At 69.9% G+C, this 57671-nt stretch carries 39 protein-coding genes and 2 pseudogenes; 14 read left to right on the top strand and 27 right to left on the bottom strand.

Going from position 1 to position 57671, the window contains the following annotated elements; translation table 11 throughout:
- The first annotated feature begins 309 nt into the window (after positions 1-309).
- Positions 310-1164, top strand: a complete 855-nt coding sequence (locus tag ACFCX4_RS00205; protein WP_376137502.1) for a hypothetical protein — start codon at positions 310-312, stop codon at positions 1162-1164.
- A 522-nt stretch (positions 1165-1686) separates the two neighbouring features.
- On the opposite strand, the gene ACFCX4_RS00200 is transcribed toward ACFCX4_RS00205, so the two are convergent.
- On the bottom strand, positions 1687-2226 hold the full coding sequence (locus ACFCX4_RS00200; RefSeq protein ID WP_376137500.1) for a hypothetical protein: 540 nt from the start codon (positions 2224-2226) through the stop codon (positions 1687-1689).
- 188 nt (positions 2227-2414) lie between these two features.
- On the opposite strand from ACFCX4_RS00200, the gene ACFCX4_RS00195 reads away from it, so the two are divergent.
- From ACFCX4_RS00195 to ACFCX4_RS00185, 3 genes are all read left to right on the top strand, one after another.
- Positions 2415-3350 carry a nucleosidase gene (locus ACFCX4_RS00195; protein WP_376137498.1) on the top strand — a complete coding sequence of 312 codons (936 nt, stop codon included), beginning with the start codon at positions 2415-2417 and terminating at the stop codon, positions 3348-3350.
- Positions 3347-7591 carry a hypothetical protein gene (locus ACFCX4_RS00190; protein WP_376137496.1) on the top strand — a complete coding sequence of 1415 codons (4245 nt, stop codon included), beginning with the start codon at positions 3347-3349 and terminating at the stop codon, positions 7589-7591. The genes ACFCX4_RS00195 and ACFCX4_RS00190 overlap by 4 nt, the downstream gene beginning before the upstream one ends.
- A 98-nt stretch (positions 7592-7689) precedes the next feature.
- On the top strand, positions 7690-11199 hold the full coding sequence (locus ACFCX4_RS00185; protein ID WP_376137494.1) for a hypothetical protein: 3510 nt from the start codon (positions 7690-7692) through the stop codon (positions 11197-11199).
- Between the two features lie 440 nt (positions 11200-11639).
- On the opposite strand, the gene ACFCX4_RS00180 is transcribed toward ACFCX4_RS00185, so the two are convergent.
- From ACFCX4_RS00180 to ACFCX4_RS00170, 3 genes are all read right to left on the bottom strand, one after another.
- Entirely contained in the window at positions 11640-16100 is a 4461-nt protein-coding gene (locus ACFCX4_RS00180) for an AAA family ATPase (RefSeq protein WP_376137600.1), read from the bottom strand.
- Complete coding sequence (locus ACFCX4_RS00175) at positions 16097-17005, bottom strand: endopeptidase (RefSeq protein ID WP_376137492.1); 909 nt, start codon at positions 17003-17005, stop codon at positions 16097-16099. Before ACFCX4_RS00175 ends, ACFCX4_RS00180 begins: the two co-directional genes overlap by 4 nt.
- 229 nt (positions 17006-17234) lie before the next feature.
- Complete coding sequence (locus ACFCX4_RS00170; RefSeq protein ID WP_376137598.1) at positions 17235-18836, bottom strand: recombinase family protein; 1602 nt, start codon at positions 18834-18836, stop codon at positions 17235-17237.
- Positions 18837-18922: 86 nt separating this feature from the next.
- On the opposite strand from ACFCX4_RS00170, the gene ACFCX4_RS00165 reads away from it, so the two are divergent.
- Positions 18923-19084: a hypothetical protein gene (locus ACFCX4_RS00165; RefSeq protein ID WP_376137606.1), complete on the top strand. Its 162-nt coding sequence runs from the start codon at positions 18923-18925 to the stop codon at positions 19082-19084.
- A 100-nt stretch (positions 19085-19184) separates the two neighbouring features.
- Here ACFCX4_RS00165 and ACFCX4_RS00160 read toward each other — a convergent pair.
- The 4 genes and pseudogenes from ACFCX4_RS00160 to ACFCX4_RS00145 all read right to left on the bottom strand — a co-directional run.
- Positions 19185-19508, bottom strand: a pseudogene (locus ACFCX4_RS00160) (DDE-type integrase/transposase/recombinase); the annotation flags it as partial.
- Positions 19509-19512: 4 nt separating this feature from the next.
- Positions 19513-19650 (bottom strand): hypothetical protein, encoded by a 138-nt coding sequence (locus ACFCX4_RS00155; protein ID WP_376137604.1) that lies wholly within the window; start codon positions 19648-19650, stop codon positions 19513-19515.
- A gap of 13 nt (positions 19651-19663) precedes the next feature.
- A pseudogene (locus ACFCX4_RS00150) lies at positions 19664-19750 on the bottom strand (IS5/IS1182 family transposase); the annotation flags it as partial.
- Positions 19751-19982: 232 nt separating this feature from the next.
- Positions 19983-20642, bottom strand: a complete 660-nt coding sequence (locus ACFCX4_RS00145; RefSeq protein ID WP_376137490.1) for a hypothetical protein — start codon at positions 20640-20642, stop codon at positions 19983-19985.
- A 191-nt stretch (positions 20643-20833) separates the two neighbouring features.
- On the opposite strand from ACFCX4_RS00145, the gene ACFCX4_RS00140 reads away from it, so the two are divergent.
- Positions 20834-21565 carry a lytic polysaccharide monooxygenase auxiliary activity family 9 protein gene (locus ACFCX4_RS00140; RefSeq protein WP_376137488.1) on the top strand — a complete coding sequence of 244 codons (732 nt, stop codon included), beginning with the start codon at positions 20834-20836 and terminating at the stop codon, positions 21563-21565.
- Positions 21566-21662: 97 nt separating this feature from the next.
- On the opposite strand, the gene ACFCX4_RS00135 is transcribed toward ACFCX4_RS00140, so the two are convergent.
- The 15 genes from ACFCX4_RS00135 to ACFCX4_RS00065 form a co-directional block, all read right to left on the bottom strand.
- Positions 21663-22151 (bottom strand): hypothetical protein, encoded by a 489-nt coding sequence (locus ACFCX4_RS00135; protein ID WP_376137486.1) that lies wholly within the window; start codon positions 22149-22151, stop codon positions 21663-21665.
- Between the two features lie 8 nt (positions 22152-22159).
- A complete protein-coding gene (locus ACFCX4_RS00130) occupies positions 22160-25870 on the bottom strand; it encodes a beta-propeller fold lactonase family protein (RefSeq protein ID WP_376137485.1) in 3711 nt (1236 codons plus the stop codon).
- Positions 25867-29193, bottom strand: a complete 3327-nt coding sequence (locus ACFCX4_RS00125; RefSeq protein ID WP_376137483.1) for a baseplate J/gp47 family protein — start codon at positions 29191-29193, stop codon at positions 25867-25869. The genes ACFCX4_RS00130 and ACFCX4_RS00125 overlap by 4 nt, the downstream gene beginning before the upstream one ends.
- A complete protein-coding gene (locus tag ACFCX4_RS00120; protein WP_376137481.1) occupies positions 29190-29801 on the bottom strand; it encodes a phage tail protein in 612 nt (203 codons plus the stop codon). The genes ACFCX4_RS00125 and ACFCX4_RS00120 overlap by 4 nt, the downstream gene beginning before the upstream one ends.
- 3 nt (positions 29802-29804) lie before the next feature.
- Positions 29805-31940: a hypothetical protein gene (locus ACFCX4_RS00115; protein ID WP_376137479.1), complete on the bottom strand. Its 2136-nt coding sequence runs from the start codon at positions 31938-31940 to the stop codon at positions 29805-29807.
- A gap of 3 nt (positions 31941-31943) precedes the next feature.
- Entirely contained in the window at positions 31944-32345 is a 402-nt protein-coding gene (locus ACFCX4_RS00110; protein ID WP_376137477.1) for a GPW/gp25 family protein, read from the bottom strand.
- Between the two features lie 25 nt (positions 32346-32370).
- Entirely contained in the window at positions 32371-34107 is a 1737-nt protein-coding gene (locus tag ACFCX4_RS00105; protein WP_376137475.1) for a VgrG-related protein, read from the bottom strand.
- Positions 34094-34810 carry a LysM peptidoglycan-binding domain-containing protein gene (locus ACFCX4_RS00100; protein ID WP_376137473.1) on the bottom strand — a complete coding sequence of 239 codons (717 nt, stop codon included), beginning with the start codon at positions 34808-34810 and terminating at the stop codon, positions 34094-34096. Before ACFCX4_RS00100 ends, ACFCX4_RS00105 begins: the two co-directional genes overlap by 14 nt.
- A gap of 43 nt (positions 34811-34853) precedes the next feature.
- A complete protein-coding gene (locus ACFCX4_RS00095; protein WP_376137471.1) occupies positions 34854-35285 on the bottom strand; it encodes a phage tail protein in 432 nt (143 codons plus the stop codon).
- Positions 35286-36756: 1471 nt separating this feature from the next.
- Positions 36757-36930, bottom strand: coding sequence for a DUF6760 family protein (locus ACFCX4_RS00090; protein ID WP_376137469.1), 174 nt, complete (start codon positions 36928-36930; stop codon positions 36757-36759).
- On the bottom strand, positions 36927-37316 hold the full coding sequence (locus ACFCX4_RS00085) for a hypothetical protein (RefSeq protein ID WP_376137467.1): 390 nt from the start codon (positions 37314-37316) through the stop codon (positions 36927-36929). The genes ACFCX4_RS00090 and ACFCX4_RS00085 overlap by 4 nt, the downstream gene beginning before the upstream one ends.
- A 17-nt stretch (positions 37317-37333) precedes the next feature.
- Positions 37334-38614 carry a phage tail sheath family protein gene (locus tag ACFCX4_RS00080; RefSeq protein WP_376137465.1) on the bottom strand — a complete coding sequence of 427 codons (1281 nt, stop codon included), beginning with the start codon at positions 38612-38614 and terminating at the stop codon, positions 37334-37336.
- A 20-nt stretch (positions 38615-38634) separates the two neighbouring features.
- On the bottom strand, positions 38635-39075 hold the full coding sequence (locus ACFCX4_RS00075; protein ID WP_376137463.1) for a phage tail protein: 441 nt from the start codon (positions 39073-39075) through the stop codon (positions 38635-38637).
- Between the two features lie 204 nt (positions 39076-39279).
- Positions 39280-40917 carry a hypothetical protein gene (locus ACFCX4_RS00070; RefSeq protein WP_376137461.1) on the bottom strand — a complete coding sequence of 546 codons (1638 nt, stop codon included), beginning with the start codon at positions 40915-40917 and terminating at the stop codon, positions 39280-39282.
- A 28-nt stretch (positions 40918-40945) separates the two neighbouring features.
- Positions 40946-42298 carry a hypothetical protein gene (locus ACFCX4_RS00065; protein ID WP_376137459.1) on the bottom strand — a complete coding sequence of 451 codons (1353 nt, stop codon included), beginning with the start codon at positions 42296-42298 and terminating at the stop codon, positions 40946-40948.
- A 413-nt stretch (positions 42299-42711) separates the two neighbouring features.
- Between ACFCX4_RS00065 and ACFCX4_RS00060 the strand changes: the two genes are divergently transcribed.
- The 4 genes from ACFCX4_RS00060 to ACFCX4_RS00045 all read left to right on the top strand — a co-directional run bounded on the left by ACFCX4_RS00060 (position 42712) and on the right by ACFCX4_RS00045 (position 51039).
- The gene (locus ACFCX4_RS00060; RefSeq protein ID WP_376137457.1) at positions 42712-43755 is read left to right on the top strand and encodes a Pvc16 family protein; all 1044 of its coding nucleotides are present in this window, start codon (positions 42712-42714) and stop codon (positions 43753-43755) included.
- 198 nt (positions 43756-43953) lie between these two features.
- Positions 43954-45972, top strand: coding sequence for an ATP-binding protein (locus ACFCX4_RS00055; protein ID WP_376137455.1), 2019 nt, complete (start codon positions 43954-43956; stop codon positions 45970-45972).
- 73 nt (positions 45973-46045) lie between these two features.
- Complete coding sequence (locus tag ACFCX4_RS00050; protein WP_376137453.1) at positions 46046-48202, top strand: hypothetical protein; 2157 nt, start codon at positions 46046-46048, stop codon at positions 48200-48202.
- A 584-nt stretch (positions 48203-48786) separates the two neighbouring features.
- Positions 48787-51039, top strand: a complete 2253-nt coding sequence (locus tag ACFCX4_RS00045) for a BTAD domain-containing putative transcriptional regulator (RefSeq protein WP_376137451.1) — start codon at positions 48787-48789, stop codon at positions 51037-51039.
- On the opposite strand, the gene ACFCX4_RS00040 is transcribed toward ACFCX4_RS00045, so the two are convergent.
- The gene (locus ACFCX4_RS00040; protein WP_376137449.1) at positions 51026-51193 is read right to left on the bottom strand and encodes a hypothetical protein; all 168 of its coding nucleotides are present in this window, start codon (positions 51191-51193) and stop codon (positions 51026-51028) included. The genes ACFCX4_RS00045 and ACFCX4_RS00040 overlap by 14 nt on opposite strands.
- Positions 51194-51507: 314 nt before the next feature.
- On the opposite strand from ACFCX4_RS00040, the gene ACFCX4_RS00035 reads away from it, so the two are divergent.
- Complete coding sequence (locus tag ACFCX4_RS00035; RefSeq protein WP_376137447.1) at positions 51508-51762, top strand: YybH family protein; 255 nt, start codon at positions 51508-51510, stop codon at positions 51760-51762.
- A gap of 101 nt (positions 51763-51863) precedes the next feature.
- The gene (locus ACFCX4_RS00030; protein ID WP_376137445.1) at positions 51864-52757 is read left to right on the top strand and encodes an NAD(P)-dependent oxidoreductase; all 894 of its coding nucleotides are present in this window, start codon (positions 51864-51866) and stop codon (positions 52755-52757) included.
- A gap of 192 nt (positions 52758-52949) precedes the next feature.
- Here the strand turns inward: ACFCX4_RS00030 and ACFCX4_RS00025 are convergent, their stop codons facing one another.
- Genes ACFCX4_RS00025 through ACFCX4_RS00015 form a run of 3 tightly spaced genes read right to left on the bottom strand, consistent with a single transcriptional unit; the run spans position 52950 to position 54924 of the window.
- A complete protein-coding gene (locus ACFCX4_RS00025; protein ID WP_376137443.1) occupies positions 52950-54284 on the bottom strand; it encodes a cytochrome P450 in 1335 nt (444 codons plus the stop codon).
- Positions 54281-54676 (bottom strand): nuclear transport factor 2 family protein, encoded by a 396-nt coding sequence (locus tag ACFCX4_RS00020; RefSeq protein WP_376137441.1) that lies wholly within the window; start codon positions 54674-54676, stop codon positions 54281-54283. Before ACFCX4_RS00020 ends, ACFCX4_RS00025 begins: the two co-directional genes overlap by 4 nt.
- On the bottom strand, positions 54673-54924 hold the full coding sequence (locus tag ACFCX4_RS00015) for a hypothetical protein (RefSeq protein WP_376137439.1): 252 nt from the start codon (positions 54922-54924) through the stop codon (positions 54673-54675). Before ACFCX4_RS00015 ends, ACFCX4_RS00020 begins: the two co-directional genes overlap by 4 nt.
- Before the next feature lie 866 nt (positions 54925-55790).
- Here ACFCX4_RS00015 and ACFCX4_RS00010 point away from each other — a divergent pair.
- Positions 55791-57125: a DUF6271 family protein gene (locus ACFCX4_RS00010; RefSeq protein WP_376137437.1), complete on the top strand. Its 1335-nt coding sequence runs from the start codon at positions 55791-55793 to the stop codon at positions 57123-57125.
- Positions 57122-57619, top strand: a complete 498-nt coding sequence (locus tag ACFCX4_RS00005; protein ID WP_376137435.1) for a GNAT family N-acetyltransferase — start codon at positions 57122-57124, stop codon at positions 57617-57619. The genes ACFCX4_RS00010 and ACFCX4_RS00005 overlap by 4 nt, the downstream gene beginning before the upstream one ends.
- The last annotated feature ends 52 nt before the right edge of the window (positions 57620-57671 follow it).

The following is a 57671-nucleotide window of genomic DNA, read 5'->3' as shown; positions in this document are numbered from 1 at the left end:
GACGCCGACCATGGGCAGGGCGGCTCGGTGAGCCGATCGACACAGGTGACCACCCCATCCACCATCGGCCCGTTGCCAACACCGCGCTGGAGGTCGCCGCACCGGCGTGGCGAAGTGCAGATCGCGATGGCTTCCTCTACTCTCATCTTGGGCCCGGAGGTGGTCCACGGCTGGCCGTTCGCCCGGACGAATTGTGCTCGGAAGCCGACGGGTGGGATGCCCAACCTCCTCGCGATTCGCCGTGGCATCAGACGACACCACCGTCTCACTTCGCGGCGCAGTCCGGGCTGTCGCCGGCGAGGATCTTCAATGCCGCATGTCAACGACCGTGCGCGCCTCAAGCAGTACCTGCCCCTCATGTCCGTACCCCAGCATGCGCTGCAGGCGGCCACGGTCAACGGACGGATCGAGCTGGACACCAAGGACGTCGGCCAGGAGAGCTTCCAAGCCCTGCTCTGGGACCTGCTGTTCAGCTCCGGACGCTCTCACCCGTGGGACCATCGCGGCGGAAGGTCCTTCCGCGAGCTCGCCGGATACTACGAATGGATCATGCCCACGCCGCACCAGCTGACGATCCAGGCGAGCGTGGCTCCACGAGTAGCGCACTACCTGCTACCGAAGACCGTGACCTACGCTGACGGCTCCCATGTGCACTTCGGCATCCCGGGCCTGCGAATCGAACGTGTCTCCGCTCGCGCCGTCCACCTGCTTCACCTACCCACGCAAGGCCGCCTCGAACTGCGCGAATCCCACCAGGGCACCGTGCGCTTGATGCACTCGCGCCTGCGGTGGGAAACCGGCTCCGACGAGACCCCGGAGAACCTCACGTTCTGGCGAACCTCGGGTATCACGGATGCAGAGGAGAGTGCCTCCCCCCACTGGGCCCCCACTCCCTGTACGCCATTGCGCAGTCGGCTGATGGTGCGCGCGAGCACCTGGTGGAGGCACTGGCCCCACACCGCCGAGATCGTGCCCGCGCGCCGGAGCAACACCAGCCGATGCCTGACCTGGCGAAAGGGGCCATCCTGCGCGGAGGTGGGGGAACTTCTGGTCAACAGCGCCATCCGGATCGCCGACGCCGTCCACGTCCCCGACCCTGACGAGCTGGACGTCAGTGTGCTGAGGCTCGGGCCAGCCACCATCGAGCTGGCTCGCCCCAGCTAGCTTGATCTTTAACCGGCACGGTGTGGAGGTCGGGTCCGTCGGTACCGGTTCGGTGTGGGTGGCGTCGGGCAGGTCGGCGAGGACGGTCATGTGGATGGTCACCAACGTCACCGACCTCGCCCTGATGCTTGCAGTGTGGTTCGCCGGGGGGCGAAGCCGGCGGCCCCGAGGACTATGACTATCATCCACTGGATCTTCCCCTCCAGCAGGATCTTGGCCTTGTAACGGACGGCCTCGTACGTGACCGGGTCCAACTCCAGGCCACGCCAGCCACCGAAGCGTCGGCGATCCGGTACCCAAGCACCTTCGAACGCATCCTACTCTCCTCTACCAAACTGATGATCAAATACTTGCGGACTCGTCACCCTGCCGAAGCCGGCAGCCGCGAGAAGCTGTACGTGGCGGTCACAGGGCCAACCACAGTGTCGCCTTCGTCGTGCCCTGAACTGTACGACCAGGCAAGCGCATTCCTGCGGCCCTGGGCCTCCACATACGCCGCTCCGGAAGGCACACATGTGCGGCCTACCTCGCGACATCGGCGTACTGGACTATCTGGGCAGCAAGAACGATGACTGCCAACGCTTCCAGAACGGAGAGGATGCTCGGCAGGGCCGCCCCCGCGCCATAGACCCAGAACGCGGTAAGAACTGCCATCGGAACCGCAGCGAAGGCAATGAGATCAACCGCGCACTGGATGATCTTCCGTTGTCTCCGGCAGCCATCGCTTCGGTGTGCCGACTCCCAGTCGAAGAGGCTCTCAGGCTCGCCAGCGAGTGCAGCCAGGCGAGGCCCTAGATCCGTACGGACATAGAGGCCGATCGCACTGATCTTCTGATCATTCGTCAGGTAGGTCCATCCGAGAATGGACGTCGCCGCAGGCAGCGTCAGCAACAAGGCAGGCTGGCGTGTCTGCGCCGCGCCGATCAGCACCGTCACCATCGCGGCCAGTGTGACGTAGAGCAGATTGTCCCGGAAGCCTATTCGAGTCTTCTGTTCCTCCTTCACCCTCTCGTACTCGGCCAGGAGTAGCTTGCCAACAGTGATGTCATCGGTCGCAGTCACGGCTGTTTCTCCGGTGCTGAGAGTCAAGGTTCCGTCCGGACAGTCTGGCCCAGCCGACGAGTCGCCGAAAAGCCGTCGCTGGGCCCGCAAATTAGCGGCTGCCCCCCGGACGCCGATCGCAGTGAGTCGGGACTGTCGGCGCGCGGCGGTACGCTCGATGGAAGTCACGATCCTGGAGGTAAGGTCCCTTGCTCAAAGGCAAGTTCGGCTCGGCCAGGCCAGTCGTCGTACTGACGGCGATTAGCCTTGAGTACAACGCGGTACGCGAGCACCTGCTCGACCCACATCGAGTGATCCACGAGGGAACGTGGTGCGAGGTGGGTACGGTAACCGGATCGGAACACCAGGTCGTCATCGCGGAAGTGGGACCGGGAAACCTTCGGACGGCCGTAGTCGCAGAGCAACTCAGAGCGGCCTTCGGGCCTCTGGCGATCATCTTCGTCGGGGTGGCAGGCAGCCTGAAGTCCGATGTCAAGCTCGGTGACGTCGTGGTCGCGGACAAGGTCTACGCGTACGACGGGTCCAAGCACGGACCCGACGAGCAGTTCGCCCGGCCGGCGGCCTGGAGCCCTTCGCACACGCTGTTGCAAACCGCCCTGCACAGCTTGCGCGGCTCCGCCTGGCAGGAACGGATCCGCCTGGGGGCGTACCGCCCAGACCGGCTACCGGAGGTCCACGTCAAGCCGGTCGCCGCCGGTGAGACCGTCCTCAACTCGATGGACTCCCCGCTGCGTGAACGGCTTGTACGGGTCTTCAACGACGCGGTCGCCGTGGAGATGGAGAGCGCGGGGCTCGCCACGGCAGCCGCCCTCGGCAAGGTGGACTCACTGACGATCCGGGGCATCAGCGACCTCGCCGACGGTGCCAAGGCATCGGCAGATGCCCGCGGCAGCCAGCAGATCGCGGCATCCCACGCCGCAGCCGCTGCGATGGCTGTCATCGCCGCGTTGCCGGGCGACCTCGGAGAGGCCACCCAAGCCAGCGGATCCGGGCCCGCAGACGGCTCGCTCACTCCCGCGCCGACGCTGCGGCAGATCAACAAAGCGGACCGCAAGGGAGTCGTCAATGCCGTACAAAACGGCAACCAGTCCATCACCAATGGACCGCAGACAGCTCCCAGGTGAGTAGCGACGAGAGGCTGGAGGACGAGGCACGGTCCGGGCCGGCTTCCCCTTCCGGCGTCCAGTCGACCGTACAGACCAACCGCGCGGACGCAGGCGGCACCGTCAACGCGGTGCAGAACGGTGACCAGTCCATCCACTACTTCGTCGGGCCGGACGGAAAGCTGCTTTTCACCCAGTGGGAGAGGAGCCTTCGGCGAAACCCGGGAACACTGCGCATCGGGCCGGACCAGGAGCTGACCGTCGACCGGCCGGCAGCACTCGCCGACCTCATAGAGGCACTCGTCAGCGACCGGCCGGAAGAAGTCATCATCGTCCGTGGGGCGCCTGGGGTCGGCAAGTCCGCGCTAGTGCTCCGAGCAGTCGATGAACTGCGTAACCGCTCCGTACAGGTGTTGGCGGCCTCCCTTCCCGCAATGGCCCCGTATGCAGGAGGTTTGGCGGAAGTCGTCACGTCGGCACTGGACCGGGACAGCAGCGCACGGGGAACGCCGACCCGTTCGGGGATCCTCGTCCTGGACGGATCCGAGGCCGCCCAGGAAGGCTTCGACGACCTGACCATCGAGGCCGTCGATGCAGCGCTCAGTACCGGCTTGCTTCCGGTACTGGTCAGCCGTGATGACGCCGCGGAGATGCTGGGTGATCTGGTAGCGCGTGCAGGCCATCGAGGAGTGGCGGAGACCAGTGTTCCGCCCCTGGACGACCGGGAGGTCGACGACGTCCTCCGTGCGGCACCGCACCTCGCCCAGATGGCGGATGATGGCCGGTCCCGCTGGCTGCTCCGCAGGCTCAAGATCATCGATCTGCTGTTGCGCTCCACCGGGCGTGGCGGCACGCTACCGGCTCGTTTGAGAAGCGAGGCCGATGTCTACCGGCACGTCTGGACCGCGTTCGTCCTCAACAACGGCCTCCAGCTCTCCAGAGGCCTGGAGGCTGGGGCACGTGGCCGAACCCTGGCCACGCTGGCCGAGGCCCGACTAACGGGGAGGAGACCACCTGAGGTGCCCGGACCGGCCCTGGCTTCGTTGCGGTCCGACGGCATCCTGGCACCGCTCGACGAGGCGTCGGCGGTCTCGGGCGAGGAGCACGCCTTCTCTCACGACCTGCTGCGGGACTTCGCCACAACCCGGCGCCTACTGCTGGACGACGGCTTCCTACTCCTGGAGGGCACTGGCCCTCGATGGGCTGTCCATGCCGCCCGGATCTACTGCCAGGAGAGGCTCTGGCCCGATCCGGCCGCGCCCGGCGGATTCCTCACCCGTTGGAACCGGACGCGTCAGCAGTTCGTACGTCTCGCCGAGAGGCACGGGGCGCGCTGGGAGGACGTCCTCTGGGAATCGGTTCTGTCCGCCGACTGGTGTGCCGACGCCCTCTCGGGCTTGACCCAGGAGTTCATCCGGGATCCCGGCCTGCTGAACAGCTTGCTGCGCTGCACCCTGCAGCGCTTCGGCGACGGTGGGTCCTGTGATCCGCTGGTCGCGGGACCCGTGGTCGAATGGATCGCTCGGCATGCGAGCGTCCTCTCTCACTCTCACGCCGAACTGGGCGACAAGGTCGTGCTGGCTTGGCTGCGCGGCCTGTTCCTGCAGGAGGTACTCGGGACCGACACGACAAAGAATCGGCCGGTGCGGGCCCTGCTGCGCGATGCCATGCTCCGGGACGTACCGGATTTTCCCTCGGCCGCGTACATCGAAGCACTCGCCCTGCTCGGTGCCGAGCGGGCCGGTACCGCGGCCGCCCTACTGCGAAAGCTCGCGCAGTCGCATCCCAACAGCCTCATGCCGGCCGTGGACCGTGCTGAGGCCAGCGGCTGCCTGGCCATGACAGATCCCGATCTACTCGTTGAACTGGCCTCGGCCTACTACCTTCCGCGCCCCGATCGACCGGACCGGTTCCTCGGGAACCGCCGGAGGCCGTGGATGGGGAAGCACGAGTTCCTCGGCGGCCTCGCCCGCAGCCAAGCCAACTGGGCACGCGGTCCGTTCTTCTGGTTGCTCCAGGCTGCCCCCTCGCACGGACTGCGTCTGATCGAGGCCATTGCCACTGGCACTGTGGAGGCGCAAAGCACGACAAGCAGCGAGCTTGGTCTGACCGCCGATTTCCTGGACACCGGCCTACGCCACTACGCGGGTGCCCCCAGGTCCTGGTTCTGGTACCGGGGCGCGCTTAACGGTCACCAGCCGTGTATGAGTGCGCTGATGGCATTGGAACGCTGGCTGGAACGGGAGATCGCCTGCGGTTCCATTACGGTTCGCGCTGCCGCCCAGCTGGTCTTGGCTCGGGTGGGAACGCTGTCCGGCCTTGGTCTTGCCTATGGTCTGCTGCTGCGACATTTGAACATGGTCACCGATGAGTTGGATGAGTTCCTTACTCTTCCCCAGGTTTGGGAACTCGAGATCGGCCGGATCACCAGCGACAGTCTGCTTTCGAGTGGCAACGACCTCCCTGGTGACGAGTGGCTTAAGCGTCGACCGGTCGAGGTAGCGATGGCTCTCGTCATCGATGCCGCACGCACGGACAATGGGAAGGCCGTTGCGCGGCTGAGAGCGGTGGCCGACCGCCTGCGCTCGGCCGCACCGGACGGCGTCTACGGGTTGACCGTCAAGTCGTGGGCCGATCACCTCGACCTGGAGCGCTTCAGGCAGGTGCGGGACGGCGATCAGGTGGCGATCGAGGTACAGCCGTCGGAGGTAGTCGCAGCGGCGTTGGAACGCCACCGTGCAGAGGCCGACCGCACCTCGCAGCAATACGCATTGGTCAACCGCTACGCGTTCCACCGATCGGTGCCGTATCGCGTGAGCAAGCCTGTCGTCGACGATCTCGCCACGCTCGCCACCGATCTCCGGATAGCACGTGAGCTCCACGGGGGGCTGGCCGACGAAGCGGGGTGGGCGTCCGACGGGCGGTACGCGGTAGCGGCCGCGGCCGTACACGCCGCAACAGTCGGCAGTACGCTGGATGACGAGGACCTGCAATGGTCGGTCGACCTGCTGACCTCGGCACTCTACGAGCCTGTCGACACCTCCTACGGTCCGGACGCCACTCAGCCCTGGGCCGGCAACCGGCTGGCGGCCCTCGCTCTGCCGCGCCTGCTCTCACCCCTGGCCGACGCTTCCGAGCCACCGCCCATCGACACCGAACGCGTGGCCGATGCCGTGGCACACAGCGCTGCCCACCCAATGCACGAGGTGCGCGAGTACGCCGTCGAAGGGTTGCGTCCGCTCTGGTCCATCAGGTGCTCAACTGATCACCGCCAATGCCACCACAGCCTTGCCTGGCGCGCGGTGGAGTCCTGCGTCCGCCAGTCGCTGGAGCCCAGGGCCATTCCGCCCGCGCCCACGATGGGCAACACATCCTCGGCCTCCCTTGCTGCCACTCTGGTCTCTCGCAAGGGGAAGGACATGGACCCGGCGGTGCTTCGGCCCGCGGTCTCAGCAGTGCTAGAGGCCGGTCGGACCCCGCACTGTTGCCGGGCCCTGGCCCAGGAGTTGCGTGGCCCCCTGTTGGACGCCTACGCCCGCGCAGCGCAGGTGTGGGGTGAGGAGCCGCACACCGAACAAGGGACAGGGCTAGGAGCCTCCCTCTTGCGCGCCGCCGGCGCAGAGCCGACCGTACTGATCCGGTTCGCCGACCGGCTGATCGTCTCACCCTCGGCGTTTAGCCATCTGTTGCGGGCCCTGAAGACTGCCGCCACCTATGAGAGTGACCTCGTGCGGCCGTTCGCCGCCAGCTGGCCGTACCTCATGGAGCTGGTACTCACCCAGCCCCTACCGACCGCAGTGGACCAAGAGGACGAAGACGCTGGCAGGTTCGCACGACACGACCACAGGACGATGCAGTCGGAGATCATTCCAAACCCGGTGGTATCCATGATGGACCGGGACGTCGATGGCACTCTGCGGGAGGCCCGACGTCGGTGGATCCCCCTCGCCCCTGTGGCCGACTTGGTCGAGGACTGGACAGCCCATGTCGACAAGGACTGGTCCGCCCTCGACAACCTCATTGGCTTCCTCAAGGCACAACCCGTCCATCTACAGGTCGATCCCGGTCTGCGCTGGGTTCGGCAACTATCCGTCAACGGCGCCGGGGCAGTCGACACCGCCGGCTTGTCCCTCGTTGATTGGTTGAAGGACCTACATCCTGTCGTAACGGCCGCAGCCGAGCCCCACTTTCAAGCCGTGGTTGACGGTCTCGCGCTTGCCCAGCACCCGAGCGCCACCGCACTGCAACGGCTGGACGAATGAGCACGAACGAGCGCGGTCATCGGCCCCGGCGCGTCGACATACCGGCTCAGTCCTGCGCCGCACGAGGCCATACGGACCGATGAGGGGAGAGAATACGAATGGACGCCAACAGCGCGGCGAGCGTGGAACCGGGTTCCGCCGGAGACGACGAGCATGCCCCCATCCAACGGAACACGGCCGACGACGGTGGCACCGTCTACGCCGTTCAGAACGGCAACCAGAGCATCTACCACGTACACCCGGACGATCTCTCGCCCGATCCGTGGCTCACAGCGCAGGAAGCCTTCGAAGATCCGCACGCCGCCGCCTACTTCTCTCACCGCTGGAACCTGGTCGGCCGCACGGAACTCGTCCAGGAACTGGTCTCCTTCAGCACTTCCACCGACGAAGCCAACGGGCGTGCGGGAGTCCTGCTGGGGGCGGCCGGCGCGGGGAAGAGCCGTGTCCTGCACGCTCTGGCCACGGACTTCGTCCTCCGCACCGGGGGCGTCGTACGGGTGCTGCCGGCGTATCCGGCCGTGAACCGTCAGGTCTCAGCACGATTGCCCGACGACTCCAGCCTCCTTGTCATCATCGAGGACGCGCACCAGCGCCCCGACGACCTACCGGCTGTCATCCGCGACCTTTACCGACAGCGGCCCCGAGCCAGGATCATCATCTCCACCAGGCCCTCCGGCACAGCTACCCTCAGAGCGACGTTCAGACAGCTCCGGATGGACGATTCCCTGATCCCGACCTGGGAACTCGGCGAGCTCACGACCCGGGAGGCCAGCAGTCTCGCGGCACAGGCGCTGAGCAGTGAGACTCGGCACCTCGCCCGCTGGCTCGCCAAGGCCGTGGGTGACTCGCCGTTCCTCCTCGTCTTTAGCGCCGTACAGATCGGGCGAGGCGTACTCAATCCCGAGCAATTGGAGCGGGACGGCGAACTGCGCCGACAAGTGACGGAGGCGTTCATCACGGAGGCTCTGGGCAGATCCGCCACTCACGACGAGGACCGGTCCCTGCTGCACCTCGTCGCAGCTCTGCAACCCGTACGCATCGACGTACCCCCCTTGCTGAGCACCATCGCACATCTGCTCGGCGTCCCGGCGGCCATCGTTCGGACCCGGCTGGCCCGTCTGGTGGACATGGGGCTCCTGGCCCGTCGTGGTAACTCTCACCGAGTCCTGCCCGACCTGCTGGGCGATGTCCTTCTGGCCGAGGCCGCACTTGATCCCAGGGATGGGCGGTCCAACGGCTTTCTCGAAGACGTCCTGGCCAACACCGACGGCGAGCCGTTGACCAACCTCCTGGTCAACACCGGGCGAGTGGACTGGCAGTGGAAGGATCTCCGGCCCAACGGCCCGTCCCCTGTCGAGCCCCTCTGGCGCATCCTCAAGCAGGAGTACGCGGCCGGGAGCACCGAGACACGCCAGCAGTTGCTGACCGTCGTACGCAAGGTAGCGCCGTACCAGCCAAGGCGCGTCCTCGACCTCCTACGCACAACCGTCGAGGCGGACCGCTCAGGCCTTGTGCCGCTGCTGGACGACATCCCTCCTGTACTGGCGGCCGCCGCGCACAACCCCGACCACCTCGGCGAGTCGCTCGACCTGCTGTGGGAGGTCGGACAGCACGACACGCGGCCGATTCACTCGGCCCCGCATTCAGCGCTACGCCTCCTCAGCGACCTCGCCTCGTACACCCCTGACAAGCCGCTGTTCTATCAGGAGGCCGTTGTCGACGCCGTTGGCCGTTGGGCGCAATCCGGGCCGGTGCACGCCTCCTCCCGTATGCCCTTCGCCCTGCTGGACCGGATCTTCGAACCTGTCGCGGAGAGCCATGAGACCGAGGGGTGGACGCTCGTCATCTCGCGTCTTCCCCTGGCAGCCGACCGTGTGGCCTCCGTACGCGCCCGCGCCTACCAAGTGCTCCTCGACGCCTATGGCTCCTCGGACCCGGTGCGGGCCGGCATCGCGGCACGTAGCCTCGCGGAAGCCTTCCGGGACCAACGCGGGCCGTTCGAGGCCCTGCTGGTGCCAGCTCTGGAGGAGTTGGCCGTACGGACCCGGGAGATCGGACCAGGACCGCTGGTGTCGCTCGCGGTACACCGGTCGGTGGTGTGGCACCAGCTGTACGGCACCCCATTGGCCTCGACCGCAGCGCGCCGAGTCTCGGGCTCTCTGCCGGATTCGTTGCCGCACCGGATCGCCGTACTGATGCACAGTGACTGCCACGAGTGGGAACTGGTCGGTGATGACTACGACTTCGGCGCTTCAGAGCACGCCTGGCAAATCCGCATCGCCGAGGCTGCCGAGGAAGCCACTTCACTCTGGGACGACAGAACGGCCTGGAGTGTGCTGTGCGACCTCCTGGAGACGGGGACGCAGGTCTTCGCCGAATATCCACCAGACTGCCGGCCGCTGATCGGCAGCTTCGCGGCCGGGCGGCCCGGGCTCTCCACGGCAATCATCCGCGGAGCACTGGAGCGCGGCGACACCACCGTCGACCTCGTCGTGACCCCAGCGCTGAAGGCCCTCTGGGACAGCGATCCATCAGCAGCCGAGCAGCTCTTGACGGAACTGGAGGACACCAACCGCGCCTCCGTGCTCCGATCCGTCCTCCAGACGAGCCTGACCCGGCATGCAGCAGGCGACGCACTGCACACGTCGGAGGGCATGGCGGCCCGCCGGCTGGCCGGACACCATGACGTCTCGGTTCGCGTCGCAGTCCTCTCCCTGGCGGTCCGGATGGTCCTGAACCTCTCAACGCGGTCGGAGGGAATCGCACTCCTCTGCTCCGTCCCCTTCTCGGCGTTGCCCTCCGGCGCAAGGGAGTTTGCGTGGGCATTCATCGGCCCCGAGGCCCTCTCCTGGTCCGACCTGACCCCGGACCAACGAGCGGGCTGCGTCATCGAGCTGACCGGAGCACCGACGCTAGACGACTACCGGGTCCAGTCAGCCATCGCAGCCCTGTCCGAGGCATACGAGGACGAAGCGCTCGACATGCTCGTCGCGCGGTTGGAATCGTGGGAGTCTGATCCCACACCTGCTTACACCCCTCTCCCTTTCTCTTGGAGCGCCCCCCTCCCATTCAAGAACAGCTCACGCCGCACAGAGCTGCTGGAAAGACTGGCTCACTGGTTCGAACAGGAACGGGAACACCCCTGGCGTCGAGAACTGTTCGGCATCAACCTGTTCAGGATCGTGGCGGGCGGCACATACAACCGCGAAGTGCTCGATGTCCTCCTGAAGGTCTTCAGATCGGGCGACGCCGCGCGGATCAAGGCGATCGCCCCACTGCTGGGCGGAGCCCACCGCGAGCTCCTCTGGGACGAGCCAGACTTCGTGGCCGACGTCTTGCGGACGGCCGCCCGGCACTCGAACGAGCTGTACCGGCGAGTCGGTGGCCGCCTGATGAACGCCGTCATGTCCGGTATGAAGTCGACCTCACCCGGCGAGCCGTTTCCCCAGGACGTCGAGGTCCGCGAAAAGGCAGCTGGAGTCCGCGCAACGCTGACCGCAGGCTCACCGGAAGACCGCTTCTACTCGGCACTCGAAGATAGCGCCGATGCGGAGATCGAGAGAGCGATTCGGGAGGACCTGGACCTCGATTACCGCCGCGACTGGTAAAAGGCATCGACCCTCGTCGCATCTCCTCGGACGAGTCGCGGTCACCGCGCTTCCGAACGGACCCGGCCGCAACGAGCGTGCGTCATCAGCACCAGCGAGATGCGTACGCGGCGCTACTCGCCGCCGCCAACGGCTACTTCTCACAGACAGGCCCCGAGGCATGTCTCGCAGAGGCTCGCCGCCAAGTTCTGAACGACAGGCTGAGATCGAACAGCAGGCTGACCGAATCAGGGCCGCTGTCCCGCTGTACGCCGTGAACGCCGCTGCTGCGGTGGTGTCCCTGGAGGGCGGCCATGAACGCCGACAAGCTCCGCCAGTGTGTGTTCAATGTGCACCAACAGACGGACTGCGGCGCGGCGACCGGACTGCGACACCTATCACGCTCCCGGCCGGGCGGCCTCCGTCCGGCTGCCGCCGACGGGTCCCCGCCGCACGCCAGATCACAGGTGGACGGCGGCCGCGGCGATGCCTTTCGGGCTGCCGAAGACGATGGTCGGCTGGTTCCCATCCGTCCCGGTGGCGTCGGGCGGTTGAATGGCGAGTGCGGTGACCGGGGCTCCTGTGACCAGCCGCAGGACTTCCTCGCCGGCGTGGCAGTCCCACACTCGGATTGTGGTGTCGTCCGTGCCAGCGCTGACCAGGAAGGGTTGGGGGCGGTCCTGATGGTGCAGGACTGTCAGTGCACTTACCTTGCCTCGGTGTCCCAGGAGCGCCGGGAGAGCTTCGTGCCGGGGCGCACGGGGATCCCAGAGCCTGATGACACCATCGGCGCCACCGGTGGCGAGAAGGGGCTCCGGCCCTGTTGTGAGGAATGCCAGGCTGTACACAGAACCGACGCGTCCAGGTATGGATGCGGCCGTCGAGCCATCGGGGCGGAGCAGTCGAACCGTCTTGGCGGCTGCGGCCACGATCGGCTCCTCGGTGTCGGACGGCGCCGCTGCCAGGGCCCGCACAGGGCCGCCAGTGTGCCACGCGCCACTCCACTGGTCGTCGTTGTTCAGTGAGAGGAATTCAATGCGGGAGTTGGTAAACCCAGCGACGACAATCAGGCCTCGGCCTGGCCGCGCGGGCAGTAGAGCCAGCTGCCGGATGCGCGGACTGTTCCGGTACCCGTCCGGCCCATACAGAATCCGCCGCTCCCCGCCCCCTGTCGTCGCGAGCAGTGTCCCGTCCGCGTAGGCCACGGCGAAGGCTGGTGCATCAGCTGCGGAAGCCAGGGCGACGATCTCTCCATGCGGCTCGTCGGTGTCGTCGTGCACCAGCCGCGTGGGGACACCGGTCCCGGAGGCATGCACGCGGATCCCACCGTGCCGATCGGAGCTGATAAGTCGGGCCGGACCGGCCGGTTGCGGGAGGAGAGCGAGGTGCTCGGCAGACGGATCGATGATCTGGCCATGTGTGGTGTCATCGCGCTCGGGACTCCAGAGACGGATGATGCCGTCCAAGGAGCCGGAGACGAGCAGCGGTTCCCGATTCGTGTCCAGGACGGCGAGTCCGCGCACCGCTTTAGTGTCCTCGGTCGGCCGGGAGTGGGCGAGCTCGCCGGTGTGCGTGTCGAAGAGGTTGATTGTCCCGTCGACCCCGCTGCCGATGGCCAGGAGCGGCTCGCGGTAGTGATCATCGTAGAGAGCCATGGAGGCAACCGACTGGCGGATGGGAGCATGCCGCTGCACCTGGCGGGTGAGGGGGTTGAAGATCCTTACCCCCTTGCCTGAGCGTGAGGCGACCGCCAAACGAGGTTCGCCGTCCCGATTGGTGAAGGCCTGCAGGGCGGAGGTGCCCATGCCTTGGGCGGCTAGGTGGCCGACGCGTTCGAGCGTCTCCCCATCCAAGAGCGGCACCTGGCTCCCGTCCTGCCCAATGGCCAGGAGCGTCTGCTCCGGGGAGACGGTGACCGCCTCCAGCGCGTGCACGGTGAGCAGTCGGCGGCTGTACGGACGTGCGTCCACTTCGTGGGGCCGCGCCCTGAGCATGTCCCCGGTGTACGGGTCCACATTGAATACGAAGCGCGGTGTGGCTACAGCAAGCCGGGGTCCCCGGCCGCCGCTGGTCGTCAAGGCGAGGGCACGGATGCGATCGGCCATGAGCTGCCGGGTGCGCCCGGTGTCCGGGTCGCACTGCCACAGTCCCGTGTCACTGCCGACCACCAACAATGGGTCCGCTCGATACCATCCCGCTGGCAGGACAACTGCTGCGCGGACATGGCGGCCGAGACCGGTGAACGGGGCACCGAAGGGCACCCCGCTCCGGGCGTCCCACATGGTGAGGGTGCCGTCCGCGTGGCCGGCCGCGATGACGGCGGACCCGTCGGCCGTCTGGAAGGCGACCAGCTTCCAGATCCCGGTGGTTGTGCCCGCGAGGACGTTGGTAGGGAGCTGGAGACGGTTCCACCGCGGCGCCAGCACCGGCAGCCGTGGTGGTGCGCAATGGTCGGTAGGAAGCCCGGCGGCATCGGCGCGTTCAGCCAGCGCCAGGCTGTCGGACCGGGCGGCGGGCGGGGCGTCCTCCAGGAACGGCTCAATGCGGGACCAGGCCGCGAGGCGCCGGGTGGCGGGATCGGCAATGACGGGCAGTCCGAGCGTGCCCCGGATCCGGCCCTGGGATTCGAAGGGCAGGAACGACGCGGGGATGTGCTCGTCGTCGAGGACGCCCCCGGCGGCTGCGTGGCCGATCAGGTGACGGCGCAGGTAGGGGTGGGGCGGCTGCTCTGAGCGGTCGGCCAGGAGGCTGGTGAACGTCTCTGTGAGTCGCCGGTGGGCCGGGGTGCCGTCGGGGGCGGGGTCGTCTGTCAGGTGTTCGAGGCCGGGCAGTGCTTGCGCGAGAGGGATCCGCGCCAACAACAAGGTGTGCGGAGCGGTGCGCAGGACCTCTGCGACGCGTTCGTGGACGGGCCGGTAGACGGTTCGGCCGTCTTCGACGGCGGTGGTCAGGTAGCCCGTGAGGCGGCTGTCGCGCACCACGCGGATGCAGGTGTCGGGCGCCTCGCAGCGTGGTTCGAGGCCGCGGACGGCAGCGGGCCAGACCGTTGCCCACGGGAGGCCGGCTCCGAGGGCGAATGCCGTCGCGCGCAGGACTGCCAGCAGGTCCTCGGGCCGACTTCGGGTGTGCTCGGCGACGTCCGCGAGGTCCTGCCGCAACAGTTCCTCTGTCCCTGCCCTGAGCCGACTGCGCCAGTCCCGGTCGTCCGGCGAAGGCAAGAAGAGGGCGGCGTGCAGCTGCTGAGCCGCCAGGCGGGCGTCCAGGAAAGAGGGGGCGACCTCCTGTGCGATGGCGGCGGCGGTCCGGGTGACGGCGTGGTCATCGCGGTACAGCAACCGGGTACCCGTCGCGGGAGTGGCGCGCAGCAGTGCTTCGGCGTAAGCGGCGATGTCGTCCCGGGCGGCGGCGTCGTCGGTGCGCAGCAGGGTTCGGGCGCCAGTGGTCTGTTGCAGGAGTTCGAGCAGTCCGCGTCTCCCCTCCTCGACGGCTACCTGGTGTGGCCGGGGCATACGCGGTGAACTGCGGATGCCGAGGATTAGCCGTACGACGCGCGAGCCGTCGGGGTGCGGGGCGGCCAGTGATCGCAGGACGTCAGTGATGATGCGGCGGGGGTTGCGTGCCTCGTCGATGCCATCGACGACCACGGTGAAGGGCCGACCCCTCGCCGACGACGCGGTGCGAACATACGCGCGCAGGTGCTCGGTGGCGTCGCGATCGGCGGGGGCGGATTGCCCGGTGAGGGCCTTGTAGATGGCGGCGGACAGTTCCTGCGGGTCGGTGTTCCGGGCCAAAACCGCAGCATCGACGGCGTTCGGGGCCACTTGGAGGTGCTCGGGGATTGTTTCCACGTAGGGCCGGTAGGCGGGGTCCGCGCGGAACCGGGGGTCGCTGAGGGTCACCAGGCGGGCGAGGAGGGCGCTCTTACCGGAGCCGGCCTGGCCGGTGACGACGAGCGCGCCGTTGTCACCGGTGAGGAAGTCGTTCATCTCGCTAATGAGGGTGGCGCGGCCGGTGAAGTACCAGCCCGCGTCGCCGGACATCTGGCCGGTGGCCCGGGTGATCCAGTAGTCGTCAAGCTCGGCTCTGGTCCACCCGACCTGGCTACGGGCGTCTTCCAGCAGGGTGGCGTCGGTGTGTCCGGGATTGGGCAGGCAGGGGCTCGGTTCGCTCGCGGCAAGGCGGCGGCCAACGCTGGACGGCGGCCACAGGACGTGGACGTCGGCCATCTCGGCAGGGTCCCAGACTGTATCCAGAACGGTGTGGAACTCCTCCCAGCTGAGGTGTGAGCGGGCATAGCCACTGGCCTCGTTGGTGCAATGGGCATGAACGGCGGCCAGGGCCGACGTGAAGGCCCGCAGACGAGGCGTGCTCTCGTCATTTCCCGCTGCCAGGACGACCAGGGTGTGCAAGGCCTTCCGGCCCGGGTGGAGTGCCTTGAGGCAGCCCTCCAGTTCCGCCCTGAGGCGGCCGGAGAAGCAGGAGTCGACCATAACCAGCACGTGCTCGGCTCGAGAGTCGAGTGCGGCCGTGACGAGTTCGGCGGTCGGGAAGGCCGTGGAGAGCGGACGTTCCAGTCGGGTGTCCGTCAGGCGCAGGAAGTGTTGTGACCCTTGGGGCGCCAGGCCGTGGCCGGTGATGTAGATGACGAGGGCCTCGTCCTCGTGGGCACTGACGAGGTCCTCGTCGATGAGGAACGCCCTCAAGTCGTGGACGCTCCGCAGAGGCTTGGGCGGATGTGAGGGGGTGAAACGGCGTCCGTCGTCCAGGGCAGTGCCGCCCCACCAGTTCTCGACGACCGCGACTTGTGCGCCGATCCCGGCCTGGAACCTCGTCTGGGCCGTCTTTGTGCCCTCGTCGTACTCGCTGACGGCGATCACGACGAGGCGGCGCCGGAAGGTGGCGGGGGCCTGGCCGTCCGTCATGTCCACGTGCCGGTGGCGGCCCGGACCACGGGCACGGTGCGCAAGTATCGGGTCGCGGCGTGCGGGTCGATGCGGCCGTTGTCGACCTGAACGTCGATGACAGTGGCCGCCTCTGCGGCCAAGCCAGCACCGCCGGTGATGATGTCCCCAGGGTCGAAGACGTTCACCCACCGGATGTGTGGCGGCAGCACCATCGCCTCCCCGTCGGGCACCGCGAGGCCGCGCCGCACGGCGGGAATCGCCAGAGGTGAGCCGCAGGTCACGAAGGTGTGCAAGGCAGTTCCTGTCCCGCCCGGCGTGGCGAGCTCCGCTCGCCGGATCAAGTCATAGCCGATCACGCTGCCCAGGGAATGGCCGATGAGGACGCTGGTGCGCTCGCTCGCTGCCTCGCTCACGTGCGCGCGCACCTGGGCAGCGAGATCCGACCGGGTCAGGTACAGGTGGACCTCACGTAGCGCGCCGATGAGCTTTGCGACTGCCCCGCCGGGCTTGCGGCGGTCGTAGGCCATCGCGAGGCGGGTCACGCTGGCCGGCCACAACTTGGGCAGCCCCAGGGTTGTCGGATCCGTCCGGGCCGCGTAAGCGCGCTCCTCGCTGCTCAGCAGGTCGTCGAGGGCCTGGGCAACGAACGCCTCCTCATCCGCGGTGAACGGGGTGAGGTCGGTGGGCAGCAGGTCGTCGCCGCTCAGACTGCCCGTCGACTTGGCCAGCAGGGCCGTCCAGTGGGGAACCTCCACCGCGGGCACAGACGGCACACTGCCTCGGGCATCGGCCGTGCCGCGCAGGCCGCCAACGCCGCGTTCGAGGGCCTCCGTCCAGTCCTTCGTAAGCTCACGCCGCGATGTCCTGCCCTGCCAGATCCCGTGCACACCGAGCACATGCTGCCGGTCCACCCGCTCGCCCACCCTTCACTCCGCTGTCACACCACGGTGAGGGACCACTCTATGGCCCGTGTGTCCGAGCGATCATCCCTCCATGCCCCTCCGCCTACCCGTGATCAACAGGCCGGATCCTGGCGACAGGAGGAAGCCGCTTCACCCTGGCCTTGGCGGCTTCGGCTGACGGTCGCGCCCCTGGCCGAGCCATCAGAGGCTCTCTGGGCGCGCTGCCTTCAGAATCCAGCGGTTCCGGCCGCTATTCCAGCGTCTGTTCGTGCTTGGCCAGCGCTGGCCTCGTTGTGAAGGTCGCGGAACTGACCTGTTCCAGATTAGGTACTCGTGCTTCGAGTTCGGCGGGCAGGTACCAGCCGCTGGTGGTGGGTGTCATGTAGAGGCGGGCTTTGAGGCCGAGAAGGAGTTGGCGGCGGTGCTCTTGGTCGGCTTTGTTCCAGGCGTCGGCGAAGGTCTGGCCGGTCTCGACCTCGACCCAGGCGGAGGGGCGTTGCGGGAGGGCGGCGAGGCGTCGGCGTTCGTCGACGAGGACTTCGAGGGCTTCGGCGTACTCGTTGTCGCCGCCGGGGTAGTCGAAGAGGTTGCGGCGTTTCTCCTCACGGAGGTCCTTCATGGCCTGGGTGACGTGGTTGAGCTGTTCGGTGTGGTCCTCGCCGGGGGTGAACCTGCGTACCGTCATCGCCAGCCCGGCCAGCCGATTCGCCAGGGCGGTGATCGCGGCGGTAACGCGATCGCCCTTGACCGACTGGCCCTTGCAGGCTGGCTTGCCCGCCGTCTTTGCGCACCGGTAGTACTCGTAGACCTTGCCGTTCTTGGCGAGGTTCACCTGCCGGTACAGCCGGTCACCGCAGCGGTCGCAGTGCGGCACCCCCAACCACGGCGAGGCACCGTTCGAGCGCTCCTTCGTGACCGATCGCTCGTCCATCGCCGCCTGGATCGCCGCCCACTCCTCCTCCGTGAACAGAGGCTTGGCCATCCGGATCGGCAGACCCTTGGCGTCACGGGCGATCTTGCGTGTCTTGACGGAGCGGCCGGTCAGCTTCAGGCCCATCGTCGCCGGCGAGCGCAGGATCTTCCCCACGCTGGTCGGGTTCCAGCGGTTCGACGGCGGCGTCTTTCGCTTGCTCGAGTACGACTCGCCTTGGTTCTTGTACGCGTGGGTCGACGGCGTGTCGAAGCCGGCGGCCTCCAGGGCCGTGGCGATCATCCACTGACTCTGCCCCTCCAGGAGGAGCTTGCCCATGTAGCGGACGGCCTCGGAGGTGACCGGGTCCGGTTCGAGTGTGCGGCCGCCGCCGGGACGGTCCACGATGCGGTACCCGTACGGCGGCTGCCCGCCGGCCCACCGGTCCGTCTTCCGCAAGTGCTTGTGCGCGGCCGTGACGCGGGCCTTGATCCGCTTGAGCTCCATCTCCGCGAAGATCGACGCCAGCATCAGGAAGGTCTTGGCCAGCTCGTTCCCGAACGACGACTCGCGGCCCTCCCGGTAGTCGAGGGTGATGCCGTCGTCGGTGAAGACCAGAACCTTGTGGTTCTCCTCCGCCCAGTGCGCCACGTCCGCGCAGTCCTTGGCTGACCGGAATGCCCGGTCGACCTTCGCCCACACCATCGCATCCCACTCGCCCTGTCGCTCGGTCAGCCACGGTCCCAGATCGGGGCGCTTCCACGGCGTGATCTGGGCAGAGACGTCCAGGTCCTCGAACGACCCGACGATCTCCCACTCCTTCGAGACCGCGTGCCGCGTCGCCGACTCCGCCTGCACCAGGTGCGACACCTTGCCCTCGTCCCCGTGTGTGTCCGACACACGCGAACCCACCACTGCCCGGACCGGCACCAAAGCCGTCATGATGCTCACAGGAAGTCCCCTACCGCCCAGGCCAGCGAGCACCCTCGAACAGGCTGCACTCGAACGGGTGGACCTTTTTCGAAAAGGTGTCGTTCCGCTGGCGGATCGACCTCCAGGTCGCGACCCCCGCCCTCGCCGACAAGGCCGTCGAGGCCCGCGTCGAACGCGCCGCCACCCACGCCGAACGGTGGAGCGACCACGCTCCCGTGACCGCGGTCTACGACTTCGACCAACTCCTCCAACGATGACGGAAGATGAAACGGCGCGATGAGGCCACCTCGCTCGGTGCCACCGCTTCTCGCCGGAGAACCAGGGCGTCCAGCCGCCCATCAATGCACCGCGCACCACGTGCCTGCGGCGCGTGGTGCAGCGGACGAGCCACCGAAAGACGGTGCGGCGGCAGGATTCCGCACCCGGGTAGTGGCGGGCCCCGCGCAGGACTTCGCGTTCGAGGGTGGCGCGGAAGCTCTCGCAGGCGGCGTTGTCGGCGGAGGTGCCGACAACGCCCATGGGCTGCGTGACACCCAACTCGCTGCACATGTCGGCGAATTCACGAGATGTGCACTGGGCTCCGTGATCGGAGTGGAAGACCGCGCCACGCAGTTCGCCGCGGGTGGCGGCTGCCATCCGCAGGGCGTCGGCGACGAGTTCGGTGCGCATGTGGGCGGCGATGCCCTTACAGGTCGCCCCGGGGCGTGGACTTGTACAGGGCCACGGCATCGGCCTTGAACTCGTCCGAGTGGTCCTTCATCGCCATCGGCGGTGTTCTCGCTTCCTCCGGATCAAGCAGATCCAGTATCAGCGCGTCGACCACTCAGGGGGAGACCCCGGTCACCCTCCCGGGTGACGATCAGCATGGTCACCCACTCGACGAGCGCGTGCGGCAGGTCCAGTGCGGCAGGACAGGTGACCAACGAGGCTCCCTGGCTGGTTGATTGAGATGTGAGGTATCTCGCTCAACCGCCCGGGAGCCTCGTTCGTTCTTCCCACGCACCGACCGCCAGGCCGTCACTCGATCGGTGCCCGCCTTGAAAAAGGCTCAGTGATACGACGCTCCGAGACGATCAATGCGCGTATTTCAGTCCCACCACGGGTGACCCAACGACTCGGACGTCCACAGGCCACGGTTAACCATGCACGAGGTCGTCAGGCAGTATCAACCCCAACGGCGACGACTTCATCCCCCGGTTCACAGTAGGCATAGGACCTCACACCGGGCTTCATCCATTCCCATTCACCATAACGGAGGTAGTCGGGGTCGGAGATATTCCGGCAGACGATTTTTACGCGCTGCTTCTTGAGTGACTCATATGTGGCACACTCACTGTAGCCACCCTCCCTCTCGCCAGTGATTTTGATGGCCTTGCAGTTGGTCTCATCAGCCGAAGCCGCCGGGGAAGCAAAGGCCAGCACGCCGGCCCCGATAATGAGCGAAAGAGCACAGGCAACGACCTGCTTACGAGTGTTCATCGGTCTCACCTCCTGGTTGATCTTTCGCTCACCATCGCATGCCGATGGGGCGGCAGCAATCTCGCTGGCCATGCGAGTGAATTGACGCATCTTGCCGACTTGGGCACCTGCAATGACTGTTCTTCGATACGGGAAATCAGGACCTCCACGGCCGAGATGATTATTTCCGGCCGAATGAATGACGGTCGGCGCATGCGTCATGCCGACCGGACGGCCCCGGACGGGTCGACCCGGCGCACCGGCCACGGACCGGGGAACATGGCCGCCCTGCGCAACTTGCGGACCAACACACAGCGACAGCACGAACATCGCAACATCGCCGGCCGCCTCCGTCACGCCGCAGACGCCCCTTCACCCTCCTGAGCGCCGCCCGCCATCCCGGGGCGAGCCTGTTGTGGGCGGCATCGAGGGGGCGGAGAGCACCGCGGAAGTGGCTGGAGGGCCGTCCAATGGCAGTGCAGCACAGGCGCGACGACCTCTAGAGGTAACCCTCCGCCAATATCATCCGTACACAGAGTATGATGGCCATGACCTCGCGTTCCGATACGGACGAGGCCGCCGAGCGGCTGGTGTCCGAAATCGCGCTCTCGGCCTTCCGGGCGAACATCACCGTTGCCCAGCGCATCGACGGCGAACGGAGTGGAGACATGGCAGTCAAACATCACCCTGGTGGCGGTCACCGGCACGGGTGGCTGATGCATCCGCGGTCCCGGGCGGACATCGAGTTCAACGGCGGCTGGCCCGCCAACGGGCTGGAAGCGGGCAAGTTCTTCCCGGCGACCCAACTCGGGCTGCACGACCCGGACGCCCCGTCGGATCCTCCCAATGGGCCCAAGCCGGTGCCGCCGGACGGCAAGATCGCCAGCGGCGGGAGCGAGCCGGCGGCAGTGAAGCTCGACGAGGTGCGCGACTGGCCGACGGTCGACCTGAAGTCGGGGGCCGATACCCCGTTCCAGTGGAACTACTCGATGAAGCACCGGACACGCCGCTACAACTACTTCGTGACCAAGGAGAGCTGGAACCCGAAGGCGCCGCTGAGCCGCGCCCAGTTCGAATCCAAGCCCTTCGCGACGTACAAGCCGCACGGCGACATCCCCTACTGGGAGATGCCGGATGCCGCCACGGATCCCGCGCTCACCAAGCCGCACACGATCCGTCTGCCGAAGCGCTCCGGCTACCACGTGATCCTCGGCGTGTGGGAGGTCGCCGACACCGGGCACGCCTTCTACCAGGTCATCGACGTGAACTTCACCCAGTAGACGTCCACGACGTCAGCCGCGTAGCCCCGTCCGCAGGTCCGGCCCGTGGTCCTGCCACTGAACGACGGGCCGGCCGGCGGTGACTCGTCCGGCCCGATCAGTCGGCGAAGACGGTGGTGGGCTGCCGGGGGGCGAAGCTCGCAGTGCCGGTGTACGCCGTCCCGACCGTGTCGACGGGGTTCTCCTGGCTGTCGGTCGCCGGTCTCCCCACCGTGAAGGTGACGGTCAGTATCCCCGCGTGCACGACGACCGGCATCGGAGCGGCCCTGCCGGTGCGGGCGCGCCCGGCCAGCTGGGAGTCGGCCAGGGCGAACGAGACGACTCCGTCGCCGGCAGTGGTGCTCGGCGGCCGCTGGTACTGCGCGGGCACCTTGAGAGCGGCGATGTCGTCCGGCACGGTCACCGTCGCCCCGCCGATGAGGAAGCCTCCGGTGCCCGGGACCGGCACCGCCGCCAGGTCGACACCACCCGGCATGCCGAACAGCTTCGCCGGTCCCGCCGTCGTCTCCACCCGGATGGTGTCGTCCGACTTCACCACGGGTTTGCCGGTCACCCGCCCCTGCACGGGGTCGACCTTGTGGATCATGGCGACGATCAGTTCCTCTCAACGTCCGGGCCGTACGCGGCCCGGGGGTCGATGCCGGTGTCGGCGGTCTTCTCCTTGACGTGCGAGGTCGTGTCGACGACGACAACCGACGTCGGGGCGTCTGCGGCGACCGATGTCGGGGCGCGCCCGGAGTCGGTGAGGTAGATCTTCACCCCGGCCGGGTCGGCGACGACATCGACCGGACCCTTCGTGTTGGTCATCCGGTACCGGACGGTGCGCGTGGCAGCGTCGATCACGTAGAGGGTGTCGTTGCCGTGCCCGGTGACGTAGACCTGCGTCCCGTCCGGCGACACGGCGACCTCCCTCGGCTCGGCTCCCGGATCGAGCCCGATGGGGGTGCCGTCCAGGACGGGCGGGCCGAGGGTCAGTGTCGTGAGCCGGGTGCCGTACGCGAGGTGGGCGGTGTCGCCGTCGGGCGCGAAGGCGACGGCGGCGGCGCTGGCGCACTCGCGCTGTCCGGCGAGCCTTGGCCGTGCGGGGTCCACGAGGTCGAGCACCAGGACCCCGCCGGACGGCGCGGCGACGGTCGCGTAGGCGTAGCCGCCGGACCGGTGGACGGCCAGGGCACCGATCGGTCCCGGCACGGCGAGGTCGTGGCCCGGCAGCCGGGTGAGTCCGCGTCCGGCCCGGCCGAGGGCGACGACGCCGATCCGGGCGGGGTCCTGGCAGGCGACGTAGGCGTACCGGGCGGACGGGTGGACCGCCACGGCGGTCGCTGCGGGCAGTCCGACGGCCCCGGCTCCGCGCAGCAGGCGCGGAGCGTCCTCGGCCGCGAGGTCCAGAACCCGTACGCCGCCGGAGTCCGGGGTCTGGTCGCACAGGTACAGCAGCTCACCGGAGGGGTGCACCGCGAGTCCGGCCGGGACGGTGCCGGGGACGGGGATCGGGGTCTCGCTCGGGTGGTCCGGATCGTCGATCCCGATCACCCGGATCCCCGGCAGGCTCCGGTCCGCCACGTAGATGCGCGGCTCGGCGGGGTGGGCCGCGGCACCGCCCAGCCGGCTCCCCTCGCACTCCAGCGTGGCCGTCGGCGCCCCGCCGGCCATCGGCGGCGCCGCGTACACCTGTGAGTCACCGGTCAGGTACACCCGGCCCCCGCGCGGGTCGACGGCCAGTCCCCGGACCGGGCCGGGCAGTGGGTCCGTCCGGTCGCCGCTCTCCGCCGGGCTCGGGTCGCGGCGCAGCACGGTGACGTCGTCCGTCCCCTGGCCGACGACGTACGCGTGGACGCCCTGTGGCGAGCAGGCGACGCCGGTGGGGGCGGATCCGGGCGGCAGGGTGAGCGGGGCCTCCGCCTTCCGGGCGGCCGGATCGACCACGGTCACGGTGTCGTTGCCGTGCCCGGTGACGACGGCGTACGCGCTGTCCGACGTGCAGGCCACGTCCCACGGGCCGGTGTCGGCGCGGAGCCGTACCGGGTACACGCGGTCGCGCAGCACGGACACGGATGGGCTGTGGCTCGCGAGGCCGGCGTTGACGACGTACAGCAGTCGGCCGTCCGAGGAGCGCAGCGCCTCGTGGGGGGCGTCGAACCCGCCGGTCTGCTGGGTGATGGTCTCCTGCTTCTGGAGGCGGTTGTCCTTGAGGGTGAGGACGAAGACCGCCTGTGCCTCCTGGTCGGTGGCGAACAGGACCCGGCCGTCCTTGGACATCGACAGGCCGGTGAGGCCCTTCGCGTCCACCGGCCTGATGGCGTCCTCGACCGAGGCCACCTCGTAGCCGTTTGGCTTCAGGACGAGGACGGAGATGGCCTGGTTCGCGGCGTTGGCGACGTAGAGGACGCCGTCGTGGACGACCACGCCCCTCGGCTGGGCGAGACCGTGGGACGAGTCCTGGATGACATGTGGTGCACCGGTGTCGGTGTTGAACACCGTCACCGATTTGTTGCCGGAGTTCGCGACGTAGAGCAGCTTCCTGTCCTCCGCCAGCCAGGTGCCGTAGGGGAAGTCGAGTTCCTGCGTGAACGACCTCTGCCATCGTCCGGTCGTACCGTCGAGGACGGAGACCTCGCCGCTGTTGTAGTTGGCCACGTACAGGGTCGAGCGGTCCGCGGTCACGGCGATTCCGTGCGGCCGGTCGAAGTGGCCGTCCTCCTTGCTGATCAGCCAGCTGCGCTGGACGGAGCTGCCCGCTGCATCCAGTTCGAGGACCGACACTGTGCCGTCGGCCTCTTCGCTCGACACGAAGTTGGTGACGTACAGGACGCTGCGGCCGTCGAGCGGCGCGGCGGCCAGTCCGACAGGCATCCGGAACTCTCTGTCCGTCAGCTGTCCGATCTTCTCCGCGCCGGCCCCGATCACCGAGAGCGTGTCCCGGCCCGAGTCGGCGGTGCAGACGTACCGCCCGTCCGGGGTGGCCGCGATACCCCGGGGTGCGGCGCCGACACCGAGCGGGATCGCCTCCTGCTGCTTCGTCGCGCCGGGATCGAGCACACGGACGTCGTCGGTGCCTGCAGCGGTGATGTAGGCCCGGGTCCCGTCCGGCGCGTACGTGACCGCCCTCGGCGCGGCCCCGCCGCCGAGGTCCAACGGCGTGCCGACGGTGAGGTCGTCGGACAGCGTGACGGGCGTGACCTTGTCCTTCTCGTCGTCGGTGACCAGCAGGCGCTCGCCGCCCGGGGCGACCGCCAGCGACACCGGCGCCTTGTCCACCGGCTTGCGGTTCACCACTCTGGGTCCGCCGCAGTAGACGGCGATCAGTGCGCCGGCCGCGTGGTCGGTGACCCATGCGTAACTGCCGTCGGCTTTGAACGACACGGCGATCGGGGCGGTGCCCAACAGGAACTGACGGGCCGTCCGGGTTGCCGTGTCGATGACGCTGAGGCTGCCTGCGGTGTGGTTGACGGTGTAGGCGAACGACCCGTCGGGGGCAAAGGCGACCGCGGCGGGACGGCGGCCGACGGTAATGGTTCGGGCACCGCCTGCGGGCAGCCCGGTGTCGGGGGACAGCCGGACGGCGGTGACGGTGCCGGCTCCGTAGTTCGCGACGTAGAGGAGGTCGCCGCCCGGGTTCACCGCCAGGGCTCTCGGCCGGCTGCCGACGGTAACGGTCGCCACCGACGGCCCCGCCTGCTGCGCGGCGCGGACTACGGACACCGTCCCGGAGCCCCAGTTGGCGATGTACGCCGCCCCGGCGCTCGGGTGCACCGCGACCGCCCTCGGGCGGTCGCCGACGTCGATTGTGACCGTGGCGCCGGTGCCGTCGCCCGTGCGCGGGAGGATGGTCACCGTCCGGGCGCCCCAGTTCGGCACGAACGCCCGGCCGGTCACTGCGTCGACGGCGATCGCTGACGGCTGCGCACCCACGGGGAGGTCCGCACCCACCTTCGTCGGTTGCAGCGGATCGCTCGCGATGTCGAGCAGGGACACCGAGTCCGCTCCCCGGTTCACCACGTACGCGTAGTCCGCCCCGGCGCTCAGCGCCACCGCCCGGGGCAGCAGGCCGACGGTGACGTCGGGCCCCCGCTTGACGGCCTGCGGGTCACGGGCGTCGATCACGGACACCGTGCCCGGCACCGTGCCGTCCCGTCCCTCGTTGACCACGTATCCCACGTGGGCGGGGCTCAGGACCACGGCCCGTGGACCGATCCCGACCGGAATGTCGTCCCCGACCCTCTTCAGCTCGCCGGGCTCTCTCAGGTCGATGAAGGACACCGAGTCGGCGCCCCGGTTGGCCACCAGCATGTACGGGAAGTTCATGCTCCGCCCGCCTTCCGCCATTCGCCCGGGCCGGTGACCCGCACATCGTGTCCGACCGAGTAGACGCACTGGTCGGCGTCGCACACGAGGGTGTCCACCGGTGCTCCGATGTCGCCGGTCCGGGGATCCGCTGGGCGCAGGCGTACTTCGGGTACCCGCTCGACGCCGGGGAGGTCGACCAGCACCCGGTACGCCTCGCCGAGCCGCACGGCGCGCCCCAGTGGCCAGCCGGTTCCCTGCGGTCCGCCGTCGACCGGGCTGAAGCAGCGGTACAGGGCGCGTTCGGCGGCCACCCGCAGTGCCTCGCGCTCCGCGCCGGTGAGCGGGGCCTGCGGCACGATGTCGGCCGTGACGTGCACGCCCAGGTAGCGCGGTGGCTCGACCCACACCGGCACGTCCGGGGGCATCCGCGCGGCCAGGGCCGCGAGCAACGCGTCCACGGCCTCCTGCGACGGGGTCAGCAGCGGGTAGGGGAACCACCCGCGGGCGTCGGGGGTGATCGCGGGCACGACCAGCAGGCGCACCCCGAGCTGGGTGGTGCCGCCGGACACGTCGGTGTAGCCGGACTGCCCACCGGTCGCCGGCCCGCGGTTGTACACGGCGACGGCACCCGCCGAGGCCGGCGGCACGAGACGGGTGACAGTTCCCGTCGGCACGTCGATCCTGCCGCGGGTGACGGTGTAGGAGCCCTGTACCGAGATCGTCGCTCCCTGGGGCGGGATCATGCCGTGTTGGCGGGGGTCGCTGTAGGGGACCTCCGGACCGAAGTGCACCCGGCCAGTACTCGCGTTGACGACCGTGTGCTTGTCGTTCGGTCCGGAGTTCCGGAAGTCCTTGACGGTCGTCCAGGGCTCCCCGTCCACCGCCACCTGGGGGAGCCGGTCCCCGCGCACCGGCGCGTCGAGGAGGATGTACGACTGCCCGGGCGCGCCGGTGGACGTCCGGGTGTCCGTGACGGATCCCGCCACGGACTGCTCGGCCGGTACCTCCCCGGTCTGCCCGGTGTCCACGAAGACGGTGTACCTGGTGTCGTCCTGCCGCTCCGGGTCCTGGATCTGCAGGACCAGCTCCGGCGGTGCGACAGACGGCGGCTCCCCAGTAGTGTCCAGCACGTCGCGCCACGCGGCCGCGTCGGACAGCCGCACTGCGTGGGCGTCGACGGCCTCCCCTCCCAGCGTGGCCTTCTCCGCTGCGGCGCCGGTGTAGAAGCAGTTCTCGATGTCCCACCAGAGGCGCTCGGTGTCCGCGCAGTACACCGAGAGCGGGAGCCGTGCTCCGGGGAACGCGGGATCGCGCCGGACCCACAGGGTGAGGCTGGTGGCGCGGGTGCCGACCGGGACGGCTACCGCTGCGAGGACCAGGCCGATGTCGTGGTCGACGTCACCGCCGACGGTGTCCGAGCCCGTCAGGACCCCTGCGGTGTTCGGGGTGCGCCGCTCGAACATGTCCTGCGGGTCGGACGGCCGGTCCTTGAGGCGCAGCGGGGTCACCGTGGTGGTCGCGGGGCTCGCGCGCCGCGCGGTGTCGGTGGTGGTGAAGACGACGGGCGGGGAGTCCGCGGTTCTCACCTGGGATCCCGCCGACACCTCGTCGGTTCCCGCCGCCACCGTGAACACCACCTTGACTTCGGTCGGCTCCCACTGCGTGTAGTTGTGGGCCGGGTCGAGGACGTCTCCGGGGTCCCTCGGCAGGTGGTGCGCCCGCGCCATGCCTGCCGCCGAGCCCAGCGCGATCCGCTCGTAGTCGCCCGGCACAACGGCCCGCTCGGGCACGGTGCTGCCGAGCGGCGCCCGCCGTGCGTACGCCGTCATGCTCTCGACGGCCCTGCCGCCGGTCGCGGGCGCCAGGTTGACGACACCGGCGACGTACGGGAGAGGCGTGTGCATGACGGTGATCGCCCCGGCCGGGACGTTGCCGTCGCCGCCCCCGCCGGTGAAGTAGTGCGGGACGCGCAGGCGGGCGCCCGGCGGGAGCAGCGCGCCGAACCTGCGTGGCCCAACGGTGTCCTGGCCCTGGGCCGCGAAGACCGCTTCCCCGGTGCGGGCGTCGAGCGCGAAGTGCCGGTCGTCCGGGCCGGATCCGGCCAGGGAGTCGACGTGGTTCCACCGTTCGGTGGTTCCGTCGGGGTGGACGGCGTCGACGGCCAGGCTGCCTGCCCGGATCACGGGCGGGTGGGCGAACCGGAATCGCTCCCCAGAGCGCCCGCGGGCGGTGCCGAGCAGTTCGTCCTGCACCAGCTGGGCCTGGATGACGGGCACCAGGACCGACATGATCGGGTTGAGTACCAGGGAGGCGAGGGGCCCGGGCTTCGGCGCCGCGCTCCGCACCCGCAGCAGGCCGACGCCGGAGAACTCCTCGGAGTGCCCGGATCGTTCCGGCGGCGACGACAGCACAACGGCGGTCTCGGCCTGGGTGAGGGGCAGCGCCACGGTGACGCGCCCGTCGCGGGTCAGCCCTGCGGTGCCGTCGCCGAGCACCTGGCACTCGATCCAGTGCGTGCCCTGCCACACCTCCCAATGGACCTCTCCCGGCGCGGTGCCCTCATGGCCGGCGTCGCGCCCGGTCGGCTTCGGGACGGTCACGCCGAACGTCAGCCAGGCACCGGGGGCGGGCGCCGCCAGCACCACGAGCGGGTACCGCTCGGTCGGCACGCCGGGTTGTCCGGCGTCGCGCCGCCAGCGCGGGAGTCCCTGCGTCCCACCGGCGCCGGGGAAGCAGGCCGGGAGGTAGGGCGGGCCGTCGGGCGCTAGGCGGGCCGCCTCGGGCCACGGCTCGACGTACGCCGTGCCGCTGCCCCACGGGCCCGCCAGTCGGGCCGAAGGCTCCGGCCGGCCGCCGGTGAAGGAGGTGCCGCCGGTGGGGAGGGCGGCCATCGTTCCCGTGAACGTGCCCTGTTCCTGCCACCCTTCGAACCAGCCGGCCAGGAGCAGGTCGACCGGTCGCAGCAGCACGTCCGCCACCGTGCTGAAGACCACCGGCTCACCCTCCGGCGCCTGGGTGGCCACCTCGATCCCGGCCGGGATCCGCACCTCCTCCGCGGTGGGGGCGGTGAGCTGGAACACCACGTACGCGCCGGCCGGGGAGGCCTGGTCGGGGTGTGCGCCGAGCAGCCGCAGCATCGCCAGGCGGTGCTGGTCGGGGGCGCGGTTGACGCGGTCGGCCAGGGCCAGCGCCATGTCGGTGCACGCCTCCAGGAGGGCGCTGCCGGCATCGCCGGGCGAACTTCCGCTCCACTCAGGCGCCTTGGTGCGCACGGCGGTGACCGCGTCGAGCATCATGCCGTCGCGGTCGCGTCCGTCCAGTGCGGGGGTGGGCAGGGTCATCGGCGTGGTGTCCGTCCGTCGGCGGGTGGCCGGGTGGTGGTTGGGGCGTTCGGTGCGTTGACCTCGACCCGGTGCGGCAGGTGCGCCGGGCAGTGCGCCTGCACCAGCCGCTCCAGTTGCTGGGTCGTGGTGGCGATGTCGGTGTCGCTCGGGACGGTGAGTCGCACGAGCAGGGTCCGGCCGCCCTGCCAGGGGCTCCCGTCGTCGTGCACCCCGCCGGGGTCCGCGAGGACGAGCGACCAGCCGTGAATCAGCAGGGCCTCCGTCTTCAGGGCCTCCGCGGTGCCCCGGCGCGCGTTCAGCCACGGGGCAAGGTCGATCGCGGCCCGCCGTTGCCGTTCCGACCAGCCGGATTCGACCCGCGCACCGGTGATGCGGGCCAGCCAGTCGAGGAAGGCCGCCGGGGCCTGCCACGGGTCGAACACATCGGCAAGCTCGTCCAGGGCATGCTCCGCAGGGCCGGTCAAGGCTCTGATGCCGTCGGCGAACGCCTGCACGACCGGGTCGTGCGCGTAGATCGAGGGCAGGTCACGGCCGATCGGAGAGGCGGCGGCCGGCTCCGGCGCTTCCGGGGTGCCGACGAGGACGTCGGTGTCGTCCCATGTCATCGCTCAGTCCTCGGGGTTGACGACGGAGACCGTGACCTTCTCCAGGCGCACCAGGGCGTTGTCCGGTACGGGGACCCGTTGCGTCCTCGTCCCGTCGCCCCCGGTCAGGTCGATGCCGAAGGTGCGCCGCACCTCCGGCAGCTGCTCCAGGGCGATGCCGACCTCGCCCGCGTAGACGGCCTGCCCCCAGGGCCAGCCCTGTCCCGAGCGCCCGCCCGCCGTGGGGTGGAACCAGTGGTGCAGACGGCGGGTTACGGCGGCCGTGACGGTGCTCGCGGTGTCGGCCCACGGCTGCACCTCGACCTCGATCCCGAACGGGACGTACTCGGCCTCGCGGAGCCGCAGGCGCTCGCCGAGCAGTCGCAGCCGCTCCACACAGCCGGCGGCCTCCTCCTTGACCGCCTCCGGGTCGCCCGGGGTGAACTCCTCCTCGGGGCTTCCGGCCGGTTCCGGCACCAGATGGACGGCCAGGCCCGCGTCCTCGCTGCGCCAGATCGCCGGGCAGGTGTCGGCGCCCTTGAGGAAGTAGAAGGTGCCGTCGGGTGTCACGGCGACCGTGTCCGGCGACCGCCGCACTTGGTAGGGCAGGCCGGGGAAGCCCGCGGCCAGGGTGGACACGACGGCCGGCCGCCCGTCCACCGGGGTGAGCTTCCTGGCCCCGGGGTCGAAGCGGTAGGCGCGGTGGCAGTACCGGTCGTCCTTGACGAAGAACACCTCCCACGAGCCGTCGGCGTTCGCGGTCGCGCAGAATCCGTCGAGGTCGGCGGTGAAGAAGGCGTCCAGCCCGGGGAACTCCTCGGTGATCGGGCGCGCGTCGGCGCCGTCCCATTGGCAGGACTCGCCCTTGAACCAGAGCCGGGCGCTGTCGGCACCGGCCCGGAAGCGGAAGACCGCGTCGGGGGCGGCGCCGAACGGGGAGCTGTCGTCCGCCGGACACGGCTCCGGGGCGCGGGAGCGCACGGTTGCGAAGCGGTACGGCTGTTCGTCGAACGGGATCCGCAGGCAGGACTCCCCCGCCCAGTAACCGACCCACCGTTCGTGCTCGTCCCAGTCGACGCAGGCCGCGTCGACGTTCGCCGGCCGGGCGGGCACGCTCAGCGCGGTCGGCACGTCGGGGTCCGGGCGGCGGCAGAGTGCCGTGACCCTCACGCGGGCGAGTCCGCGTACCTGCTCACCCAGCACCCGCTCGTAGTCGTGCGTGGTGACAGCCCGGTGCAGCGGCACCAGGCCGAGGTACGTGCGGTCCAGCGCCTCCTGCCAGGACTCCTCGTCACCTCCCGCGCGCAGGACGGCGTCGATGGTCACGGACAGCGTCGCGGGGCTGGTGAGCGTCTCCAGCTCCGTCCCGACCGGCAGGTTGCCGCGCCGTCCGCCGCCCGCGGCGTACGTCGCGGTGACCACCGCGCCTTTCTGCGGGATCGCGCCGTGCCGGCGGGGCCGGTCGGCGTACGGCACCACCGGTCCGAACTCCATCTCGCCGGCCGTGTCGTCCCACCGGACGTCCTTGTCGTCCTCGCCGGTATTGGCGAAGGTCGGCACCTGGCGCCAGTTCTCGCACCGGCCGACGACACAGACCCGGACCTCGACGGCCGGTTCGGAGGAGGCCGTCACGCCGTGCCACGGGCGCCGCGACGTCGCGAAGCGCTGGCCGGGGTGGCCGGTGGAGACGCCCACGGGCTCGTGGACGACCTGCTCCAGGTGCCAGGCTTCGGCCGTGCCGCTGAGCTCCCCTGCCGCAATGGCAACCCCGACGACAGTGGTATACACCACCGGCTGCGGTCCGACGCTGGAGACCGCGGTGCCCGCGGGGATCTCCACGACCTCCTGCCGAACCCCGTCGAGGGTGAACCGGAGGGTGACCCGGGCCGGTGATGCCGGGGCCGGGGCGACGCCCATCAGCCGCATCAGCGCGGTCCGTTGGCGTGCGGGAAGCCGGTTCGCGCGGTAGCCGAGCCGGTCGACGCGTTCCGCGCACGCCTCGATCAGCGTGATGCCGGGGTCGGAGACGTTGTGATCGGTCCAGCGCGGAGCACGGCCTGGCAGCGACCGTTTGGCGGCGTCGACCAGCAGCTGGAAGCGAAGGTCGTCGAGATCGGGTACGGGCAGCACGGCGGCCTGCGGCGGGGTCGGAAGGGTCACTGGTCAGCTCCCCGGCGGTACGGGCGGCAGCGTGTAGAACGGGAAGACGAGGTTGCGCGGCTCGTTGGTGGTACCCACCCGGTAGCGGATGTCGAGGTACAGCACCCCGGGGTCCTCGCGGTCGAGTCCGAACACGATGTCGGTCACCTCGATCCGGGGCTCCCAGCGGTCGAGGGCCTGCCGCACCTCCATCTCGGCGCGGGTCGCGGTGCCGGCGTCGAGGGGGTCGAAGACCAGCTCGTGCACCCCGCAGCCGAACTCCGGCCGCATCCGCCGCTCGCCCTGCACGGTGCCGAGGATGATGCGGATGGCCTCCTCGATGTCGGTGGGACCGCCCGTCAGGACCACCTGGCCGGTCGGCGAGATCACTGCGGGGTGGGCCCAGCCCGAGCCGATGATGTCCATGAACGCTGTCCTCCGATGCGTTCGGTCAGTTGATGTGCACGGGTGTGCCGGTGATGGTGGTCCGTTGCCCTGCCAGCGTCAGCTCACCGGCGGTGGCCTCGATCGACACGGTGCCGGCCCGCAGGGTGAGTTCGCCCCGTTCGCCGGCGTCGATGGTGAGCGAGCCACTGCCGTCCAGGGTGAGGGTCACCGCGTCACTCCCCTCGCCCGCCGAGAGCTTGATGGTGGTGGTGCCGCGGTCGAGGTACGCGGTGAGCTTGTCGTCGCCGGACACCAGCCGCACGCCGCGCGCCCCGTCGGGCACGTTGAGCAGTTCCACCCGGTCGCCCTCGCGCGAGCACAGCGAGCGACGGTTGGCCCGGCCCTCCGGACCGACCAGCGGGATCGAATGGTCGGTCGGCCGGTCCTGGCCGTTGTACAGCCCACCGATCACGAACGGCCGGTCCAGGCACCCCTGTTCGAAACCGACCAGCACCTCGTCGCCCACATCCGGAACGACCATCCCCCCGCCGCCCTTGCCGCCCCACTGCACGGTGCGCGCCCAATCGGTGACGTACTCCCCTGACAGCCACGGGAGTTGAACGCGCACCGCGCCCTGCCGCCCGGGGTCCGGCGCGCGGTTGTCTGTGACCACACCCACGGCAAGGCCGCGACCGATCATCGAGTCCGGCGCTGGGACGATCGGCGGCGGCGGGGGGCCCGTCCTCACCCGGGTGCGGTACCCGTTGACGCCGTCGATGACGTGGTCGCAAGCGGTGACGGTGTAGGTGCCGGCGAACGGCGGGCCGACACCGGCCAGCTCAACGACGGACCCGACTCGCAGGCGCGGCGTACCGTAGACCTCCGCGTCGAGCTCCGCCATCGCCGCAGCGCTGTCCGCGGCCACGGCGCGCGCCGCCGCCTCGACCTGGGGGCCGGTGCCGAACGGCCGCCCGCTGACCACGAGTTTCACGTCGTCGGGCCGGTCGGTGAACGCCTTCACCGCGTCACCGGGAGTGACCCCGACGCCGTACGCATCGCTCCTGGCAGCAGACGCGTTGCCCACCAACGCCTTCTTCTGCTTGACGTCCCAGCCCCGCACCTCGGCGGCACCGACCTGCCCGGACGACGAGAGCCCGGTCCGCAGCCTGACGAGGTTGTCGCGGTAACGCAGCACCACGGGCTTCGCCCTGCGATCGCCCCCGTCGCCGTGGACGGTCGGGCGCCGGCGCAGACCGACGGACTTCCCGTCCACGGCGAGCACCAGTCCACGCTGTTGCGCCTGGTGGGTGAGGAACTCCCAGTCCGTGAGGTTCGGCTGCGCGAGGTACGGGATGACGGTCGACTCGACGTCGACCCGGCCCACCGTCAGCTCGTGTCGACGAGCGATCCGGGCCACCACCTTACCGATCGTCATATTGGTGTACGCCTCGATGTGCCGCCCCTGAGTCAAGCGGTGTTCCCGGTTCATACCGGTGACCGTGGTGAACACCCCGCCGTCGGTCACCTCGGTCTCGAAGGCGACCACCTCGCCCGTGAAGATCCTCACCGGGGCCCGGGCCCCGGTCATGACCGACACCACGAGCGGGCTGCCGAACCGCACCCCGAGCGCCGCGAGAACACCGTGGCCGTCGTCCAGGAAGCGCACGACGGCCCGCGGCGGTTTGCCCGTCTCGGTGTAGACGCCCACCTCGGTGAGGTTTCCCGCCCATGGTTCCTTCAGCGCGTGGGTGAACTCGACCACGGCCTGGGCCACGTACGACCGTTCCCTAGTGTCCCCCATCGTCGTCCCCCTCCAGGACCGGCACGCTCAGCACGCTCCCCAGTTCCAGTCGCGCCGGATCGTCGATGTCGTTGACCTCGGCGATCGCCCGCCAGCCGGGCGGATACCCGTAGGCGCGCCAGGCGATCAGCGGAAGCGAGTCGCCCGCCACCACCCGGTGCACGCCGGTCGGGCCGTCGGCCCCGGAGGTCGGATTCTGCCCGGGCGTGGCGCCGCCGACCTCCGTGAGCGTCAGGTGGCAAGTGGCCCGCAACGGCGTGCCGTCGTGGGCGAAGCGGGTGTACGCGGCGTTCGCCTGCGACACGTACGCGAAGAAGGCCGTGGTGCGCGAGCGACCCCACTCCAGCCGCACCCACGGCGCCGACGTGCCGTTGTCGACCGCGCTCTTCGGCGTCGGGAAGCAGCAGCCGAGCAGCAGCTCCACGTCGGCCTGCACACCGGACCGGCCGTCGCCGCCGTCGAGGAACACCTCCAGGCTCATGCTGCGGGGCTCCGTGGAGATGTACTGCGGGCGGGGAACCCCCTTGGCGGCGGCCCGGCTGCGCTCCCACCGGGCCTGCGTGGAGACGCTGATCCGTTCGGGGTTGAAGTGCAGGCGAAGCCGGTGGCGTTCGGGGCCCGGGCTGTTGCCGCTGCCTGCCGGAGGGTCGTGGACGATCAGGGTGGCGCGAACGGGGGCGCCGCCGAAGGGCATGGGAATCATGTGCGGTTGGTCCTTCCGGGGCAGCAGCAGAGCGATGGGGCGATCACAGGGAGACGGTGAGGAAGCCGTTGTGCGCGATCTCCAAGGTCTCCCGGGCCACCTGCGACTGGTCGGCGTCGAACGAGGGGGCGCTCCAGCGCACCGGCACGACGCCGTCGAGCAGCCATCGGACGATCGGCCGCCGGTCCGGACCGAGGGCCACGAGTTGGCCGGGCAGCCGGACCGGGATGTTCACCTGCTGCTGCATCCAGGCCCAGATCAGCACGGTCTGCCAGGTCAGCGGCCGGGACAGCACGACCGGCGGGTAGCGCAGCCGGGTCGGCAGCTGCCACACCCGGCCGTTGGTGCCGCCCTCGACCCGCTCCTCCGACTCCATGACGCAGCCGAGCCCGTCGCAGCGGGTGAACGACCCCATCTCGTAGGTGCCGATGGACAGGGAGAACAGGGAACTGACGGCGAACGGCTGGTCGGCCATGGTGTGGGCACCCCGCGGCGGTAGCTGGTGGACGGTCAGATCATCGAGGTGGGTTCGGGACGGGCGACTGTCCGTAGGTCGGCGCGCGGCCGTGCCTGCGGTGGCGGTCGAGTGCCGGGAGCAGCGCCCGGACGAGCACGTCGGCCTGCGAACGGGCGAGCTCGTGCGCGAGGGCGGCCACGTCAGGAGCCGGAGGCGTGCCGGGGGGCGGCGAGGCCGCCGGCCACCAGGGTGTCCCCGGGTTCGCCGCCGGGACGGCCTGCGGCGGTGCACCGGGCTGCGGCGCGGCTTCCGAGGGCGCTCCGATCCGCGGTGCGCCCGGCTCCTGCGGCCGGGCCGCCGGGTGCCCGGCCATCGGCATGGACTGCCGCCACGGCTCGTCCTCCGCTGCCGGAGACCCGGGCGCGCCCGCGGTCGTGCCGTACGGTACGGCGGTCGGTGGCAAGGTCGAACGAGGAGTTCCGAACACGAGGCGGGGCGTCGACGGTCCTGGTCGCGACCAGGTCGGCGGGCGCGGCGCTGCCACAGGCTGCGGCGGCCCCCCGCCGGCCCGGTCAGCCGGACCGTACGAGGGTCCTGCTGGCGGATTCGCCGATCTTCCGCCGGTCGGGCTGGAGTCGCCGTGTCCGGTCGGCGGGCTCGGCATCACCACCGGCATCCGGCCCGATCGCGCACCGACGCACCGGTCGGGCTCCTCCACCGCTGTCACGTCTGGCCAGGGCAGCGTGAGCGGCACGAACGGGCCGGGCAGCGCCGCGACGGCAGGCCCGTCAGGCCCGTCAGGCCCACGAGCGTCCGCCGGTCGCCCGGGGAACGCTGCCTCGGCAGCCGGCTCCCCGGGCACAGCCGCCCCGACGGCCGGCGGCCCGGGAGCGGCTTCCCGCGCCCACACCGTGCCCCGTCGGGCGTCCGGCGCGAGGGGCGTCGGGGCGGCGGCGGGAACGTCATCGCCTCCACCGTGGTCCCGGGCTTCGACCTGTCCCCGGACTGCCGGGTGCCAGACGTCGAACGCACCCCTTCCGACGGCAGGCGCCCCTGCCACACGTCCGAGTCCGCTCCCCTGTCCCGGCCCCCCACTGCTTCCCGTGGGGGGCGCTACCGCGGCCAACGGCGGGACGAGCCGCCCCACGGCCCGCTCATGGTCGACCGACCCGGTCCGCCGCCATGCCGGGCCGGAGGCACCGCCCTCCACCAGCTCGCCGACCGGAAGACCCCGCAGCGGGCCCACCGGGCCGGCGGTGGAGCCGCCGTCACCGGTCGCCCCCGTACCGATCCACAGGTCGAGCAGTCCCGCGCAGCCTGCCAGGGGGATCGCGGCGGGGAGCAGCCGTCCACGCGCGGTGGCGGCCGGGGCTGGGAGCCAGGCCACCAGTTCGTCGCGGAGGCCGGTGATGCCGCTGGTGCGGATGCCGACGGCGGCACACGGCCACCGGACGGCTGTCGCCGACCCGGGGGTGCTGGGTCGCATGCGTCACCAATCTCCGTTGGCGTCTGGGTGGTTGACAGTGGTGTTTATCCGGGCGATCTCCCGTACCCATGCCCGCCGTTCGCCGTGGGAAAGTGTCAGCACGTCGGTCGGCGACCAGTGGAAGTGGTACGCGATGTACGCGGCCTCCGCCCGCAACTGGTCCGGGCGGAGCGTCATTCTTCCCCCAGGCGGCCCCGCGCGGACGGCACCGTGAAACTGGTGCCGCAACCAGGGCAGGCGACGGCACTCCGGGAGCCGTCCAGTCCGTTGATCTGCCGGTAGAAGTCCTGGAGGTAGGCGAGGTCGACGGCGAAGAACCGTTCCACAACCTCCGCGTGCACGTCCGTCAGGGTGCCGAGCCGGGTGATGACCAGGCTCAGGAGGACGACGCCGAGGTACGCCGGGTTCTGGCGCACCCGCTGGTCGATCAGCGGTGACAGTTCGTCGCGCGCGGTGGCGAGCCGCATGACGCCCTGCCGGTGGACGGTGCCGTGGCCGTCCACGTAGCCGTGCGGCAGCTCGAACGGGAATTGAGTACGCAGTGCGACGGTGGGGTCGGGCATCGCGACGGTGCTCCGTCTCAGCCGGTCTGGCCGGTCTGGCCGGCGATCTGGGTGATCTGGAAGTGCACGAACTCGGCGGGCCGGACCGGCGCGACACCGATGTCGCAGATCACCTTGCCGGCGTCGATGGTGTCGTCGGTGTTGTTGGTGCGGTCGCACACCACGTAGAACGCCTCGTCCGGTGTCCGGCCCAGCAGCGCGCCCAGCCGCCACTGGTCGGTCAGGAAGCTCGCCACCGCGTGCTGCAGCGACGCCCACAGGCGGTCGTCGTTCGGCTCGAACACCGCCCAGGTCGAGGACACTCTGATCGACTCCGACAGGAAACACACCAGGCGCCGCACGTTCAGGTACTTCCAGTCACGGCTCGACGACAGCGTCCGCGCGCCCCACACCAGCAGCCCCCGCCCGGGGAACACCCGAAGGCAGTCCACTCCCGCCCCGTTCAGCACGGCCTGCCGGGCGTCCGACAGCATGTCGACAGGCTCCAGAGCGTCCCTCAGCCCCACGTTCGCCGGTGCCTTGAACACCCCGCGCTCGGCATCCGTTCGCGCCCACACGCCCGCCACATGCCCGCACGGCGGCACCGGGCGGCTGACGCCGTCGATCCCGGGCACCCAGACCCACGGGTGGTACAAGGTCGTGAATGCGGCGTCGGGGTCGGTCGTGCCCAAAGTCCCCGCGAACGTCAGCAGCTTCTCATCGGTACGGCCGTCCGGGGGCGCGTCGAGAATCGCCAGCCGGTTCTTCATCTTGACGCAGTGGGCGACCACGGTCTTCATGAGGGCCGCGGCTTTCTTGTCGTCGAACTCGTCCGGTTTGTCGGTCGGGCCGGCCATCGTCCACAGGCTCGGCACGGCCACCATGCTCACCGGCTCCGCAACCTGTTCCAGGCCCAGCAGGCCCGAGCCGTTCTGCTCGTCCCCCTCCAGGTCGGCAGAGGTGAGCGGGACCTTGTACGGCACGACGACCACGTAGCAGGCACTGCCACCGTTGGCGAAGAACGCGTACACCGCCTCGGCCAGGACCAGGAACTGCTCTTTCTCGTCCGGCGCCGGAGTGACCTTCAGCAGGGCGTCCACGTCGTAGCGCGCCGCGAACACCGACCAGCTGCGGACCAGATGCGGCTTGTACCTGCGGGCCGCCTCCGCCTCCTTGGCTTCGTCGGTGGCGTAGATCTTCGGGTCGAGGTAGGCGAACCCGAGGAACGCCGGTGTGGACGTGCCGACAGCGGTGATGGTGCGGATACCGCTGGACCTCTCGTCGACGTAGACGCCAGGGGCGAGCGGACCTGTGGTCATGGTGTTCTCCGTGCCTTCGGCTATTCGACGGTGATGTCTTCGTACGTGATCGTGACTTGCTCGGTCGCGGTCGACGAGTCGCCCGCGCCGAGGGAAGGGCCCTGCCAACGCGACGCCCAGGCGTTGGACAGGTGGATGCGCCGGACGGTGTTCTTCTTGGCGTCCTTGAGCGAGATGGTGATGTTCTGCCGTGCGTTGTCGAGGTCCGCGTTGACCAGCGTGGCTTTGATCCAGTCGGTGAACGCGGTGCTCTTGTCCATGCCCCGGGTGACGGTGATCTCGCCGGTGCGGCGGGCGCCGGGCTGCTTGCGGATCAGGAGCTGACCGGTGGGCGTGACTTGACGGGTCTCCACCACGTCCTGCTCCAGACTGAGGCCGCTTACGTCGCGGACGGTCTCCACCTGGAACTTGCCGAGTTCGATGCCGAACGAATTGCTGCTGAAGGCGTCGCCGCTGAGCATGCCGGACTCCTTTCCGGTGACCGATGGCTGGGCCGAGGACGCGAAGGTGCACCCGGCGCACCAGGGCATCCATTTCGCACACCAACCGATTCGGTGCCCAATGTGACCGATTGCACACGAAGTGTCAAAGATCCCGAGCGGAGTCGGCCCCCGATGCGACCGGATGGTGGCACCGGGGGCCGAGGGAGGGTCTGCCCGCAGGCGTCAGTAGACGGTCTGCTTCATGATCACGCCCAGCGCCGGGCCGGGTGCGGACGCCTCGATCGAGACGGAGCCCTCGACCGCACCCGCCCTGAGCTTGGGAGAGACGGCCTCCCCTGTCGACCCGGTCCGCACGGTCGCGGTGGACTGCCCGTCCGGGAACTCGGCCATCGTCTGCTCGCGGATCGTGAAGGTGATCTGAGCCCCGGAAAGCGCCGCACCGCCCTTGTCGAGCGCCTTCACCTTCATCGGCTCCGGGAAGGTGCCGAACTTGGGCGCCTGCTGGCCGTTCCCCGAGACGTACTGGACCTGATCGACTGCCGCGGCCGCCTTCGTGACCTTCAGGTTCTCGAAGACCGCCGTCGCATCGGCGCAGGCCCAGGTGCCCACCACCGAGTCCGCGCCCTCTGCGACGCCCCTGAGCTCGCTGCTGGTCACCACACCGTCCACGTCGGTCGTCTGCGTGTCGCTGATCGCGTCACCGAACCGCACTGCGGAGCCCTTGACGGTGAAGGTGACCTCGACGTCGGGGCACGGGGTGGTGTCCAGCGCCATGACCTTGAGGCGGAGTCGCGAGGGGAAGGGCTCCCCCACCGCCGTGGACTGGTCGCCGCCGGAGAATCCGTCCAGGAGGCAGCCCGGGAGCGCCTGCAGGGCCTTGCCGTCGGACAGGGCGACCCACAGGGTGCCGTCGTCCGTCATCGTGAGACCCGCCGGCCTGGATCCGGCGCCCATCCGGATCCACCGGGGCTCACTGGTGCCGGGCAGGACGTACCCCACCCGATCGTCCGACTGGCAGGTGAACCAGAGGATTCCGCCGGGGGTGGGCCGCAGCGCCCGCACCTGGGCAGGGAGGGTGACGGCGGGAAGAAGGAACGCCCGTTCCTTCACTGCGAACCGGTACAGGGCCTTCCCGGCGGTCGCCACCCAGACGGTGTCACCGGCCGGGGTGAGCGCGAGGTCACGCGGCTGCTGCCCGGCCGGCAGCTTCACCGGGTCGCCGAACCTGCCCGTACTGGGGGCGTACGTCGCCACGTACTCCCCCTCCGGCGAGCTGACCCAGTACTCGGCCGCCGCCGACTTGTCACTGCGGGCGGCGATGCCGTACAGCCGCTTCCCGCCCGGGGACGTGCCCGAATACGCCACGCTGTAGTTGCCGTCGGCCGTGGGGGTGCAGAACGCCAGCACGTTCGTGTCCGACAGCGGTGCGACGAGTCTCAGCCCCTTGCCGGTGCCGTCCGAAGCGAGCACCAGCGCGTGACACTGGGACGGGCCTGCGTCACTGGCGGGGATCGGCGTGTACGCCCCGTTGAGGCACCGGATGAACCCGGGCTTGTTGTCGCGCCACTGCACGGTCCAGACCCCGCGGCCCGGCCACGCGACCAGCACGCCCGCACCCGCGGTCGCGAACTGCCACGGGAACACCTGGGGCTCGTAGGGCTGTTGTGACGCGGCCGCGCCGATCAGGCCCTTCGTGGTGAGGAACCACAGCCGCCGATCCGTGGCGTCCCAGGCGACGGAGACCGGCGCCGCGCCGGCCGGAAGAGCGATGCGACCGGCGGTGTCCTGCGCTGCGACCTCGTAGGCCGCGTCCCCCACCGCCGAAGGCGGCGATTCGGCGCGGGCAGCGGAGCCGACCATCGGAGTAGCTCCTTCCTGAACAGGCATGTCAGCCACCGGTCTTCGTGATGTCGATGGAGGTACGAACACCCGTGGTCTCGCACTCCAGACCGACGCTCAGCCCCAGTTCCTCGACCTCCGGTCCCGCCACGATGTCGGGAACCACGGCCCGACCCTCGACATCGGTGGTGATCACCACGACGCTCCCACCATCGGCAAAGGAGGACCGGCCGTCGAGGCGGCACGTGAGCGGGATGCCCGGGACACGGCGCCCGGTCGCGACGAACTCGACAGTCAGCGGCCTCCCGATCGTGGTGCCCACCCGAGCCGACGTCTGGGGCTGCTCGACCAGCTGGGTCTGGCCGAACATCAGGCTGTGATCGCGCGCTGCAAGCGTGGCCAGGGGATACATGCCGACAAAGCTCTTGGACTGGTTCGTGTACCAGATATTGCCGTCCGGGCCGACACAGATGCCCATCGCGCTGCTGCTGGGGGGCAGCTGAATGCTCGACTTGTTCTTGATGTCCGCCTTCGCGATCTTGTAGAGGTACTGCCCGGCGGCGACCCACACGTACTTGTTGGGGCCGAAGACCAATTGCCATGGCGCGCTCTGGAGCTGGTCGCTCACCGTCCAGGTACCGACCTGCAGGTCGTACCGCCACACGAGATTCTGCCCGGAGCCCTGCGTGGTCACCCACACGGACTCCTCGTCCGCGGCAAGGTACACGGGGCGTGCAGCCGCGTTCGGCAGTGTCAGCTTGTCCCACTGGGAGGCTCCTACCGTCATGCGAAAGATGCCGTTGACGGTGGCGGCAGGAGAGACGGCGGTGTTGGACTGCCCCGCCACCCAGTACTGCTGCTTCCTCGTCGATGGATCGATGGCCACCGTGATGCCCCACAACCAGGTGTTCTCGGTGATCGCCGGCGTCATGGAGGCGTTCCCGTCCTTCGGGTCGAGCAACGCCACGTACCTGTTCTTCGGCTCGCTCACCGCGAGCATCCAGCGAGGTGAGGTCTCGGTACCGAGCTTGACGAGCGCAATGTCCTCGGGCGTTCCCTCCCTCTGGAGCGGGTGCGCGGTGAACGTCCGTTGCGAGAGATTGAACTCGAACACCGGGTCGATCATGTTCGGCGTTGCCGGCGCCGCGAACCACATCCGGTTGTTCCCGTACGGGTCGGCAAGAATCCTCGCCCCGTACTGCGGGGCGAAGTAGCTGGCCGCCGTCTGCTCCGCAGGCGCCTCTGGGGCGAATCCCACCAGCTGGGAGCTGCGGGTGGTCACCCAGATGCGGCCGTCCTTGCCGGTGGCAAGCGATTGCAGCGTGGGGCCGCCATTGATCTGGTACTCCTGAGGTTGAGATGCCACGCGTCGTACTCGCTTTCCGAGGACGAGCAGAGCCACAGCCAGGAGGTACCGGGCGCCGGCCGGTTCGTCCCGAGTGCGCCCGACCACGACGATCCCCGCGATGCCCCGACCGACGAGCGGTGCCCGCGCGGCGGCGAATCTGCCATGAAGTTTGGATACGAACCCCCCGACTCAGACTCATCGTGCGCGAGCTGCCCCGCAAGCCGCGCCCGCTCGGCGGGCGATCCGCTACCTGCGGGTTCCGATAGCCCGTTCGGGTTCCGGGAGGTGAGAAGCAGCACGCTCGAAGGGAATGGTGACCGCGTCATTGCCACCGGGGCGGAGCGCCGGACGCCCCGACCGGCGCGTCTCGCGCGGCCGCGCCCTTGATCACGCCCGCTGACGCACCGGTCCACCGCATACGGATCCGGCCACCACGCCAGCCTCTGTTCGCCAAGGAATCCGCCACCGTGAGTGAACTGCCCGACCCGGTCACCGTCGACATGGTCGACTTCTCGCTCGCCAGACTCATGGCGACGGACAAGGCGCTGGAGGAGGTGCATGTATCCCTGGGCACACCGAAGAAAATGGCGGAAGGAGGCGCGAGTCCGCTCATCAACGTGTACCTCTACCGGTTCCAGGAGGACGTCCAGCGTCGCGAGGTGGGAGCCGTCGTCCTCAGCGGTCGCGAGGCCGACCGTCCGCGGAGCATCGATCCGCCCCGATACGCCGAACTGGGCTACATGATCTCCGTCTTCTCCAAGGGCGACGAGGACAAGGCCCCCTTCCCGTTGAAAAATCTGGACAGAGACTACCGATCACTGGAGTCGCACAAGATCTTCCAGAAGCTGCTGACGCTGCTCGCGTCGGCCGACGAGCTGCCGTTGTACCTCGCTCCGGCACCTACACCCGTCGGCCGCAGTGCCTACCACTACGGCTCGTCCGCGTTGCTGCGCCTGAACGAGCCCTCGCAGGACGTGCGGTCGTCGGGCGAGATGTGGTCGGCCCTCGGCGTACCACCCCGGCCGTTCCTCGATGTGTCGGTGACGGTCCCGCTGCTTCCCGGTATGTCCGACATCACCACCGGCACCTGGGCGACATCGCTGGACTTCGGCATTGTGCCTCACACGGACCCGGTCGACGTTCCCTCCGACCGGACGATGCTGGAGGCCGGCCGCCTGCCCCCGCCGGAACTGGACATCGACAGCGTCACCGTGACCGGCCACAGCGGGCAACGGCGGATCACCTTCACGGGAAGGATCCCCGGAGAAGGCAGTGGCGCACGGACCTGGCTGAGCGAGAACGACGTGCGGCTGTCGGATCTCACGGTCACCGTGCTGTCGCCGGACGGCCGCTTCCGGGCAACCGGGGCCTATCCGGACGGCGACGCTCAGCGCGTCGTGCACGCGGTGGCGGTGACCGGCCGTGCCAGTCGCACCGGCACCGTGCTGGTCGACTCCCTCGAAGCCACCATGATCACTGCGCCCGTCGCTCCCGAGCCCGCCGCCGACTGAACCGGCCCGCCGGCCACCGCTTCGCCACGGCCGGGACACCAGCCGGCCGGACCGACACTCGCCGGCCGAACGGGACACGACCCAAGGAGAACGCCTCGCATGCCGGCCCCGGACCGCACCGCCGACCTTGAGATTCCGCTTCCGCCACAGAAGGACGCACGCGCTCTTCAGGCACGACTGTGGATCCTCGAAGCCCGGGTGCGAGAGCTACTCACCACGGCCTCCCCGGCCGCGGACAGCGACACGGCACCTCAGGAACACAGGCCCCTGCCCGACGACACGGGCGACGCGGCACAGTTCCTGGAGGAGTGGGAGGCCCGCGTCGAGCAGGACGGCAAGGCCTTGCGCCTGCGGCGGCTCCAGTACGCGTTCGGCCTGCGCCCGGCGGAACTCGACGCCTGGCTGGCAGTCGCGGCACCGCACGTGGACCCCCGGTTCGCGGAGCTGTACCGCCGGTTCGAGGGAGTCAGCCCGTTCGGCCACGCCACACCCGCCCTCACCGCGCGTCTGGCGGGACTGCCCGCCGCCGCGGCCTACGACCTATGGTCGGCCGCCGCCCCGCTGCGGGCGGGCGGTCTCGCCGATCTGATCGGTCCTTCGGAGATGGGGTTCCTGTCCCGACCGCTGCTGCCTGCGCACCGGGCGGTCGCGTTCGTGCTCGGCGACAACCGGCTCGACGACGCACTGCTGTCCGCCGCCCGCCTCCTTGACGCCCCCCGGCCCGCCCTCGCCTCCTCGGGGTGCAGCCGGCGGACGATGCAGCAGCTCACCGCCGCGGCGCGGGCGTCCATCCCGTTGACCTACGTGCGTCGACCGCCGGACGCCCACCTACTGGACGCCGCAGCTGCGGCCTTCGCCGACGCGGACGGCATCGTGCTCCATCTGGACCTGCGGCGGATCGGACCGCCCGAGGACGCTGCCAACGTGCTCGCTGCGGCCCTTCGCGAAGCACGCCTGCGGGACTGCGCCTTGATCGCCGAACCTGTCGAGGCCCTCGACGCACCCCATGACGCCCCCCGCGACCACGTCGGCCTGCCGCTGTCCCGGCTCACCGCCCCTACCGATGCCGGCACACCTCCACCCGTGGTCCTGATCGGCACCCAGCCCTGGGACCACGACGCCGGGGACGCCCTGTGCGTCGACGCCCAGCCCCCCACCGCCGAGGATCTCCGCCTGCTGTGGCGGAGCCTGCTGACCGGAACAGCACTGGCCCGGCGGGCCCGTGCCTGGGCCGACTGCCCGCTCCCGCCGCACCGGGCCGAGCAGGCCGTCGCCTCCGCGGTGCGCCGGGCCGCCGTCGAGCAGCGGCCGCTGACCGAGGACGACCTGCGCTCCGCGATCCGCACGCACGGCCCGTTCCAGCTGGAGCGCCTGGCCCGCCGGATCGAACCCGCCGTCACCCTGGCGGACCTGGTCCTGCCTCCCGGCCCGCGCGCCGAGATCGACGACCTGCTGGCCCGCGCGCGCCACCGCGACCTCGTGCTGCGCACCTGGCGACTGTCCCCGGGCAACGCGCGCGGCCACGGCGTAATCGCTCTGTTCAGCGGCCCGTCGGGGACCGGGAAGACCCTCGCCGCCGAAGCCCTGGCGCACGCGCTCGGCGGCGACCTCTACGTCGTCAATCTCGCCGCCCTCGTCGACAAGTACATCGGCGAGACCGAGAAGAACATCGACCGGGTGCTGGGCCACGCCGACCAGGCCCCGGGGGTCCTTCTCTTCGACGAGGCCGACGCCCTGTTCGGCAAGCGCTCGGAGACCAAGGACGCCCACGACCGCCATGCCAACACCCAGACCTCCTACCTTCTCCAGCGCCTCGAGTCCTTCGCCGGGATCGCCGTCCTGACCACCAACCTGCCTGTCAACATGGATGACGCTTTCACCCGGCGCCTGGACCACATCACCCACTTCCCCTTCCCCGACGCCGACCAGCGCCGCGCCCTGTGGCAGGTCTGTCTGGGTCCCCTTCTCCCCAGGACCCCCGATATCGACCTCGACCGTCTCGCCACCGCATTCCCGCTGGCCGGCGGGTCCATCCGGTCCTGCGCCGTCACCGCCGCCTATCGCATCGCCCACCAGGACCGACCGCTGACCACCGCTGACCTCGTGGACGCCGTCGAAACCGAGTACCGCAAGCTCGGCCTACTGATCGACCCCGACGCCTTCGACGCCCTCCGCCCGTCTCCGCCGCCCGTTCCCGCCGGCGGAGGGACCGACTGATCCGTCCTCGCAGCCTCAGCCCTGCCGAGGATCCTCGCCGCCTCAAGATCCCGAGGACACTCTCATGCCACCCGTGCACAGGAAGCCCCACCGGAAAGCCTCTTCGTCACGTCGGAAGAGATCCGTCAAGGACGACACCGCAGCACCCCGGTTCTCCCACACTCCCGCGGGGCAGATCCGGGCGACCGTCCGGGAGATCAAATCACTGGGCCTGCTCACCGAGGTCGAAAGCATGCGCGAGGAGCGCGAGGCTCGCTCCGCACCCGTGGCACCGCCCGAGGAATCCCTGTTCGCACAGGGGCTCCAGTTCTTCCTCACCATGTTCCAACCGGCCGAACTGGTCGACTACCTGACGAGCAGCAACGGGCAGGACCCACTGTCCCGAGGCGTACGCGACGCCGGCGATGCCGCCATGGGTGTCATCAGTGCAGCGAAGGCGTCCCTCGATACCGAAAATCGGCGTCCGATTATTGAGTTCCCTGCGAACAACGCTCCGTGGGTCGGTTCAGGACCGTACGCCATCAGCGAGAAATGGGCTGCGGGTGACCCCTACGGAACAGCGTGGGAGATTATCAAGACCGGCGCGGGCGCCCACCCGGTCGCCGGAAAGACCCTATGGGCAGTTGATTTTGCCTGGAACACATTCTGGAAGAACATCGATCGCAAACTGGAACCGCACAATCGAGCCAGAGAGGCGAACAAGAAATTCGCCGAAGGCATCGACCGGCTCACTGGAATCTGCAAGGAACTGCTGCGGCAGACAGCGTGGCACCTGCACGACACGGCGGGCCCCTCGGGCCCCAGCAAAACTGCGCTCGGGGAAGAACTGAACTACATCACCTTCAGGTGCGCCAGGAGGATCGAAGACCTGCGGGACAAACAGCAGAAGGAGATCAGCAGGGAACTGGCAAAGGACAACAAGGGTTCGACGGGATTCAAGAAAGAATCGAGCAAGAAGAGTGACGAGGCCATTGCCGCCCTGAGGAAATATCGCGACGACCTGGTGGCGGACCGCCTCGAAGACGTCAAGGACCCCAGCCTGAAGCCGGCCGCCATATTCCCCGCGCCTGCGGCGTCCGGCCAGTTCACATATTCCGACATGGACGAGCTGGGAACCGTTGCATACGACTACAGATCCGGAGAAGTGTACCGGCTCCCGACCGGAGCAGGAAGTTGGGAAAAGCTGCCGGACCTCAGCAGGCTCCTCAACGAATTCAGATTCCTCGGAGTCGCGACAGTGGAAGGCATGCGACCGGGAAATGGCACGCTCGAATTCATCGTGGCCATCGAGAACGAGACCACCGGAAAGAGCTACTTTGCCCGCCAACCGGTCACCCTGACCGGCCAGGCATACAAATCGCGCAAAAAAGGGCCTCTCAAGCACAACGAAGCCCCGGGGGTGGAGCAGAGAACGTTCCACGAACAAAAATGGGAACGTTTCAACGGCCCGATCTCCTCTCTCATGACCCGCTACATTTACACGCCTGCCGAGGATCAGATCATCCTGCACTACGGCAAATCCTACACATCGCTGAACACCACCACTCGAAAGTCGACGTACTCCGTGGGCACCCCACCGCTGCTCGCCGACGTGAGAAAATCCGTCGGGGAAAGCTTCGGCAAGCAGTGGAACGTCACCGAGATGACGGGTGGTCCGCGGGTCCTCAGGGTCGTCATCACCGACGGAACACAGACGAAGCACGCGGCGTACTCCGTACGTCGCAAGTTCTTCATTCCGGTGCGGGACGTCACCCTGGCGTCGACCACCCCCAACGTGGCCACCACGCAGAAGGAACCCGCCCAACCCGCCCAACCCTCCGGAGCTGCTGAGAGCCCCGCACCCCGACCTCAGGTGCTGGGAGTCGACTACGTCGACGTGGAGTTCCAGGCAAGAGACCTGGACGTCGAGAAGACCGTCGGCGCGCCTCAGTACGAATGGTTCGGCGATACCATTCGAATCCACCGAAGCCAGAACATCGACCAGTACCTCCATGTACGAATCGACGGGAAGATCGCAAGGATTCAGTTCGCTCCGTACCGACGGCTGCTGGTCGTCCCGCCGCCAAACACCCCGTTCACCGTCAACACCGCCGATTTCGAACCGCTGGGCCAAGAGTTGGTCTACGAGATCGACGGGAGCAACGGCGTGTTCGATTTCCGCCTCGTAGAGACGGGCGGCTCCTCGGAATCGAACAATCCACCGGCCGCTGAGGGCGGCGACCCTGATTGACCTCGCGATGCCGGGTGGTCGTGAGCGCGCTCCGGCCGGGCAGCCACCATGGCACGTGCTCGCTGCGACCGACACCGACACCGACACCGACACCGACTGAACAGCGTTCCGTCCTGGCCAGCGTGTTTGTTTGCGGTTCGGGTGGAGCCACCGCGCCGTCATGGGACTTCCGGGGTCCCGGCCCGGCCCGTGGGGCGCGGCGCCCCCCTCGGTGCGGGCGGCCGGCCGGGGTTCCGGCGAGCGCCGCGGGTCATCGGCCGGAAGTGTCGCGGCATTCCCCCGGAAATACGGTCCGGGTAAAGTCCCGGAAAATCCGGTGAAGTCCGGCGACAAATGTTCCCGCAAATCGACATTGTGCGCGATGGCGCCCGCATGCTAGAGTTTTGACGATTTTTGTCCGGGTGCACGCGCAGGGGTGGGGTCGGTGGGATCGCGACGACGATCAAGTTCGGCGGCGCTGTGCGGATAGGCGCGTCGGGCCGAGGCCTGCGGCCTCGTGAGGCACGGTGCGGAACCGGTGGTCGACCAGTGGGCGCCGTGTTCGTGGTGTGGCCATTCCCGATCATGAGTACATGGGGGTAATCATGATTCAATTTCGTGTGCTCGGCCCGCTGGAGGTCGTCCGGGACGGCGAAAGAGTCGTTCTGGGGGGCGTGAAGCAGCGCGCACTGCTGGGGCGACTTCTGCTCGAATCGAATCAGGCGGTCGCGGCCAGCCGATTAGTGGACTCGCTGTGGCCGGGCGGCGAGCCGCCCATCACGGCGAGGAAGATCCTCCAGAATTCGGTCTGGTCCCTCCGGTCGGTCCTGCGGTCGCTCCAGGAGCGCGAGCCGCATCCGGCGCTGATCACCCGCTCCCCGGGCTACCTGCTCCACATCGACGAGGACACGGTCGACGTGCACGTCTTCGCCCGGCAGCTGAACCTCGGGCGCAAGAAGATGGCCAACGGGTTCCCGGCGGAGGCGGCGGCGATCCTGCGGGACGCGCTGGACCTGTGGCGCGGGGACGTCCTGGCGGACCTCGCGGAGGCCGGGATCGTCTGGCCCGAGGCGGGCATCGTCGAGAACGCCCGGACCGACGCCCGGGAGCTGTACTTCGAGGCCAGGCTGGACTGCGGCCACCACCGTGAGGTGATCAGCGACATCGAGAAGCTGGTCGAGGCCGAACCGCTGCGCGAACGGGCCCGCGGGCTGCTGATGCTGGCCCTGTACCGGTCCGGCCGCCAGACCGAGGCGCTCGACGTCTACCACCGCACGCACGTCGACCTGGTCGACCGGCTGGGCCTGGAGCCCGGTCCGTGGCTGCGGGACCTGCAGCGGCGCATCCTCTCGCACGATCCGTCGCTCGACAACTTCCCCCGGGCCGGGGCTGCCGAGCGGGAGGAGGCCGAGGCCGTCGGCGAACCGGTGGTGACCGGGTACGGCGCCCGGCCCGCGCCGTACGAACCCGCCGACGGAGAGCCGTTCTCGCACGGCCTGCTGGACGTGTCGGACCGGCCGGAGGGCGAGGGGCCCGACGGAACGCTCCCGCACCGGCGCGAGGTGACGGTGATGATCGTCCGCACCCATGTCGGGCCGGGGGCCGGATCGGGGCACCCCGTCGGGGTCGACGAACTGCTCGACGGCATCCACACCCTGGTCAGGGCGGGTGTCGAGTGCGGCGGCGGCGAGGTCGTGGCCTCCGTGGGCTCCGCGACGATCGCCCTCTTCGACCTGGACGACCCGCAGAAGGGCGCGGCCCGGGCGACCCACCTCGCACTGCTGCTGCGCGACAGCCTCGACGTCTCGGACGAGAACCGGCACGGGCTCACCATCCGGGCCATGGTCGCGACCGGCGACCTCCAGCGGCACTTCGGCCCGGCGCCCCGCCGGAGCCGGGTGTCGGCCAACGGCACGCTGCTGGACCAGTGCTGGGAGATCTTCCCGCAGGTGCCGGTCGGCGTGATCTGGGCGTCCGACCGGACCAGGTCACTCACCCTGGACCAGGTGTCGTACCCGGCCATGGCCGCCGGCAGGCTGCCGTACTGGATCGCCGAGGCGCGCTCGCTGGACCACCCGGTCGAGACCAGGCCCTTCATCGACCGGGAGCACGAGATGGAGATCCTGCGGCGGACCTTCGAACGGGCAGAGCAGCGCGGCCTCCCGCACCTGGTGACCGTCCTCGGCGACCACGGGACGGGGAAGAGCCGCCTCCTGACGGAGTTCTGCCAGCTGCTGGAGGAGCGGGCCAGGACGGCGCCGCTCATCGTGAAGTACCGGGTGCGGCGGTCGGTGGGCATCGACCCGTCGGCGTTCGTCGAACTGCTGCGCTCGGTCCACCGGGAGGCCGGGCCGCCCGCCCTGCCCGAGGCGGCCGGGCCGGACCGCCCGGAGCCGGCGAGCGGCGTGCACGAGGTCGGAGCCCTCGTGCACGCGCTCGGCCGCACGCAGCCGGTCGTCATCGCGGTGGACGACCTGCACCTCGCCGACGAGGCCACCCTCGCCTTCTTCGACGGCCTCGGCGCGGGCAGCCGGTCCGGCCGGCTGCTGGTCGTGGCCTGTGCCAACGAGGACTTCCACCGCAGGTTCCCGCAGTGGGGGCTCGGACAGCTGAACAGCACCCGGATCCTGCTGGAGCCCCTGTCGGTCGACGCCGTCGGCAAGCTCTTCGAGAACCTGATCACGGCCATCGGCGACTGCATCTCCGAGTCGACCTGGCGGACCTTCCACCGCATCTTCGGCGACCCCGGCTCCGCGTCGGCGAAGCGCGCGCGGCTGCTGCGCGCGCTTCCCCTGGTCGTCGGGACGAACGCCTTTCCCGGCGACCACGCGCCCGACGAGTGGGTCAGTAGCCCTTGAAGAATCCGTAGAGCCGGTTGATCCGGCCGCCCTCGAAGGCGGCGAAGTCGAAACCGCTCACCACCGGTGCGCCCTCCGTGGGGCCGACCTGCCACGAGAACTGGACCGGGCCGGCCGGCCGGCCGTAGCGGCGCCTACCGGCAGGCCCCCGCACCGGGCGGTCTCTCCCCGGTAATCGCGCGCGGCACCGGACGGCCGAGCGCGATTACCGGCAGGAGACCGGATCGGGGAGTACCCGCTGATAGCGTCCGGATCAATCCGAGCAGACCCCACGGAACCCGAATGGAGAAAAGGCGTCGTGAGCGACAGTCAGTACACGCTGGTCACCGACATCGAATAGCACCAGGAGGCGTTCGGAACGGCCTTCAACGCCGGTGACGCGGACGCGGTCAACGCGATGTAGACCGACGGTGCGGCCGGAACGCGCAGCCCGTATTCCCGGTCTGCGGCGAGGAGCGCCGCGCCTACGTGACCGAATTCCTGGCCAAGCGCAAGCCCTCCGTCGAGGCCACCGTCCGCCAGCAGCCGGTGGTGGGCGACACCGCGATGCTGATCGTCGAGTGGCAGATGGAGGCCCTCGACGAGAACGGCGAGCCCGAGCACCTGGAGGGCGTGGCGATCGACGTGCTGCGCCAGGGCGAGGACGGCTACTGGCGGTACGTCGTCGACAACCCGTTCGGCGTGAGCGGCCCGTGGGACGCCGAGGGCGCGTCCCAGGACTGACCCCGCACCGCGGGCGTGCCCAGCCCACCCCGCCGGCTCCGGCGAACCCCCTTCACAACCACTGCGGCCCCCTGCCGCACGAAACAAGTACGGAGATCCCCGTGACCACCTCCTCCGCTTCCGACTCCCCGGTCACCGTCGTCGGCCTGGGCCTCATGGGCCAGGCGCTGGCCGCGGCCTTCCTGGCCAAGGGCCACCCCACGACCGTCTGGAACCGCTCGGCCGCCAAGGCCGAGCAGCTCGTCGCCAAGGGCGCGACCCTCGCCGACTCGGTCGGGAGCGCGCTGGAGGCGAGCCCGCTGGTCGTCGTCTGCGTCTCGGACTACGACGCGGTGCACGGGCTGCTGGACCCGGTCGCCGCCTCCCTGGCCGGCCGCACCCTGGTCAACCTGACCACCGCGAGCTCCACCCAGGCCCGCGAGACCGCCGAGTGGGCGGCCAAGGCCGGTGCCGACTACGTCGACGGCGCGATCCTGGCGATGCCCCAGGCCATCGGCAGCGCCGAGGCCACCCTGCTGTACGCCGGCTCGAAGACCGCCTTCGAGAAGCACCAGGCCACCCTGCTGGCGCTCGGCGAGAACGGCACCGTCTACCTCGACGAGGACCACGGCCTGTCGGCCCTGTACGACATGTCCGTGCTGAGCATCATGTGGGGCGTCCTCAACAGCTTCCTGCACGGTGCCGCCCTGCTGGGCACGGCCAACGTCAAGGCGACGACGTTCGCGGAGCTGGCCACCACCGCGATCAACGTGACCGCCGAGTACGTCGCCGGGTACGCGCAGCAGATCGACGACGGGGAGTTCCCGGCCACCGACGCCACCCTCAACGTCCACGTGGGCGGCATGCAGCACCTGCTGGAGGAGAGCACGACGCTCGGCGTCAACGCCGACCTGCCGCGCTTCTTCCTGGAGCTGGCGCAGCGCGCGGTGGCCGACGGGGACGCCGAGAACGGCTACGCGTCGCTGATCAAGCAGCTCCGCAAGCCGTCCGCCTGATCCTTCCGCGGTGGGCGGGAGCGGGGCCGGGAAGCCGGATCGGCTGTCCTTCGATCCGGGTTCCCGGCCCCCGCCCGGTATGACCGCCCCGGACTTCCACCCCGGACTACCGCGCGGAACTCCCGCGGGGAGTTCCGGGAAGAACGGTTCCACGACGGGCGCCGCCCGCCGTGGAACGGGCCCTGCGACGGATCAGGCCGCTCCCCCGGGCGCCCGCCGGCGCACCGGCAGGGTCCACACCCCGCGCATGAACATCTGGCTGCGCCAGTCGAGTTCGCCCTCGTCCACGGCCACCTCCAGCCGGTCCAGCCGGCGCAGCACCGCGGCCAGGCCCTCCTGGAGCTCCACCCGGGCGTGCGCGACGCCGAGGCACATGTGCCGGCCGTGTCCGAAGCCCAGATGGGGGTTCGGCGTGCGGTCCGGGCGGAACTCGTCCGGGTCGGCGAACACCGCCCCGTCCCGGTTCGCCGCGTCGGTGAGCGGAATGACGACCTCGCCCGCCGCGACGACCGTTCCGGCGAGCTCCACCGGCTCCAGCGTCACGTGCGGCTGGCCGCCGGTGCCGGCGAACCACACCCAGCGCAGCAACTCCTCGACCACAGCGGGGATCGCCGAGGGGTCGCGGCGGAGCGACTCGGCCAGGCCCGGTGTGCGCAGCACCTGGAGCACGCAGAGCGCGAGGTGCGAGGCGGTGGTCTCGCCGCCCGCCATCATGATGCCGAAGCCGAAGACGACGATCTCCTCGTCGCTGAGCCGGTTCTCCTCGGCCGAGGTCAGCAGCGAGGTCAGCAGGTCGTCGCCGGGCTCACCGGCCACGATCGCCCGCCGGCGCCGCGCCACCTGCTCGAAGAAGTAGGCGTACATCGCCTCGTGGGCGGCGTCGACCTCCTCGGCCGGGAACCGGCCCGCGGACATCATGACGGTCACCCGCGGCAGCAGCAGGTCGAGGTCGCCGATCGGGACGCCGAGCATGTCGCAGATCACCCGGTAGGGAAAGGGGGTGGTGAACTCGGCTATCAGGTCGACCGGTTGGGCGAGGGACTCCAGCCGGTCGAGCAGTTCCTCGGCGATCTCGGCGATCCGGGGCCGGTCCTGTTCCCCCCGGCGGTGGGTGAAGCGGAACTGGACCTCGCCGCGGCGCCGCGTGTGGGTGGGCGCGTCGCTGGTGACCAGGGCGAGCGAGGTCGACTTCCGGGCGAACAGCGTGCCGTTGACCCAGGCCTCCCGGCTGAACCGGGGATCGGCCAGCACCGTCCGCACGTCGGCGTGGCGGGTGACCAGCAGCGCCCGGCGGCCGCTCGCCATCCGCACCGGGACCAGCGGCTCGGCGCGGAAGCGCTCCAGGTACTCGCGGTCCAGGCCGATGCCCGGCCGGTCGGCCAGCGGGAAGCGCGGGCACTCGGCCCCGGACGGCGCGGTGGCGGCCGCCGGGCTTCCGGCCCCGGGACTCCCCGCCTCGGGGGTACCGGTGCCGGGGGTTTCGGTGCCGGGGGCTCCGACGGGGCGGAGCCGGGTCCCGTCGGTCACTCGAACCACCCCTCGGCGGGCTCGCGCGCGACGTCCGGAGCGCTGTGCCAGTACTCGTGGAAGCCCGCACAGAGGCCGTCCCCGGCGAAGCGCAGCGCCAGGCAGCCCGCGGCGGTCCGGGGCGTGCCGTCGGCCGGGTCGTGCAGGATGCACCACCACTCGACGAAACCGCGGTCGCCGGACGCGGCCGGGGTGCCGAACCGGACGACCGGGTCCTTCTGCCGGGAGAGCGTCGCCGTCCAGTGGGCGGCGATCGCCTCCCGACCGACGTGCGCCTCACCGTAGGGGCCCTGGTGGTACACGGCGTCCTCGGTGAACAGTTCGGCGATCCCCTGCGGATCGCGGGCCTTCCAGCGTTCCTCAAGCAGTTCGATCCACTGCTGGACGTTCACTTCGTCTCCTCGTACGGTTGCGGACTTCCGGTGGCCCGGAGGGAAGGGCCGGTGATCGCGACGGCTGCGGTGCGCACGGAACCGCCTGGGCCGTCGCCGGTCATCAGGACGTGGCCGCCCTCGGCGACCCGACGCGTCTCCACCGGGCGGGCGGGGGCGGGAAAGATGTCACTGACCGTCAGATCGCCCGGCGGAACGTCGAATTCGGGCGTTTCTCGGACAGGATCGATCCCCAGGGGCCCCAGCACGCTCCGAATGTACCGTCCGCCTCCGGAGCGCACCCGGGTAACCCGGTTGCCGCCGGACGGAACCGGCCCGAGCCCCCTCCCCGGCGCGGGCCGCCGCCGGGCGGGCTCGGGGAACGGATCCGCTCGCACCGGCGGCCTCCTCCTCGGCCCGGGCGGGGCGGAGATCCGTCCGGAACCCGCGGGCGCAGCACACCCGGGAGCACCGCCGCTCGGGGCCGTTCGGGACGGACCCCTCCCGGGCCGCCGCCCCCGGGCCCGCCGGTGCCGGTCCCCCGACCAGGCGGAACGCCCGCCGGACGGGCTGCGGCCGCGGTCCGGACGGGGGCAGGGGCGCCTGCCCGAACGGGCAGTGTCGGCGTGCGCCGCCCGTTCCCCGAAAACATCCCGTTGACACCGAAGTTGGTCTAGTCCACCGTGGTCACAAGGTCATCCGGTCGAGCCCGGCGGCGCCCCGCGACCCGGTACCGGCACCGCTCGGGACTCACCGACTCCCTCGGCGACCCCCTCGGCCGGACCGCTCCACCGCGGCTTCGGGCGAGCCGTGCGCCGTTGCCGCGCCCGATCCCCGGACCGCCTCCGTGGATCCGATGATCGATTGGAGACGCCGCATGCGCGGAGCCCCTTCGGCCCTGCCGAACGGCAGGGTCCGGCCCGCCACGGTCACGGCCCCGGGCGGGGACGCCGCGCGCGCGGCGCGGACCGCCGCCGGCGCCGGGACGCCCGGCGGTCCCCTCCCCGCGACGGACCGCCGTCGCGGATGCGCCCTCGCCGACCGCCGGGCCGGAGCCGGTCCCTCCCCGCGCCGGTCGCCGGCCGACCGGCGACCGCTGTAACGAATCTGACGAACAAACGGAGAATCCCACACCATGCAACGAGTCTGCCTCGCCCTGCCCACCATGCGTTCCTGCCCCGGCACCATCGTGGACCTCGCCGAGGAGGCGGCCTTCGCCGTCGAGAACTTCGGGGTCGAGGTGCACCTCCTGATCCTCGACACCACCGACACCTACGACGCCGCCGGATTCGCGAAGAACGTGGACGCCGTGGCCTCGCTGGCCCCCGCGCCCGGCGTGTTCGTCCACCACCTCGGCAACGCGCAGCAGGAGGAGTTCTTCCGCCGGGTGGCCGAGCAGTCCGGCGGCGCCGACCCCGGGCTGCTGCTCGACATGATGCTCCCGCCGGCCGTCGCGTACGGCTCCTGCGTCAACCGCATCTTCCTGGGCGCGGCGGCCCTCGGCTGCACCTCGGCCCACCTGCGCAACGACGACGCCGACTTCCAGGTGCTCGACGGCCGGAAGGTCTTCCCGATCCACCACGAGCTGCTCTCGATCGGCAAGCCGGCCGGCGAGGCGGAGGCCGGGGTGACCCGCTCCGAGCTGGACCCGGCCGACGCGGACAAGCCGGTGCTGCTGGTCAGCGGCTCCTTCATGGGCGAACTCAACGTGGACATCGGCGAGATCCGCGAGCTGGACCCGGCCGTCTACCACGACGTGGTGCGCCTGTGGACCCCGCCGGTGTGGCCGGACGAGGACCGGGACGCGATGGTGGAGGTCTCCTTCCGGGGCACCGGCACCGAGCCGTTCACCGCCGACGAGTCGGTGCTCGGCCCGCCCGACATCTGGAACGTCTTCATGTGCAACGTCGCCCTGGACCACCGGGCCTACGAGGTGCTGCCGCTGCTGCCCTCGGTGAAGACCCTCGGCTGCGACTACGCGCTGCTGCACGCCCTGGTGCACGCCCGGATGCCCGCCGTCGTCCACAACCGTCACATCGTCAACTACTACACGCCGGAGCGCCGCACGGGCGCCGGCTTCGTCCCCTACCAGATGGGGTTCGTCAAGCTCCTGCTCTCGATGCTGTACCTGTACCCGGTCTACGGCGGGATGATCGACCTCGGCCGCGACCTGCTGGACGAGCGGCACGGCCTGAAGTCCGAGCCGATCCTGGAGCTGATCCGGGGCAGCGTCGACTGGGACCGGGCCGGGAACGAGCACTGCCTGGACGTCCTGGACCGCTCCTACCGCAAGCTCGGCGGCAAGTACACCGAGCTCGCCGACGCGGTGGCCGGGCAGCGTCAGCAGCTCCTGGACGAGGCCCAGGAGGACGCCGCCCGCTGGGCGGTGCTGGTGGAGGCCTGGCCGGCGATGGTGGCCGCCGCCCGCGCCGGCGGCCTGCGCCCCGGGCCGGACGGGGCGGCCGGGTGAGCGAGGAGTTCCTGATCCGGCGGCTGACCGAGGACGACTGGGACGCCGTGGTCGAGCTGGAGCACGACGCCTACGCGGCCGACGGCCTGTCGGAGGGCCGGGAGGCACTGCAGTCCCGTGCCGTCGCCTCGCCGGAGACCTGCTTCGTGCTGGAGGAGGACGGCAGGGTCCGCGGGTACCTGCTGAGCCTGCCGTACCCGCCGCTGCGCTGCCCGGACCTCGCCCGGGCGGAGGACGCCGCCTTCGAGTCGGACAACCTGCACGTGCACGACCTGGTGATCGCCGAGGACCTGCGCGGCCGGAAGGTCGCGCTGGAGTTCATGCGGTACTTCCGCTCCCGGGCCGAGGAGATGGGCTTCGAGCAGATCTCCATGGTCGCGGTGCGCGGGGCGGACATCCTGCTGCGGATCATCGGCTACCGCTCCCACCGCGAGGTGGCCGTCCCGGAGTCCTACGGCCGCCGCGCGGTCTACATGTCGATGCCGGTGCGCTGACCCGCCGGTCTCCGGCAGAACGCCCCGACGGGGCCCGGCCCTCCGGCCGGGC

The sequence above is a fragment of the Kitasatospora sp. NPDC056327 genome, assembly GCF_042261735.1.
In the GTDB taxonomy this organism is placed as follows: Bacteria; Actinomycetota; Actinomycetes; order Streptomycetales; family Streptomycetaceae; genus Kitasatospora.
This window is presented reverse-complemented; position numbering and strand designations above follow the sequence as displayed.

What these genes read in the sequence shown, in the direction of transcription:
- ACFCX4_RS00205 (WP_376137502.1), top strand. Translation starts at nt 310, where the DNA reads ATGCCGCATGTCAACGACCGTGCGCGCCTCAAGCAGTACCTGCCCCTC.
- ACFCX4_RS00185 (WP_376137494.1), top strand. Translation starts at nt 7,690, where the DNA reads ATGGACGCCAACAGCGCGGCGAGCGTGGAACCGGGTTCCGCCGGAGAC.
- ACFCX4_RS00180 (WP_376137600.1), bottom strand. Translation starts at nt 16,100, where the DNA reads ATGACGGACGGCCAGGCCCCCGCCACCTTCCGGCGCCGCCTCGTCGTG.
- ACFCX4_RS00170 (WP_376137598.1), bottom strand. Translation starts at nt 18,836, where the DNA reads ATGACGGCTTTGGTGCCGGTCCGGGCAGTGGTGGGTTCGCGTGTGTCG.
- ACFCX4_RS00140 (WP_376137488.1), top strand. Translation starts at nt 20,834, where the DNA reads ATGACCTCGCGTTCCGATACGGACGAGGCCGCCGAGCGGCTGGTGTCC.
- ACFCX4_RS00135 (WP_376137486.1), bottom strand. Translation starts at nt 22,151, where the DNA reads ATGATCCACAAGGTCGACCCCGTGCAGGGGCGGGTGACCGGCAAACCC.
- ACFCX4_RS00130 (WP_376137485.1), bottom strand. Translation starts at nt 25,870, where the DNA reads ATGAACTTCCCGTACATGCTGGTGGCCAACCGGGGCGCCGACTCGGTG.
- ACFCX4_RS00125 (WP_376137483.1), bottom strand. Translation starts at nt 29,193, where the DNA reads ATGACCCTGCCCACCCCCGCACTGGACGGACGCGACCGCGACGGCATG.
- ACFCX4_RS00120 (WP_376137481.1), bottom strand. Translation starts at nt 29,801, where the DNA reads ATGACATGGGACGACACCGACGTCCTCGTCGGCACCCCGGAAGCGCCG.
- ACFCX4_RS00110 (WP_376137477.1), bottom strand. Translation starts at nt 32,345, where the DNA reads ATGGACATCATCGGCTCGGGCTGGGCCCACCCCGCAGTGATCTCGCCG.
- ACFCX4_RS00105 (WP_376137475.1), bottom strand. Translation starts at nt 34,107, where the DNA reads ATGGGGGACACTAGGGAACGGTCGTACGTGGCCCAGGCCGTGGTCGAG.
- ACFCX4_RS00100 (WP_376137473.1), bottom strand. Translation starts at nt 34,810, where the DNA reads ATGATTCCCATGCCCTTCGGCGGCGCCCCCGTTCGCGCCACCCTGATC.
- ACFCX4_RS00095 (WP_376137471.1), bottom strand. Translation starts at nt 35,285, where the DNA reads ATGGCCGACCAGCCGTTCGCCGTCAGTTCCCTGTTCTCCCTGTCCATC.
- ACFCX4_RS00090 (WP_376137469.1), bottom strand. Translation starts at nt 36,930, where the DNA reads ATGACGCTCCGCCCGGACCAGTTGCGGGCGGAGGCCGCGTACATCGCG.
- ACFCX4_RS00085 (WP_376137467.1), bottom strand. Translation starts at nt 37,316, where the DNA reads ATGCCCGACCCCACCGTCGCACTGCGTACTCAATTCCCGTTCGAGCTG.
- ACFCX4_RS00080 (WP_376137465.1), bottom strand. Translation starts at nt 38,614, where the DNA reads ATGACCACAGGTCCGCTCGCCCCTGGCGTCTACGTCGACGAGAGGTCC.
- ACFCX4_RS00075 (WP_376137463.1), bottom strand. Translation starts at nt 39,075, where the DNA reads ATGCTCAGCGGCGACGCCTTCAGCAGCAATTCGTTCGGCATCGAACTC.
- ACFCX4_RS00070 (WP_376137461.1), bottom strand. Translation starts at nt 40,917, where the DNA reads ATGGTCGGCTCCGCTGCCCGCGCCGAATCGCCGCCTTCGGCGGTGGGG.
- ACFCX4_RS00045 (WP_376137451.1), top strand. Translation starts at nt 48,787, where the DNA reads ATGATTCAATTTCGTGTGCTCGGCCCGCTGGAGGTCGTCCGGGACGGC.
- ACFCX4_RS00010 (WP_376137437.1), top strand. Translation starts at nt 55,791, where the DNA reads ATGCAACGAGTCTGCCTCGCCCTGCCCACCATGCGTTCCTGCCCCGGC.